This is a genomic window from Pseudomonas sp. ZY71 (genome assembly GCF_036542145.1).
In the GTDB taxonomy this organism is placed as follows: domain Bacteria; phylum Pseudomonadota; class Gammaproteobacteria; order Pseudomonadales; family Pseudomonadaceae; genus Aquipseudomonas; species Aquipseudomonas koreensis_A.
In genome coordinates this window covers 1,378,657-1,434,289 of the sequence record NZ_CP144274.1, presented here as the reverse complement: position 1 = coordinate 1,434,289, position 55,633 = coordinate 1,378,657, and the positions used below count along the sequence as shown (strand labels likewise).

The 55,633-nt window shown below is 59.5% G+C and carries 58 protein-coding genes, 2 tRNA genes and 1 pseudogene (2 of these 61 running past the window's edge); 30 read left to right on the top strand and 31 right to left on the bottom strand.

Translation table 11 applies throughout. The features are described from left to right. From VY732_RS06255 to pdeM, 10 genes are all read left to right on the top strand, one after another. Positions 1-423: the 3' portion of a penicillin acylase family protein gene (locus VY732_RS06255; protein WP_331694962.1), read on the top strand. The gene continues 2,028 nt to the left of window position 1, outside the view; the window shows 423 of its 2,451 coding nt (coding positions 2,029-2,451); the start codon falls outside the window, past its left edge; its stop codon occupies positions 421-423. A gap of 334 nt (positions 424-757) precedes the next feature. After that, the gene (locus tag VY732_RS06250; protein WP_123594840.1) at positions 758-1,792 is read left to right on the top strand and encodes a ligase-associated DNA damage response exonuclease; all 1,035 of its coding nucleotides are present in this window, start codon (positions 758-760) and stop codon (positions 1,790-1,792) included. Then, a complete protein-coding gene (locus tag VY732_RS06245) occupies positions 1,789-3,477 on the top strand; it encodes an ATP-dependent DNA ligase (protein WP_331694961.1) in 1,689 nt (562 codons plus the stop codon). Before VY732_RS06250 ends, VY732_RS06245 begins: the two co-directional genes overlap by 4 nt. A 351-nt stretch (positions 3,478-3,828) precedes the next feature. Next, positions 3,829-4,611 (top strand): transporter substrate-binding domain-containing protein, encoded by a 783-nt coding sequence (locus VY732_RS06240; RefSeq protein ID WP_008083900.1) that lies wholly within the window; start codon positions 3,829-3,831, stop codon positions 4,609-4,611. A gap of 56 nt (positions 4,612-4,667) precedes the next feature. Next, positions 4,668-5,396, top strand: coding sequence for an ABC transporter permease (locus tag VY732_RS06235; protein WP_077571391.1), 729 nt, complete (start codon positions 4,668-4,670; stop codon positions 5,394-5,396). Further along, positions 5,393-6,103 (top strand): ABC transporter permease, encoded by a 711-nt coding sequence (locus VY732_RS06230; protein ID WP_034154960.1) that lies wholly within the window; start codon positions 5,393-5,395, stop codon positions 6,101-6,103. The genes VY732_RS06235 and VY732_RS06230 overlap by 4 nt, the downstream gene beginning before the upstream one ends. 13 nt (positions 6,104-6,116) lie before the next feature. Then, positions 6,117-7,235, top strand: a complete 1,119-nt coding sequence (locus VY732_RS06225) for a succinylglutamate desuccinylase/aspartoacylase family protein (RefSeq protein WP_331694960.1) — start codon at positions 6,117-6,119, stop codon at positions 7,233-7,235. A gap of 13 nt (positions 7,236-7,248) precedes the next feature. Continuing rightward, entirely contained in the window at positions 7,249-8,013 is a 765-nt protein-coding gene (locus tag VY732_RS06220; protein ID WP_034154958.1) for an ABC transporter ATP-binding protein, read from the top strand. A 192-nt stretch (positions 8,014-8,205) separates the two neighbouring features. Beyond that, positions 8,206-10,695, top strand: a complete 2,490-nt coding sequence (locus VY732_RS06215) for a ligase-associated DNA damage response DEXH box helicase (protein WP_331694958.1) — start codon at positions 8,206-8,208, stop codon at positions 10,693-10,695. After that, complete coding sequence (gene pdeM / locus VY732_RS06210; protein WP_116028792.1) at positions 10,692-11,348, top strand: ligase-associated DNA damage response endonuclease PdeM; 657 nt, start codon at positions 10,692-10,694, stop codon at positions 11,346-11,348. The genes VY732_RS06215 and pdeM overlap by 4 nt, the downstream gene beginning before the upstream one ends. A 46-nt stretch (positions 11,349-11,394) precedes the next feature. Here the strand turns inward: pdeM and VY732_RS06205 are convergent, their stop codons facing one another. Together VY732_RS06205 and dcd are read right to left on the bottom strand one after the other, a co-directional pair. After that, positions 11,395-11,604, bottom strand: coding sequence for a hypothetical protein (locus VY732_RS06205; protein ID WP_007918615.1), 210 nt, complete (start codon positions 11,602-11,604; stop codon positions 11,395-11,397). 107 nt (positions 11,605-11,711) lie between these two features. After that, complete coding sequence (gene dcd / locus VY732_RS06200; RefSeq protein ID WP_007918616.1) at positions 11,712-12,278, bottom strand: dCTP deaminase; 567 nt, start codon at positions 12,276-12,278, stop codon at positions 11,712-11,714. A 355-nt stretch (positions 12,279-12,633) separates the two neighbouring features. Here dcd and VY732_RS06195 point away from each other — a divergent pair, with 355 nt between their 5' ends. Then, positions 12,634-12,843 carry a cold-shock protein gene (locus VY732_RS06195; RefSeq protein WP_002554837.1) on the top strand — a complete coding sequence of 70 codons (210 nt, stop codon included), beginning with the start codon at positions 12,634-12,636 and terminating at the stop codon, positions 12,841-12,843. 119 nt (positions 12,844-12,962) lie between these two features. Here the strand turns inward: VY732_RS06195 and VY732_RS06190 are convergent, their stop codons facing one another. Next, complete coding sequence (locus VY732_RS06190) at positions 12,963-13,970, bottom strand: DUF481 domain-containing protein (RefSeq protein ID WP_077571387.1); 1,008 nt, start codon at positions 13,968-13,970, stop codon at positions 12,963-12,965. A 164-nt stretch (positions 13,971-14,134) separates the two neighbouring features. Here VY732_RS06190 and VY732_RS06185 point away from each other — a divergent pair, with 164 nt between their 5' ends. From VY732_RS06185 to VY732_RS06170, 4 genes are all read left to right on the top strand, one after another. Then, positions 14,135-14,488 carry an MGMT family protein gene (locus VY732_RS06185; protein WP_016985281.1) on the top strand — a complete coding sequence of 118 codons (354 nt, stop codon included), beginning with the start codon at positions 14,135-14,137 and terminating at the stop codon, positions 14,486-14,488. A 43-nt stretch (positions 14,489-14,531) separates the two neighbouring features. Then, entirely contained in the window at positions 14,532-16,091 is a 1,560-nt protein-coding gene (locus VY732_RS06180) for an AmpG family muropeptide MFS transporter (RefSeq protein ID WP_077571386.1), read from the top strand. A gap of 129 nt (positions 16,092-16,220) precedes the next feature. After that, entirely contained in the window at positions 16,221-17,936 is a 1,716-nt protein-coding gene (locus VY732_RS06175; protein ID WP_077571385.1) for a proline--tRNA ligase, read from the top strand. A gap of 17 nt (positions 17,937-17,953) precedes the next feature. Further along, on the top strand, positions 17,954-18,907 hold the full coding sequence (locus VY732_RS06170) for a hypothetical protein (protein WP_077571384.1): 954 nt from the start codon (positions 17,954-17,956) through the stop codon (positions 18,905-18,907). Between the two features lie 102 nt (positions 18,908-19,009). On the opposite strand, the gene dinB is transcribed toward VY732_RS06170, so the two are convergent. Further along, a complete protein-coding gene (dinB, locus tag VY732_RS06165; RefSeq protein WP_064120804.1) occupies positions 19,010-20,071 on the bottom strand; it encodes a DNA polymerase IV in 1,062 nt (353 codons plus the stop codon). Positions 20,072-20,351: 280 nt separating this feature from the next. On the opposite strand from dinB, the gene VY732_RS06160 reads away from it, so the two are divergent. The 5 genes from VY732_RS06160 to VY732_RS06140 all read left to right on the top strand — a co-directional run bounded on the left by VY732_RS06160 (position 20,352) and on the right by VY732_RS06140 (position 25,941). Then, positions 20,352-20,428, top strand: a tRNA-Met gene (locus tag VY732_RS06160). Between the two features lie 222 nt (positions 20,429-20,650). Further along, positions 20,651-20,727, top strand: a tRNA-Met gene (locus VY732_RS06155). 279 nt (positions 20,728-21,006) lie between these two features. Beyond that, on the top strand, positions 21,007-23,646 hold the full coding sequence (mprF, locus tag VY732_RS06150) for a bifunctional lysylphosphatidylglycerol flippase/synthetase MprF (RefSeq protein WP_077571382.1): 2,640 nt from the start codon (positions 21,007-21,009) through the stop codon (positions 23,644-23,646). Then, positions 23,646-24,941, top strand: coding sequence for a virulence factor family protein (locus VY732_RS06145; protein ID WP_150692019.1), 1,296 nt, complete (start codon positions 23,646-23,648; stop codon positions 24,939-24,941). The genes mprF and VY732_RS06145 overlap by 1 nt, the downstream gene beginning before the upstream one ends. Before the next feature lie 688 nt (positions 24,942-25,629). Then, positions 25,630-25,941, top strand: coding sequence for a DUF3077 domain-containing protein (locus VY732_RS06140; protein WP_331694917.1), 312 nt, complete (start codon positions 25,630-25,632; stop codon positions 25,939-25,941). Positions 25,942-26,138: 197 nt separating this feature from the next. Here the strand turns inward: VY732_RS06140 and VY732_RS06135 are convergent, their stop codons facing one another. Further along, positions 26,139-27,980 carry a potassium transporter Kup gene (locus VY732_RS06135; protein ID WP_371043148.1) on the bottom strand — a complete coding sequence of 614 codons (1,842 nt, stop codon included), beginning with the start codon at positions 27,978-27,980 and terminating at the stop codon, positions 26,139-26,141. A gap of 349 nt (positions 27,981-28,329) precedes the next feature. Here VY732_RS06135 and rimO point away from each other — a divergent pair, with 349 nt between their 5' ends. Next, positions 28,330-29,667, top strand: coding sequence for a 30S ribosomal protein S12 methylthiotransferase RimO (rimO, locus tag VY732_RS06130; protein WP_331694916.1), 1,338 nt, complete (start codon positions 28,330-28,332; stop codon positions 29,665-29,667). Between the two features lie 226 nt (positions 29,668-29,893). Here the strand turns inward: rimO and VY732_RS06125 are convergent. Then, positions 29,894-31,077, bottom strand: a protein-coding gene (locus tag VY732_RS06125) for an IS3 family transposase (RefSeq protein ID WP_331691757.1) whose coding sequence is annotated in 2 segments (ribosomal slippage) — positions 29,894-30,813 and positions 30,813-31,077 — 1,185 coding nt in all. Because the reading frame shifts where the segments join, the coding sequence is not laid out codon by codon here. A 503-nt stretch (positions 31,078-31,580) separates the two neighbouring features. On the opposite strand from VY732_RS06125, the gene VY732_RS06120 reads away from it, so the two are divergent. The 5 genes from VY732_RS06120 (at position 31,581) to tsaA (ending at position 35,276) form a co-directional block, all read left to right on the top strand. Beyond that, positions 31,581-32,054, top strand: a complete 474-nt coding sequence (locus VY732_RS06120) for a GNAT family N-acetyltransferase (protein WP_116028784.1) — start codon at positions 31,581-31,583, stop codon at positions 32,052-32,054. 186 nt (positions 32,055-32,240) lie between these two features. Next, positions 32,241-32,951, top strand: coding sequence for an rRNA pseudouridine synthase (locus VY732_RS06115; RefSeq protein WP_331694915.1), 711 nt, complete (start codon positions 32,241-32,243; stop codon positions 32,949-32,951). 72 nt (positions 32,952-33,023) lie between these two features. Continuing rightward, on the top strand, positions 33,024-33,494 hold the full coding sequence (locus VY732_RS06110; RefSeq protein ID WP_007908719.1) for a DUF1456 family protein: 471 nt from the start codon (positions 33,024-33,026) through the stop codon (positions 33,492-33,494). A gap of 130 nt (positions 33,495-33,624) precedes the next feature. Next, positions 33,625-34,395 (top strand): SDR family oxidoreductase, encoded by a 771-nt coding sequence (locus tag VY732_RS06105; protein ID WP_331694914.1) that lies wholly within the window; start codon positions 33,625-33,627, stop codon positions 34,393-34,395. Between the two features lie 182 nt (positions 34,396-34,577). Next, the gene (gene tsaA / locus VY732_RS06100) at positions 34,578-35,276 is read left to right on the top strand and encodes a tRNA (N6-threonylcarbamoyladenosine(37)-N6)-methyltransferase TrmO (protein WP_331694913.1); all 699 of its coding nucleotides are present in this window, start codon (positions 34,578-34,580) and stop codon (positions 35,274-35,276) included. A gap of 165 nt (positions 35,277-35,441) precedes the next feature. Here the strand turns inward: tsaA and fpr are convergent, their stop codons facing one another. After that, a complete protein-coding gene (gene fpr / locus VY732_RS06095; RefSeq protein ID WP_007908723.1) occupies positions 35,442-36,221 on the bottom strand; it encodes a ferredoxin-NADP reductase in 780 nt (259 codons plus the stop codon). 133 nt (positions 36,222-36,354) lie between these two features. On the opposite strand from fpr, the gene VY732_RS06090 reads away from it, so the two are divergent. Continuing rightward, positions 36,355-37,281 carry a LysR family transcriptional regulator gene (locus tag VY732_RS06090; RefSeq protein WP_077571374.1) on the top strand — a complete coding sequence of 309 codons (927 nt, stop codon included), beginning with the start codon at positions 36,355-36,357 and terminating at the stop codon, positions 37,279-37,281. On the opposite strand, the gene VY732_RS06085 is transcribed toward VY732_RS06090, so the two are convergent. Both VY732_RS06085 and erdR read right to left on the bottom strand, forming a co-directional pair. Then, positions 37,278-37,640, bottom strand: a complete 363-nt coding sequence (locus tag VY732_RS06085) for a diacylglycerol kinase (RefSeq protein ID WP_042557932.1) — start codon at positions 37,638-37,640, stop codon at positions 37,278-37,280. The two genes, VY732_RS06090 and VY732_RS06085, sit on opposite strands and share 4 nt — an antisense overlap. Positions 37,641-37,714: 74 nt before the next feature. Next, positions 37,715-38,365 (bottom strand): response regulator transcription factor ErdR, encoded by a 651-nt coding sequence (erdR, locus tag VY732_RS06080; RefSeq protein WP_016985724.1) that lies wholly within the window; start codon positions 38,363-38,365, stop codon positions 37,715-37,717. On the opposite strand from erdR, the gene VY732_RS06075 reads away from it, so the two are divergent. Then, positions 38,358-38,516: a hypothetical protein gene (locus tag VY732_RS06075; RefSeq protein WP_176470048.1), complete on the top strand. Its 159-nt coding sequence runs from the start codon at positions 38,358-38,360 to the stop codon at positions 38,514-38,516. The genes erdR and VY732_RS06075 overlap by 8 nt on opposite strands. A gap of 72 nt (positions 38,517-38,588) precedes the next feature. On the opposite strand, the gene VY732_RS06070 is transcribed toward VY732_RS06075, so the two are convergent. Then, on the bottom strand, positions 38,589-39,335 hold the full coding sequence (locus VY732_RS06070; RefSeq protein ID WP_331694912.1) for a tRNA-uridine aminocarboxypropyltransferase: 747 nt from the start codon (positions 39,333-39,335) through the stop codon (positions 38,589-38,591). A gap of 189 nt (positions 39,336-39,524) precedes the next feature. Here VY732_RS06070 and VY732_RS06065 point away from each other — a divergent pair, with 189 nt between their 5' ends. Then, positions 39,525-39,950: a PA3611 family quorum-sensing-regulated virulence factor gene (locus VY732_RS06065; protein WP_016985722.1), complete on the top strand. Its 426-nt coding sequence runs from the start codon at positions 39,525-39,527 to the stop codon at positions 39,948-39,950. Here the strand turns inward: VY732_RS06065 and VY732_RS06060 are convergent, their stop codons facing one another. After that, positions 39,951-40,145, bottom strand: a complete 195-nt coding sequence (locus tag VY732_RS06060; RefSeq protein ID WP_077571372.1) for a hypothetical protein — start codon at positions 40,143-40,145, stop codon at positions 39,951-39,953. A gap of 338 nt (positions 40,146-40,483) precedes the next feature. On the opposite strand from VY732_RS06060, the gene VY732_RS06055 reads away from it, so the two are divergent. Continuing rightward, complete coding sequence (locus tag VY732_RS06055) at positions 40,484-41,602, top strand: TIGR00730 family Rossman fold protein (RefSeq protein ID WP_116028781.1); 1,119 nt, start codon at positions 40,484-40,486, stop codon at positions 41,600-41,602. Positions 41,603-41,657: 55 nt separating this feature from the next. On the opposite strand, the gene recX is transcribed toward VY732_RS06055, so the two are convergent. The 20 genes and pseudogenes from recX to VY732_RS05955 form a co-directional block, all read right to left on the bottom strand. Then, positions 41,658-42,128: a recombination regulator RecX gene (gene recX / locus VY732_RS06050; RefSeq protein WP_008077166.1), complete on the bottom strand. Its 471-nt coding sequence runs from the start codon at positions 42,126-42,128 to the stop codon at positions 41,658-41,660. Between the two features lie 8 nt (positions 42,129-42,136). Further along, entirely contained in the window at positions 42,137-43,195 is a 1,059-nt protein-coding gene (recA, locus tag VY732_RS06045; protein WP_077571370.1) for a recombinase RecA, read from the bottom strand. An 83-nt stretch (positions 43,196-43,278) separates the two neighbouring features. Then, positions 43,279-43,779 (bottom strand): CinA family protein, encoded by a 501-nt coding sequence (locus VY732_RS06040; protein WP_331694911.1) that lies wholly within the window; start codon positions 43,777-43,779, stop codon positions 43,279-43,281. Positions 43,780-43,846: 67 nt separating this feature from the next. After that, positions 43,847-44,365: a lysis system i-spanin subunit Rz gene (locus VY732_RS06035; RefSeq protein WP_331694910.1), complete on the bottom strand. Its 519-nt coding sequence runs from the start codon at positions 44,363-44,365 to the stop codon at positions 43,847-43,849. Next, the gene (locus tag VY732_RS06030; RefSeq protein ID WP_331694909.1) at positions 44,344-44,910 is read right to left on the bottom strand and encodes a glycoside hydrolase family 19 protein; all 567 of its coding nucleotides are present in this window, start codon (positions 44,908-44,910) and stop codon (positions 44,344-44,346) included. The genes VY732_RS06035 and VY732_RS06030 overlap by 22 nt, the downstream gene beginning before the upstream one ends. Before the next feature lie 36 nt (positions 44,911-44,946). Further along, entirely contained in the window at positions 44,947-45,201 is a 255-nt protein-coding gene (locus VY732_RS06025) for a hypothetical protein (protein WP_108225240.1), read from the bottom strand. Then, positions 45,201-46,361: pseudogene (locus VY732_RS06020) on the bottom strand (glycine-rich domain-containing protein). Before VY732_RS06020 ends, VY732_RS06025 begins: the two are co-directional and overlap by 1 nt. 17 nt (positions 46,362-46,378) lie before the next feature. Further along, the gene (locus VY732_RS06015; protein ID WP_034154925.1) at positions 46,379-46,813 is read right to left on the bottom strand and encodes a phage tail assembly chaperone; all 435 of its coding nucleotides are present in this window, start codon (positions 46,811-46,813) and stop codon (positions 46,379-46,381) included. 2 nt (positions 46,814-46,815) lie between these two features. Then, entirely contained in the window at positions 46,816-47,742 is a 927-nt protein-coding gene (locus VY732_RS06010) for a gp53-like domain-containing protein (RefSeq protein WP_331694907.1), read from the bottom strand. A 40-nt stretch (positions 47,743-47,782) separates the two neighbouring features. Further along, entirely contained in the window at positions 47,783-48,250 is a 468-nt protein-coding gene (locus tag VY732_RS06005) for a phage tail assembly chaperone (RefSeq protein ID WP_331694906.1), read from the bottom strand. Further along, positions 48,250-49,176 (bottom strand): hypothetical protein, encoded by a 927-nt coding sequence (locus VY732_RS06000; protein WP_077571361.1) that lies wholly within the window; start codon positions 49,174-49,176, stop codon positions 48,250-48,252. Before VY732_RS06000 ends, VY732_RS06005 begins: the two co-directional genes overlap by 1 nt. Before the next feature lie 21 nt (positions 49,177-49,197). Further along, entirely contained in the window at positions 49,198-49,764 is a 567-nt protein-coding gene (locus VY732_RS05995) for a tail fiber assembly protein (RefSeq protein ID WP_077571452.1), read from the bottom strand. Positions 49,765-49,771: 7 nt separating this feature from the next. Beyond that, a complete protein-coding gene (locus VY732_RS05990; RefSeq protein WP_077571360.1) occupies positions 49,772-50,869 on the bottom strand; it encodes a phage tail protein in 1,098 nt (365 codons plus the stop codon). Positions 50,870-51,007: 138 nt separating this feature from the next. Further along, the gene (locus tag VY732_RS05985; protein WP_123594856.1) at positions 51,008-51,523 is read right to left on the bottom strand and encodes a phage tail protein; all 516 of its coding nucleotides are present in this window, start codon (positions 51,521-51,523) and stop codon (positions 51,008-51,010) included. After that, on the bottom strand, positions 51,520-52,671 hold the full coding sequence (locus tag VY732_RS05980) for a phage tail protein (RefSeq protein WP_331694905.1): 1,152 nt from the start codon (positions 52,669-52,671) through the stop codon (positions 51,520-51,522). Before VY732_RS05980 ends, VY732_RS05985 begins: the two co-directional genes overlap by 4 nt. Positions 52,672-52,684: 13 nt before the next feature. Continuing rightward, positions 52,685-53,284 (bottom strand): YmfQ family protein, encoded by a 600-nt coding sequence (locus tag VY732_RS05975; RefSeq protein ID WP_331694904.1) that lies wholly within the window; start codon positions 53,282-53,284, stop codon positions 52,685-52,687. Next, the gene (locus tag VY732_RS05970) at positions 53,272-54,318 is read right to left on the bottom strand and encodes a baseplate J/gp47 family protein (protein ID WP_331694903.1); all 1,047 of its coding nucleotides are present in this window, start codon (positions 54,316-54,318) and stop codon (positions 53,272-53,274) included. Before VY732_RS05970 ends, VY732_RS05975 begins: the two co-directional genes overlap by 13 nt. Beyond that, positions 54,308-54,706 (bottom strand): phage GP46 family protein, encoded by a 399-nt coding sequence (locus VY732_RS05965; RefSeq protein WP_054047083.1) that lies wholly within the window; start codon positions 54,704-54,706, stop codon positions 54,308-54,310. The genes VY732_RS05970 and VY732_RS05965 overlap by 11 nt, the downstream gene beginning before the upstream one ends. After that, positions 54,706-55,215 (bottom strand): phage baseplate assembly protein V, encoded by a 510-nt coding sequence (locus VY732_RS05960; protein WP_331694902.1) that lies wholly within the window; start codon positions 55,213-55,215, stop codon positions 54,706-54,708. The genes VY732_RS05965 and VY732_RS05960 overlap by 1 nt, the downstream gene beginning before the upstream one ends. Positions 55,216-55,352: 137 nt before the next feature. Next, positions 55,353-55,633, bottom strand: partial view of a phage baseplate assembly protein gene (locus tag VY732_RS05955; protein WP_331694901.1) — the end only. The gene runs 769 nt beyond the window's last position; the window shows 281 of its 1,050 coding nt (coding positions 770-1,050); its start codon lies beyond the right edge, outside the window; it ends in the stop codon at positions 55,353-55,355.

Sequence of the window (55,633 nt, the reverse complement as noted above, 5' to 3'; positions counted from 1 at the left end):
ATTCTCGCGCGCAGCTTCGCCGCGGCGATCAGCACTGGCGAGAGTCAGTTGGGCGGCGACCACCGCGCCTGGCAGTGGGGCAAATTGCACAGCTATGCCTGGAAGAACAGCAATGGCCAGACCGTGCGCGGGCCGCTGGCGGCCGGTGGCGATCACACCACGTTGAACACTTCGGCGTTCGCCTGGGGTCAGGATTTCACCACCACGCGTGCGCCGTCGATGCGTTTCATTGTCGACTTCGGCCAGGCTGAGCCGCTGATGGGGCAGAACGGCACGGGGCAATCGGGGAATCCGGTCAGCCCGAATTACCTCAATGGCATCGATGCGTGGCTGAAGGGGCAATACATCGGTCTGCCGATGCAGCCGCAGAACTTTGATCGGGTGTATGGCAAAACCCGTTTGACTCTTACTCCCGGTAAATAAGGCAAAAGGTCAAAAGCCCCTCACCCTAGCCCTCTCCCCGAGGGAGAGGGGACTGATTGGGGGTTGCTTGAGTCATACGCCGACCTGAACGGGCACTGCCGAATCCTGAGTTAAGTCGGTTCGTGCTCTGCCAAATCCTGAGTTAAGTCGGTCCGTGCTCTGCCAAATCCATAATCGACTCGGTTTTTCAGGTCGATGTCACTCGCCAGACACCTCGGTCGGCCCCCTCTCCCTCTGGGAGAGGGCTGGGGTGAGGGTTGCTCTTCAAAGTCGATAGAACTTCCGGACACGCGCCAACCTCATAGCTAACAAGCCCCCCATTTCTGGTAACGACATGGACCTTGTTATCGCCCGTCCCGAAGGTCTTTATTGCCCTGCCGGGGATTTCTACATTGATCCGTGGCGCCCTGTCGAGCGCTCGGTCATTACCCATGCCCACGGCGATCACGCCCGCACCGGCAATCAGCATTACCTGGCAAGCAGCGCCAGCGAAGGCATTCTGCGCGCGCGACTCGGTCAGGACATCAACCTGCAAACCCTCGCCTACGGCCAGCGCCTGACTCACCACGGCGTCACTTTGAGTTTTCACCCCGCCGGGCATGTGCTCGGCTCGGCACAAGTACGTCTGGAATACGGCGGCGAAGTCTGGGTCGCATCGGGTGACTACAAAATCGAACCCGACGGCACCTGCGCCCCGTTCGAACCGGTGCGCTGCCACACCTTCATCACCGAATCGACCTTCGGCCTGCCGATTTATCGCTGGCAGCCACAGGCGCAGGTATTCAGCGAGATCAACCAGTGGTGGGCCGCCAACATCGCCGCCGGCAAGGCCAGCGTGTTGTTCTGCTACTCGTTCGGCAAGGCCCAGCGAATTCTCCACGGTATCGACGCAAGCCTCGGCCCGATCCTCAGCCACGGCGCGGTCGAGCCGCTGAATCGGGTCTACCGCGAGGCGGGCGTGTACCTGCCGCCGACGATCTACGCCGGCGACGTGAAAAAAAGCGACCCGATCATGCGCCAGGCCCTGGTCATCGCCCCACCCTCGGCGGGAGGCAGCAGCTGGATGCGCCGCTTCGGCGAGTTCAGCGATGCGTTTGCCAGCGGCTGGATGCGTTTGCGCGGCACCCGCCGGCGGCGCGGCGTTGATCGCGGTTTCGTGCTCTCCGATCACGCCGACTGGCCCGGCCTGCTCTGGGCCATCGAGCAGACCGGCGCGGAACGGGTGATGGTCACCCACGGCTCGATTGGCGTGCTCGTGCGGCATCTGCGCGAACAGGGTCTGGACGCCCAGGGTTTCAACACTGAATACGGCGATGACGAAGAAGAAAACATCGCTGCCGAACCGACCATCGCCGAGATGCCCGCATGAGAGCATTCGCCGAGTTGTACGCCGAACTCGACGCGACCACGTCAAGCAACGCCAAACTGGCGGCGATGCAGGTCTACTTCGCCCAAGCAGAACCGCACGACGCCGCGTGGGCGGTGTACTTCTTGTCCGGTGGCCGGCCCCGGCAACTGGTGCCGGTGAGAATCCTGCGCGAACTGGCTGTCGAGATTTCCGGCCTGGAACCGTGGTTGTTCGAAGAAAGTTATCAAGCAGTCGGCGACCTCGCGGAAACCATTTCGCTGGTACTCGCGGAAAACCCGCACAGTTCCGACGCTGGCCTCGCCGAATGGATCGAAGACAAACTCCTGCCGCTGCGCGGTGAGACCCCGGAGTTCCTCAGCCGACAACTGCCGGCCCTGTGGGCGCAACTGGATCGATCGAGCCTGATGCTCTGCATCAAATTGATCACCGGGAGTTTCCGCGTTGGCGTCTCGAAATTGCTGGTCACCCGCGCCTTGGCCTCAATGGCCGGACTGGACAGCAAGCGCGTGGCGCAGCGTCTGGTCGGTTACACCGATCTGTCCAACCGGCCGAGCGCCGCCAGCTACCTGAAACTGATCGCCCCTGAGTCCAGCGATGAACATGCCCAGCGCGGCGGTCAGCCCTACCCGTTCTTCCTCGCCCATGCCTTGTCGCAACCGGTGGAAGAATTCGAAGCGCTGATCGGCCCGGCCAGCGATTGGCAGATTGAATGGAAATGGGATGGCATTCGCGCGCAAGTGGTCAAGCGCGAGGGGCGGCTATGGATTTGGTCGCGGGGCGAGGAACTGGTCACCGAGCGTTTTCCCGAATTGGATGTGCTGGTACACGGCTTGCCCGACGGCACGGTGATCGACGGCGAAATCGTCGTGTGGAAAAGCACGCACCCGCGCACCGAAGACGCCTTTGATCCGCAATCGACCGAACCACCGGCCGTGCAGTCCTTCGCCCTGCTGCAACAACGCATCGGCCGCAAGACCCTCGACAAGAAAATCCTCGAAGACGTGCCGGTGGTGGTGCTTGCCTACGACTTGCTCGAATGGCAGGGCGAAGACTGGCGCAATCAGCCGCAGGCCAAACGCCGTGCGCAACTGGAAGAGGTCATCGCCCGCTGTAACAGTCCGGTGCTGCTGGCCTCACCGGTGCTGACCGGCACTGATTGGTTCGACCTCGCCCGCCAACGCGAGTCTTCGCGGCGACTGGGTGTCGAGGGAATGATGCTCAAGGCGCGCGACGCGTTGTATGGCGTGGGGCGAACCAAGGACATGGGCGTCTGGTGGAAGTGGAAAGTCGATCCGTTCAGTGTCGATGCCGTGTTGATTTATGCGCAGCGCGGCCATGGCCGGCGGGCCAGTTTGTACAGCGATTACACCTTTGCCGTGTGGGACGGCCCGCCCGAGTCCAGCCAACGCGCGCTGGTGCCGTTTGCCAAGGCCTATTCCGGGCTGACCGATGCGGAGATGCGTCAGGTCGACAGCATCGTGCGCAAGACCACGGTGGAGAAATTCGGCCCGGTGAGCAGTGTGAAGCCGAGTCTGGTGTTTGAGCTGGGTTTCGAAGGCATCGCCCTGTCGCGGCGGCATAAGAGCGGGATTGCCGTGCGGTTTCCCCGGATGTTGCGCTGGCGTCAGGATAAAACCGTGGATGAAGCGGACAGCCTAGCCACATTGCAGGATCTTCTCGCCTGACCCCGTTTCCCGGGACATTGATCGTTCCTACGCTCCGCGTGGGAATGCCTCAACGGACGCTCCGCGTTCGGCCTTGGAGGGGACGCGGAGCGTCCCGGGCTGCATTACCACGCAGAGCGTGGGAACGATCAACGATCTGCTTGCCTGTCCCCGATAAGCCACATATCAGTGCACGCTTTCTGCCGCGCCCGTTTTCGTGCACTCATCCATTGATCTTGTAGCTCTCCTCACCTTTTAAAACACTTGTTCGGGACTCTGGTTCGGAAATTGCTACTTTCTATAGGTCGTACGCGTTCCAGTAACAATAATTCTGCGCCACAAGCGCTCATATTGGTTCTTAGGGATTGAATAATGAAAAAAGCATTGCTGACCCTTTCTGCACTGGCGTTGTGCATGGCCGCTGGCTCCGCGCTGGCCAAGGAATACAAAGAGCTGCGCTTTGGCGTTGACCCTTCGTACGCACCGTTTGAGTCGAAAGCGGCCGACGGCAGCCTGGTGGGCTTCGACATCGACCTGGGCAACGCGATCTGCGCCGAACTGAAGGTCAAGTGCAAGTGGGTCGAAAGTGACTTCGACGGCATGATTCCGGGCCTCAAGGCCAACAAATTCGACGGTGTGATCTCGTCGATGACCGTGACCCCGGCCCGCGAAAAAGTCATCGACTTCTCCAGCGAACTGTTCTCCGGCCCGACCGCTTACGTGTCGAAAAAAGGCTCCGGCATCACCGCAGACGTTGCGTCGCTGAAGGGCAAAACCGTCGGCTACGAACAAGGCACCATTCAGGAAGCCTACGCCAAAGCCGTGCTGGACAAGGCCGGCGTGAAAACCCAGGCCTATCAGAACCAGGATCAGGTGTATTCCGACCTGACTTCCGGCCGTCTCGACGCCGGTATTCAGGACATGCTGCAAGCCGAACTGGGCTTTTTGAAGTCGCCCCAGGGCGCCGACTATGACGTCAGCAAGCCGGTCGACAACGAATTGCTGCCAGCCAAAACCGCTGTCGGTATTAAGAAAGGTAACACTGAGCTGAAGGCGCTTTTAGATAAAGGTATCAAAGCGTTACACGATGACGGCAAATACGCCGAGATTCAAAAGAAACACTTTGGCGATCTGAATCTGTACAGCGGCAAATAATGCCCCGGCGCCCATCCTCGATGGGCGCCTTTTCCATCCGCTCAGGTTGCTGATTTATGTTCGAAAACCTCTTACAAAATCTGGGGCTCGCAGCCTTCAGCCTCAAGGGTTTTGGCCCGTTGCTGTTGGAAGGCACCTGGATGACCATCAAATTATCGGCGTTGTCGCTGCTGGTGGCCGTGTTGCTCGGCCTGCTCGGCGCCAGTGCCAAACTGTCAAAAATCAAACTGGTGCGCCTGCCCGCCCAGCTCTACACCACGCTGATTCGCGGGGTGCCGGATCTGGTGCTGATGCTGCTGATTTTCTACAGCCTGCAAACCTGGCTGACTTCCCTGACCGACTACATGGAATGGGAATACATCGAAATCAACCCATTCAGCGCCGGGGTGCTGACGCTGGGCTTTATTTATGGCGCGTATTTCACCGAAACTTTCCGTGGGGCGATCCTCGCCGTGCCGCGCGGTCAGGTTGAAGCCGCCACCGCGTATGGCCTCAAACGCGGCCAGCGCTTTCGCTACGTGGTGTTTCCGCAAATGATGCGCTTCGCCCTTCCGGGCATTGGTAACAACTGGATGGTGATGCTCAAGGCCACCGCGCTGGTGTCGATCATCGGCCTCGCCGACCTGGTCAAAGCCGCGCAGGACGCCGGTAAAAGCACTTATCAACTGTTCTACTTCCTGGTTCTCGCCGCGTTGATCTATCTGCTGATCACCAGTGCCTCGAATTTCATCCTGCGCTGGCTTGAACGTCGTTATGCCGCCGGTTCCCGGGAGGCCGTACGATGATCGAACTTCTGCAGGAATACTGGCGCGCCTTCCTTTATACCGACGGCCAGAACATCACCGGGCTGGCAATGACGATGTGGCTGCTCAGCGCTTCGATCTTCATCGGTTTTCTGGTGTCGATTCCGCTGTCGATCGCCCGCGTCTCGCCACACTTCTACATTCGCTGGCCGGTGCAGTTCTACACCTACCTGTTCCGGGGCACGCCGCTGTATATCCAGTTGCTGATTTGCTACACCGGGATTTACAGCCTCGCCGCCGTGCGTGCGCAGCCGTTGCTCGACAGTTTCTTTCGCGATGCGATGAACTGCACGATCCTCGCCTTCGCCCTCAACACCTGCGCCTACACCACGGAGATTTTCGCCGGGGCGATCCGCAGCATGAACCATGGCGAAGTCGAAGCGGCCAAGGCTTACGGGCTGACCGGCTGGAAGCTGTATGCCTACGTGATCATGCCGTCAGCGCTGCGCCGTTCGTTGCCGTATTACAGCAACGAAGTGATCCTGATGCTGCACTCGACCACCGTGGCTTTCACCGCGACCATCCCCGACATCCTGAAAGTAGCGCGAGACGCCAACTCGGCGACCTTCCTGACCTTTCAGTCGTTCGGCATCGCCGCGCTGATCTACCTGACCATTACCTTTGCGCTGGTCGGCCTGTTCCGCCTTGCCGAACGCCGATGGCTGGCCTTCCTCGGCCCGACTCACTAGGACAACCCTGCAAATGCGCCACCTGATCCATGACTTGCTGGCCCCGCTGCCGGGGACCGCACGACAGATCCACAGCTTCCACTTCGGCCCGGAGCAGGCCAAGGGCAAGGTCTACATCCAGTCTTCGCTGCATGCGGATGAACTGCCCGGCATGCTCGTCGCCTGGCACCTCAAGCAACGTCTGGCCGAGCTGGAAGCGGCCGGGCGCCTGCGCAGCGAAATCGTGCTGGTGCCAGTGGCCAACCCGGTCGGCCTCGAACAAGTGCTGATGGACGTGCCGCTGGGCCGCTACGAACTGGAGAGCGGGCAGAACTTCAACCGCTGGTTCGTCGACCTCAGTGAAGAGATCGGCAACGCCATCGAGGGCAAACTGAATGACGATCCGCAGCACAACCTCGAACTGATCCGCACACATCTGCGCAACGCCCTCTCCCGCCAGACCGCCAGCACGCAACTGCAATCCCAGCGCCTGATCCTGCAACGGCTGGCCTGCGACGCTGACATGGTGCTGGACTTGCACTGCGATTTCGAATCGGTGGTGCACCTTTACACCACGCCCGAAGCGTGGCCGCAAGTTGAGCCGCTGGCGCGCTACATCGAAGCCCAGGCGAGCCTGCTGGCCACCGATTCCGGCGGGCAGTCGTTCGACGAGTGCTTCACGCTGCTGTGGTGGCAATTGAAGGAGCGCTTCGGCGAACATTTCGAGATCCCGCTCGGCAGTTTCTCGGTGACCGTCGAGTTGCGCGGCCAGGGTGACGTCACCCATCCGCTGGCCAGCCGCGACTGCCAGGCGCTGATCGACTACCTGATCCAGTCCGATGCGATTGTCGGCGAGACCAAACCGCAACCGCCGTTGCCGTTCCCCGCCACGCCGCTGGCCGGTGTGGAACCGGTGACCACCCCGGTCGGCGGCCTGCTGGTGTACACCGCCACGGCGGGGCAAGTCCTGCAAGCCGGGCAGCAGATCGCTGAAATCATCGACCCGATCAACGACCGGATCACCCCTATTCATTGCACCAGCGCCGGCGTGATGTACGCCCGCTCGCTGCGCCGCATGGCCACGGCCGGCATGGTCATCGCCCATGTTGCGGGCGCCGAAGCCTATCGCAGCGGCTACCTACTTTCGCCTTGAGGATGTCTGTCCCATGTACAAACTGACCGTTGAAGGCCTGCACAAAAGCTATGGCGACCATCAGGTGCTCAAAGGCGTGTCGCTCAAGGCCAAGACCGGCGACGTGATCAGCCTGATCGGCGCCAGCGGCTCGGGCAAAAGTACCTTTTTGCGCTGCATCAATTTTCTCGAACAACCCAACGACGGCGCCATGAGCCTCGATGGCCAGGCGATCCGCATGGTCACCGACCGCCACGGCATGCACGTCGCTGACGCTGATGAACTGCAACGTTTGCGCACGCGGTTGGCGATGGTGTTCCAGCATTTCAACCTGTGGAGCCACATGACCGTGCTGGAAAACATCACCATGGCCCCGCGCCGGGTGCTGGGTTGCAGCAAGCAGGAAGCCGACGATCGTGCGCGGCGTTATCTGGACAAGGTCGGCTTGCCGGCGCGGGTGGCGGATCAATATCCGGCGTTTCTCTCCGGCGGGCAGCAACAGCGCGTGGCGATTGCCCGGGCGTTGGCGATGGAGCCGGAGGTGATGTTGTTTGATGAACCGACCTCAGCGCTGGACCCCGAGTTGGTGGGGGAAGTGTTGAAGGTGATTCAAGGTTTGGCCGAGGAAGGCCGGACCATGATCATGGTGACCCATGAGATGAGTTTCGCCCGGAAAGTCTCCAGCCAGGTGTTGTTCCTGCACCAAGGCTTGGTGGAAGAAGAAGGTGCGCCCGAGGATGTGCTGGGCAACCCGAAAAGCGAACGCCTGAAGCAATTCCTCAGCGGCAACCTCAAATAACGCCGTACACAATCCCCCTGTGGGAGCGAGCCTGCTCGCGAAAGCGGTGTGTCAGTTAAGAAATTGTAGGCTGACACACCGCATTCGCGAGCAGGCTCGCTCCTACATTCGTTTTCCATCGTCTACAAAAATCAAACTTGTCCGCCCGCCGTGCGGTCACTGGAGAACACCTCCAGAGCGCGCGCAGCCCGCATGGCGAAATCTCCCGACCACGCAAAAATCTGGTTCAGCGCCCGCGACTGGAAGCCGTTCGCCTTTCAGAAACAGGTATGGGCGGCGGTGAAAAACGGTGAATCCGGTCTACTGCACGCGAGCACCGGTGCCGGTAAAACCTATGCGGTGTGGTTTGCCGCGCTCAATCGCTTTGCCCGCTCGCAGCCTGCCGTCGAAACATCGCGTAAACGAAAACAACCGGCCGAACCGCTGACAGTGCTGTGGATCACCCCCATGCGCGCGCTCGCCGCTGATACTGCACGCGCCTTGCAAACACCTGTCGATGATCTGCAGATCCCGTGGAGCATCGGCCTGCGCACCGGTGACACCAGCAGCAGCGAACGCGCCCGGCAGAGCCGGCGCCTGCCGACTACGTTGATCACCACCCCGGAAAGCCTGACGCTGTTACTGGCCCGCGCCGATGCACAAGTCGCGCTGTCGAGTCTGCGCATGATCGTCGTCGATGAATGGCACGAACTGCTGGGCAACAAGCGCGGCGTGCAACTGCAACTGGCCCTCGCCCGCCTGCGGCATTGGCAACCTGAGCTGATCGTCTGGGGCGTGTCCGCCACCCTCGGTAATCAATCTCACGCCGAACAGGTGCTGATCCCACAGGGTGGCGGCATCAGCATTCAGGGACAAAGCGAAAAATCGCTGAAGGTCGATACCCTCCTCCCACCGGCGATTGAGCGTTTTCCGTGGGCCGGACACATCGGTCTGAAGATGTTGCCGCAGGTCGTTGCTGAACTGGATGCCTGCGCCAGCAGCTTGGTGTTCACCAATACTCGGGCGCAATCGGAAATCTGGTATCAGGCGCTGCTGGAGGCGCGGCCGGACTGGGCCGGGTTGATTGCGCTGCATCACAGTTCACTGTCTCGCGAGACTCGCGACTGGGTCGAGCAAGCCCTGAAGGACGGCCATTTGAAAGCCGTGGTCTGCACCTCAAGCCTAGACTTGGGCGTGGATTTCCTGCCCGTCGAGCGCGTGCTGCAGATCGGCTCGGCCAAAGGCGTCGCGCGTTTGATGCAACGTGCCGGGCGCTCCGGCCATGCACCGGGGCGCACGTCACGAGTAACGCTGGTGCCAACTCACAGCCTTGAGTTGATCGAAGCAGCCGCTGCCCGCGATGCCGTCGAGCAACGGCGCATAGAACCACGCCTGTCACCGCACAAACCGCTGGATGTGCTGGTGCAGCACTTGGTCAGCATGGCCCTCGGTGGTGGGTTTATTCCTCAAGAGTTGTACGAAGAAGTCCGCGGCGCCTGGGCTTATCGCGACCTGACAGTCGCCGATTGGGCGTGGGCGCTGGCTTTCGTACGCCACGGCGGGATGTCTCTGACAGCCTATCCGGATTACCGCCGGGTCGAGCCGGACGAGCACGGCGTCTGGCGCGTTCCGGATGCACGGTTGGCGCGGCGTCATCGCATGAGCATCGGCACGATCGTCAGCGATGCCAGCATCCAGCTGAAATTCTGGAGCAAGGGCGGCGGAGGTAAACAGCTGGGCAGTGTCGAGGAAGGCTTTATTGCGCGGCTTAAACCGGGTGATGGTTTTCTGTTCGCCGGGCGTTTGCTGGAGTTGGTGCGAGTGGAAAACATGACCGCTTACGTCAAACGTAGCACCGCAAAAAAAGCCGCAGTGCCGCGCTGGAATGGTGGGCGGATGCCACTTTCCAACGAATTGGCCGAAGCCGTGGTCAGGCGCTTCAGTGCGGCGGCGCAAGGCGAGTTTGTCGGCCCGGAAATGCAGGCGTTGCGACCGTTGCTGGAAACCCAGATGCGCTGGTCTGGTTTGCCCACCACAGAAAACCTGTTGGCCGAAGTATTGAAGTCCCGCGAAGGCTGGCACCTTTTTCTCTACCCGTTTGCCGGGCGCCAAGTGCATCTGGGCCTGGCGAGCCTGCTGGCATGGCGCGTCAGTCAACGGCAGCCCGTGACGTTTTCCATCGCGGTGAACGATTACGGCCTGGAATTGCTCAGCGCTACGCCAATCGACTGGGCCGAGTATTTGAATACCGGTCTCTTCAATGCTGATGATTTGTTAGCGGACGTTCTGGCCAGCCTGAACGCCGGTGAACTGGCCCTGCGGCGCTTTCGCGAGATCGCGCGGATTGCCGGGCTGGTCTTCGCCGGCTACCCCGGTGCACCGAAAAGTACCCGGCAGGTCCAGGCGTCCAGCGGACTGTTTTTCGAAGTGTTCAAACAATACGACGCCGACAATCTGTTGCTGGCGCAAGCCGGGGAAGAAGTCCTACGGGAAGAACTGGATATTCGTCGCCTGGAACAGACATTGGAGCGGATCAACGGGATGAAACTGGACGTGCATCAGCTCAAACGTCCTACACCGCTAGGGTTTCCGCTGCTGGTGGAACGCATGCGCGAAAGCATGAGTTCGGAAAAACTCGCTGACCGGATCAGGCGAATGGTCGGTGATCTGGAGAATAGCGCCGACAAGGATAAATCCCGATGAATGCGGCCTACCCGGTGCGTCTGGCTGGTGAAGAGCTTTGGCTCTTGCCGGAGAAAGCCTTGTACTGGCCCGCGCAGCAGGTCTTGTTGATTGCCGATGTGCATTTCGGCAAAGCGGCGGCTTATCGCAGTCTTGGTCAACCGGTTCCACATGGCACCACGGCGAGCAACATCGCCGTGATTGACCGGCTGCTGGCAAAGCTGCCCTGCCGCTTATTGATCTTTCTCGGGGATTTCCTCCACGGGCCCGGCTCCCATGCCCCGGGCACGCTGGGCGCGCTGGCGCATTGGCGTGCGCGTCACGCGGAGTTGCCGATGACGCTGATCCGCGGCAATCACGACAAACGCGCCGGCGATCCGCCCGAATCGCTGAATATCAGGGTGGTGCCGGAACCGCTGCTACTCGGGCCATTCGCCTTGCAGCATGAACCGGACCCGCATCCTGAAAGACACGTGCTGGCGGGTCATGTGCACCCGGTCTATCGGTTACATGGCAAGGGTCGACAAAGCTTGCGCCTGGCGTGTTTCAGGCTCGGTGAACGCATCAGTCTGCTGCCGGCATTTGGCGCCTTTACTGGGGGCTATCCGGTCGAGAAGGATGAAAGCTGCAGGATTTTTGTCATCGGCGACAACGAAATATGGCCAGTCAGTTAAAGTCTTTGCAGACCTCATCTGACTGGCCATTCGTTTTCAATGCAGATCAGGCAACCGGTGCCGGTGGCGGCTCGTCCGGAAGCGTCGGTTCACCCGGCTCGGTCGGTTGTTCGTTAGGGGTATCGGGATCGGGTTGACCGGGAATTCCGCCGGCCATGCTCAGTGGCGGATGCGCCAACAAGGACCAGGCCAATACGCCAATCTGATTGGGCTCGAGCCTTGCCAGTTCGGCAGTGATTTGCGGATCGATCTTCATAGGGCACTCCTCGGCGAAGGCCCGTTTTGCCGAAAGCAAAAACGGGCAGTACACCCCATAGAGTGTCTGCCCGCCAAAGAATTCCCGCGATCTGTCGGATGGACCGATCAGGTCCGCGGCAAAGTCACGCCACGCTGGCCCTGGTACTTGCCACCGCGATCCTTGTAGGACACTTCACATTCCTCGTCGGACTCAAGGAAGAGCATCTGCGCCACGCCTTCGTTGGCGTAGATTTTCGCCGGCAGGTTGGTGGTGTTGGAGAACTCCAGCGTCACGTGGCCTTCCCACTCAGGCTCGAGCGGCGTGACGTTAACGATGATGCCGCAACGCGCGTAGGTGCTTTTACCCAGGCAGATGGTCAATACATTGCGTGGAATGCGGAAGTATTCGACGGTGCTGGCCAGGGCGAAAGAGTTCGGCGGGATGATGCAGACGTCGCTGTGGACGTCGACAAAGCTGCCCGGATCGAAGTTTTTCGGGTCGACGATGGACGAGTTGATGTTGGTGAACACCTTGAAGTGATTGGTGCAACGTACATCGTAGCCATAGCTCGATACACCGTAGGAGATCACACGGCTGTCGTCGCTGCCGCGCATCTGGCGCTCGACGAACGGTTCGATCATGCCGTGTTCCTGCGCCATGCGGCGAATCCACTTGTCCGATTTGATGCTCATGGCGGGGGTGTCCTGAATAGCGAGGTGGAAAAATTCTGTCCGGCATCTTACCGGGCGCGCCGCCGGGTTCAAAGTGCGGGCTGCAATTCTCGCCGAACACCTATGAAATACTGGGTTTGGCGACGAACCGTCACACCGCCGATCCCGAAAACAGAGAAACCTTCGCAAGAAGCATTGGCACTTCTCGGAAACTGGGTTAAGGTGGCGTCACTGTGTTGCTTGTGTCACTGAGAATCTCTACACGATATGTTGAATTTCGATCCAACCATCTACAAGAATTTTTCCTGCTCTTTGCACTCAGTCTCGGCCAGGGTTCTTCCTGAGTCGCAGTTATCTTTGTTCAAGGAGTTACACCATGTCTAATCGCCAAACCGGTACCGTTAAGTGGTTCAACGATGAAAAAGGCTTCGGCTTCATCACTCCACAATCCGGTGACGACCTGTTCGTTCACTTCAAAGCTATCCAATCCGACGGCTTCAAAAGCCTGAAAGAAGGCCAACAGGTTTCTTTCATCGCTACCCGCGGTCAGAAAGGCATGCAAGCTGAAGAAGTACAAGTTATCTAACTTGTAGCTTCTTTAGAAAAGAGCCCCGCCCTTAAAAGCGGGGCTTTTTTGTGGGCGCCTGTTTTGTACAGGCAAAAAAAATCGCAGCCCGACCAGGCTGCGATTTTTTTGTGGATGGCTTACCAGGCCACGCCAAACCCTGCGGTGTAACGGGTCTTGTTCAAGTCCGCATCGTTGGTGCCGCTGATGATGTCACGCTCAGCCTTGAGGTTAAGCGAAGCCCAATCGGTGACCTTATAGCGCAAGCCCATCTCGGCATCCAGCGCGTAATCGGCAACACCCGACAGCGGCTTGCCTACTTCACCGTTGGTGAAGAATTCGACCTTCTTGCCAATCAGGTATCGGTTGTAATCCCACTTCATCGCGACAGAATAGAAGTTGTCCTTGCTGCCATCGCGATACTCGTAATCGGTGCGGTTAAGCAGCGAGCCCAGCGAGAACGCACCCAACTCGTCATCCCAGAACTGGTAGCCAGGACCGGTACCGACCACGCGCTGGCGCGCCAGCTCTTCGATGTGATCACGCTTGTAGTTCAAGCGACCCTGCCAGAACCATTGATCCGTCAGGAAGCGGTCGAGTGCGTATTCAGCGCGCCAGTTGTCAGTGGTGGTTTCGTCGTCCTGCACTTCGCGGTTGTATTCACCTTCGGCGGTGTGGCGCCAGCGCCCATGACGCGCCGAGGTCTTGAAACCGACATCGTAGTCATCGGTATCCTTCTCGGCGCGCTGATAGTCCAACGCCAGGTCGACATTACCCTTCCACACCAGATCCTCGACCACCGGTTTCGGCTTGAGAATCTGCTGAATGCTCGCCAGCTCGACGGTTTTCGGCGCTTCACCGTTGGCCAGGGTGACTTTGCCATCTTCGGCGGCGGTCAGCGACTTGGACACTTCACCGCTGTAGGCATCCTGCTTGACCAGCAAGTGCTGATCACTGTCCAGAGTCTTGACCTCTTTCCAGTCAATGGTGACCGCACCGGCGTACTTGGTCTGGATCAACAGCTTGCCGCCATCGAACACGGTGATGGTGCCGCTCAACTTGTCACCGTTCTTCAACCAGACAGTGTCGGCAAGCAGGGGCGTAGACGCACTGAAAACAGCAAGGCACAGCAAGGATCTGGACAACATAAGCGAATCTAAGGCTCAAGTTTGCGAAAAAGGTCGGCATTATCCGTAGGAATAAGACCCTGACAAGGACTGACCGGACTATTTCTGATGAGTTCATTTCTCAATTGCGCGATCACCGATTACTCTGCAAGCCATCAAACTGTTCATGTTCAGGAACTGCGTACGTGAAAGACCCGCTCGACAGCGTTGAAAACGATGCGCAAATCCGACGCACGGCGCTCTACTCAACGCTCGCCCAAGTGCCCGAAGGCAAAGTCGTCAGCTATGGTCAGTTAGCCGAGCTGGCCGGGTTGGGGCGCGCCGCCCGTTGGGTCGGCCGCACCTTGAGTCAGTTACCCGGCGATACCAAGCTGCCTTGGCACCGCGTGCTGGGCGCGGGCGGTCGGATCAGCCTGCCGGTGGGCAGCCCATCCGGCGATGAACAACGGGCCCGATTGCGCATGGAAGGCATCACCGTCCTGAACAATCGTGTGGATATTCAGCGCCATGGCTGGCGTCCGGTAGAGCACAGCGGTTAGAGTGCGCGCTTTGTTTCCGCAATCTTGAGGCAGACTTCAGCCCATGCCCCGTAAAACCTGGCGCGCCGCGCTAGCCGCTTATGCCAGTCCTTCGACGCTCGTGCTGTTGTTGCTCGGTTTCGCCGCCGGCCTGCCGTACATGCTGGTGTTCTCAACGCTTTCCGTCTGGCTGCGTGAAGCCGGTGTCGCCCGTGAAACCATCGGCTACGCCAGCCTGATCGGCCTGGCCTATGCGTTCAAATGGGTCTGGTCACCTTTGCTCGACCAATGGCGTCTGCCGTTGCTGGGCAAACTCGGCCGTCGCCGTTCGTGGCTGGTGCTCTCGCAAGCCCTGGTGATTCTCGGCCTGATCGGCATGGGTTTCTGCGATCCGCAGAAACATCTGTCCTGGCTGATCGCCATTGCCGTTGTCGTCGCTTTCGCCTCCGCCACTCAAGATATCGCGGTGGATGCCTATCGCCTGGAAATCGCCGAAGACAATCGCCAGGCCGCCCTCGCCGCCAGTTACATGTCGGGTTATCGCGTGGCTGCACTGCTGGCGACTGCCGGTGCCTTGTTTTTCGCTGAGGGCTTTGGCTCCACGGGCTTCAACTATCAGCACTCGGCCTGGGCCGGCACTTACGCACTGTTCGGCGCTCTGATGATTCCCGCGCTGCTGACCACGCTGTTCATGCGCGAGCCGCCGGTGCCACTGCGGACACAGTTACAGGCCGGGCGCTACACCTTTATGCATCAACTGATGTCGGTGTTTGTGCTGATTGTCTTGCTGGTCTCGGTACCGGCGATGTTCACCCAGCTCTACAACACTGATTTCGCCAGCGTGCTGTTCGGCGGCATGAGCCCGCTCGACCTGCTGCTCGAAGATCGTGCCTTCCTGCGCGCGATTCTCTACACGCTGCTGACTGGCCTGTGCCTGTCGACCATGGGCCGTCGCGGCCTCGCACCGGTGCTGACCCCGGTCAATGACTTCATCCTGCGTTATCGCTGGCAGGCGTTTCTGTTACTGGGTCTGATCGCCACCTATCGGATGTCGGACACGGTCATGGGCGTCATGGCCAACGTGTTCTACATCGACCAGGGTTTCACCAAGGATCAGATTGCCAGCGTCAGCAAGATTTTCGGCCTGATCATGACGCTGGTTGGCGCCGGTATGGGCGGCCTGCTGATCGTGCGTTTTGGCATTCTGCCGATTTTGTTCATTGGCGGCGTCGCTTCCGCAGCCACCAACCTGCTGTTCGTGATGCTCGCTGACATGGGCCCGAACCTGCAGATGCTGGTGGTGACCATTTCCCTCGACAACTTCAGCTCGGGCCTGGCGACGTCGGCATTCGTTGCTTACCTGTCGAGCCTGACCAACCTGAAGTTCTCCGCCACCCAATACGCTTTGCTCAGCTCGATCATGCTGCTGTTGCCGCGCCTGATGGGCGGCTATTCCGGGGTCTTGGTCGAGAAGTTTGGCTATCACAGCTTCTTCCTGATCACCGCCCTCCTCGGCGTGCCGACGCTAGTGTTGATCGCCCTGCACTGGTTTCAGGAAAGCCGCCGCGAAGGCCCGACGCCAACGCCCGAGCCTGTGCCGACGCCGGTCGCAGAAGAATCGTAAGACGTTTCGGCAACGGCGGGAGGAATCCCGCCGTCGTGCCTCCCCACTGACCTCACGCCTGTACGTCGGCAAAACTCGCCGGTACACTGCGGAGTCATTTCCAGTCATAGCAACCGACAACGGCCAACCATGCGCACCAGTCAATTTTTGCTCGCCACACAGAAAGAAACGCCTTCCGACGCGGTCGTGATCAGCCATCAGCTGATGCTGCGCGCCGGCATGATCCGCAAACTCGCCTCGGGCCTGTACACCTGGCTGCCGATGGGCTTGCGGGTTATGCGCAAGGTTGAAGCCATCGTTCGTGAAGAAATGAACGCTGCCGGCTCTCTGGAAGTGTTGATGCCGAGCACCCAACCGGCCGAGCTGTGGCAGGAATCGGGACGCTGGGAAGAATACGGCCCTGAGCTGCTGCGCATCAAAGACCGCCACGGTCGCGACTTCTGTGCGGGCCCGACCCACGAAGAAGTGATCACCGATCTGATGCGCAACGAGTTGAGCAGCTACAAACAGCTGCCAATCAACCTGTACCAGATCCAGACCAAGTTCCGTGACGAAATCCGCCCACGCTTCGGTTTGATGCGCGGCCGCGAATTCATCATGAAGGACTCGTACTCCTTCCACGCTGATCAGGCGTCGTTGCAGATCACCTACGACCGTATGCATGAAGCGTACTGCAACATCTTCACGCGCCTGGGTCTGAAATTCCGCCCGGTGGAAGCCGACAACGGTTCGATCGGTGGCGCTGGTTCGCACGAATTCCACGTACTGGCCGAGTCCGGCGAAGACGACATCGTCTTCAGCAACGGTTCCGACTACGCAGCGAACATCGAAAAAGCCGAAGCCGTGCCACGCGAAACTTCGCGTGCCGCTGCGACTGAAGAGCTGCGCCTGGTCGACACGCCAGACACCAAAACCATCGCGGCGCTGGTGGAGAAATTCAATCTGCCGATTGAAAAGACCATCAAGACCCTGATCGTGCGCGCCGAAGAAGAAGGCAAGCTGATCGCGCTGGTCATCCGTGGCGACCACGAACTCAACGAAATCAAGGCTGCCCAGCAACCAGGCGTTGCCAACCCGCTGGTCATGGCCACCGACGCCGAACTGCGTGACGCCATTGGCGCCGGCGCCGGTTCGCTCGGCCCGCTGAACCTGCCGCTGCCAATCATCATCGACCGCTCGGTCGAGCTGATGAGCGACTTCGGTATCGGCGCGAACATCGACGACAAGCACTACTTCGGCGTGAACTGGGAGCGTGATCTGCCCGTTCCGACCGTGGCTGACCTGCGTAACGTGGTCGCCGGCGATCCAAGCCCGGACGGCAAAGGCACCCTGGAAATCAAGCGCGGCATCGAAGTCGGACACATCTTCCAGCTGGGCAACAAGTACAGCAAGGCGATGAAGTGCGAAGTGCTGGGCGAGAACGGCAAGCCAGTCACCCTGGAAATGGGTTGCTACGGCATCGGCGTGTCCCGCGTGGTGGCTGCGGCCATCGAGCAGAACAACGACGAAAACGGCATCATCTGGAGCGACACCCTGGCGCCGTTCCAGATCGCTCTGGTACCGCTGCGCTATGAAACCGAGCAGGTCCGCGAAGCAACCGACAAGCTGTACGCCGAACTGACGGCGGCCGGCTTCGAAGTGCTGCTGGACGATCGCGACAAGAAAACCAGCCCGGGCATCAAATTCGCGGACATGGAGCTGATCGGCATTCCTCACCGGATCGTGGTCAGCGACCGCGGCCTCGCCGAAGGCAACCTGGAATACAAGAGCCGTACCGAAGGCGAAGCGCAAGCATTGCCGGTGGCCGACGTATTGTCCTTCCTGCAGGCCCGTATCCGCCGCTGAAACCAGATAGAGACGTCATGTTCAAGCGAAACACCTTAGGCCTCGGAGGCACCGCCCTGTGCGGTGCCCTGCTGGTCAGCGGCTGTGCCAATCACATGTCACAACGCAGCGAGCACGAAGAGCGGGTCGAGCGAAAGTTGCTCGACCATAGCCTGCAGATTGATGTCGGTGAGCCTAAGGAGCTAGAGCTGCCGCAGCGACGCGTGAAGATCAACGAACAGAAGACTTTCGAAGTCACCGAGTTCGAAGTGACGCGTCGCTACGATCGCTACACGCCCTATCAGCCTTGGCGGGAGGTCTACGAGATTCCGCTGGGCGCGGTGGCCGTAGTCGGTGGCGTCGGCGCCAACGTGGTCAACGTGTTTGCCCTCGGCAACCTGCCGGACAGCGTCACCAAGGACTGGCTGAGCTACGGTTTTGCCGGGCTCAACCCGTTCATGAACGTGCAGTCCAACGGTCGCGCGCAACAGAACCTCGCCGGTATCGATGAAGTCCAGCGCGACAAGCGCACGGAGTATTCGAGCCTGCCATGGAGCGAGCGCCCGGTGCAGGTCAAGGCTGGCAAGCAGACCTTTGACATGACCACCGATCGTAACGGTGTGCTGCGTCTGAACCTGCTCGACAGTCCGTTTGCCGAAAATGATCTCAATCATGTCGGCAAATTGCAGATCAGTGTCGAAGACGCCAAGGATGACGTGCACTCGGACTCATCGCTGATGATCAGCAGTCATCTGCGTGGCAAATTGCTGGAAGCGCACGGGCTGATCTACGACGATCTGGAAGACGACGAAGTGAGCCAGTGGGTGCATCGGGTCAAACGTCTGTCAGAACTGGGTCTGGAAGAAGAAGCCAGCGAACTGGAACAAAGCCTGATCGAACTGACGCGCAATGATCCTGAGTTACAGACTGAGTTTCTCAAGTCGTTGACCAAGGATGCGGGTCGCTTGGTGGCTGATCCGGGACCGAATTAAAAGCTAAAAGCTTCGCGAGCAGGCTCGCTCCCACAGGGCGGAATACATTCCAAATGTGGGAGCGAGCCTGCTCGCGAAGAGGCCCTGACAGACACCGCAAATCTACCGCTCGAACAACTCCATCTGCTCAAACCCGCCGCGCAAATCCTCAAGCCTTACCCCAACCCCCAACAACCGCACCGGTTTCCCGCCGCGATTGAACGCCTGTGTCAGCATCAACTGATAACTGCCCAGATCCCGCCCTGCCCCGGCCTGCTCCAGCGTCGTCTGGGTAAAGTCATGAAACTTCACTTTGACGAACGGCTTGCCCGGCCGATAGCTGCTGTCGATCCGCGCCATACGGGTTTTCAGGGTTTCCAGCAGCTCTGGCAGTTTGTCGAGGCAGCTGCGCAGGTCCGGCAGATCGACGTCGTAAGTATTTTCCACACTGATTGACTGACGCCGACTGTCGTTGTGCACCAACCGGTCATCGATCCCACGGGCGAGGCTCCACAGTCGCTCGCCAAAGCTGCCGAATTCACGCACCAGGGCCAATTTGTCCCACTCGCGCAATTGTGAGCAATCGACGATGCCGAGCTTGCCGAGCTTGTCGGCGGTGACCTTGCCGACGCCGTGCAACTTGCTCACCGGCAAACCGCTGACGAAGTCCTCGACCTGATCCGGCGTGATCACAAACAACCCGTTGGGCTTTTTCCAGTCGCTGGCGATCTTCGCCAGAAACTTGTTCGGCGCTACGCCAGCGGAAACGGTGATGTGCAATTGATTGGAAACGCGTCGGCGGATGTCCTGGGCGATCCGTGTAGCGCTGCCGCCAAAATGCGCGCTGTCCGAGACGTCCAGATAGGCCTCATCCAGCGACAACGGCTCGATCAGGTCGGTGTAATCGGCAAAAATCGTATGAATCTCTTTCGAAGCCTCGCGATACGCATCCATTCGCGGCTTGACGATGGTCAGGTCCGGACACAGCTTCAAGGCATGCCCCGAGGCCATCGCCGAACGCACGCCATACGCGCGCGCTTCATAGTTGCAGGTGGCGATCACCCCGCGCCGATCAGCCGAACCACCCACCGCCAACGGCTTGCCGGCCAGGCGCGGGTCATCGCGCATCTCGATGGCGGCGTAAAAGCAATCGCAGTCAATGTGGATGATTTTTCGCTGAGTCATGTCAGAAAAGGGAATGTGGCAAGCCGGACCGGCAGTATCTCACTGACACCTGTATATAGCACCAGTGGTATGAATCTTCTTTCCAGGCGGTAGGAAATGTCCGTTGAATTTATTTTATCAATCGACGAGAGGCCTCCAATAGAGCTGAAAGCCTTGCTCCACCTGCCCTGCAGCGCAAAAAACACCCGAGAAAAGACGCTAACCGATTGAACCTCAACAGATTTTATCCAGATTGCGGGTTGACACCCCGGCGTTCCTCTGTAGAATGCCGACACACAGACGCGGGATGGAGCAGTCTGGTAGCTCGTCGGGCTCATAACCCGAAGGTCGTCGGTTCAAATCCGGCTCCCGCAACCAAACATCAAAAAAGGCTACTCGAAAGAGTGGCCTTTTTTGTGCGCGTCTGTTTTGTCGATTTCCTCTTCTTATAAAGAAGCGATCGCCAAACAGGAATTCTTTGCATTTCCGAAACTTAACTTCCCCCCTGCGACCGTTTGACGCTATTTCACACTTATTTGACCCTTTCCGGGATTAGCGGTTGACACCCTGTCGTTCGTCTGTAGAATGCCGCCACACAGACGCGGGATGGAGCAGTCTGGTAGCTCGTCGGGCTCATAACCCGAAGGTCGTCGGTTCAAATCCGGCTCCCGCAACCAAACATCAAAAAAGGCTACTCGAAAGAGTGGCCTTTTTTGTATCTGTTGAAAAAGTCCTTTCGCAACAATGATCTGTCACTGTGCAGTGAACCGCTTGGGATCTTCAGAGGTACTGACTTGCGACTATGCTTGAGTCGCAGGCAAGGCGTCTGCAATCCAGGAACTGCCCTCGCCGATACCCGGTGAGAGGCGTAGTATTTTGTGATTATTTTTTTCTACAGGGATTGGTAACTTGGCTGGATACCTCCATCCTGTCGCGCACAATCCAAGAGGTGATTGATGCGCGCCAACTCGTCTGATCCACAAGACACCGTCACAGCGGAACATCCGATCAAACCCGAGCGTTTGCGCTTGCTGGATCGGTTGAGCAAATACCGGCAACCGATTGGTCTGGCGGTGACTTTGCTGCTGTTCGCGATTGCGCTGATTGCCTGTCGTCATCTGCTCGCCGAACTCGATCTCGATGCGTTGCACGACTCAATTCTCGATGTGCCGAAACCTGCACTGCTCGGCGCCTTCGGTGCGACCGTGGTCGGCTTCATTATTCTGCTCGGCTACGAATGGTCGGCCAGCCGCTATGCCGGCGTAACCTTGCCACCGCGCACATTGGCGCTGGGCGGCTTCACGGCGTTTGCGATCGGCAATGCCATCGGCCTGTCGCTGCTGTCCGGCGGTTCGGTGCGCTACCGTTTATATGCGCGCTTGGGTCTGGGAGCGTCGGAAGTCGCGCACATGACCTTGTTCGCCAGCCTGTCGCTGGGTTGCGCCCTGCCGCCGCTGGCAGCGCTCGCGACGCTGAGTGACCTGCCTGCTGCCTCGCAGGCGCTGGGTTTGTCCGAAGGCCTGCTCGGCACCGTCGCCGCCGTCGTGCTGGCGCTTGGCGCAGTACTGGCTATCGGCATCTACCGTCGGCGCCTGCCGGAACAACCGTTGCGCGACAACCTGCTGGTCAGGGTTGGCCGCCGCACGTTGCGCTTGCCGGGGCGTCGCCTGACTTTCCTGCAACTGATCATTACCGCCCTCGACGTTGCGGCTGCCGCCACGGTCCTTTATCTGTTGCTGCCGGAAGCGCCACCGTTTGGTGCGTTCCTGTTGGTGTACCTGCTGGCATTGGCTGCCGGCGTACTCAGCCATGTACCCGGCGGCGTCGGTGTGTTCGAAGCGATTCTGCTCGCCGCTTTCGCTGACAAACTCGGCGCCGCGCCTCTGGCCGCTGCGCTGCTGCTGTATCGCCTGATCTATGTGGTACTGCCGCTGCTGGTCGCCTGCGTATTCCTGCTGATCAATGAAGGTCAGCGCCTGTTTCAGACTCAGACCATGCGTGCAGCGTCTGGTCTGGCCGCGCCGATTCTGGCGGTGCTGGTGTTCTTGTCCGGTGTGGTGCTGCTGTTTTCCGGCGCCACTCCCGAGATCGACACACGTCTGGAGCACATCGGCTTTCTGATCCCGCATCGTCTGGTCGACGCTTCGCACTTCGGCGCCAGCCTGATCGGCGTACTGTGCCTGATGCTCGCCCAGGGCCTGCGTCGTCGCCTGTCCGCCGCGTGGATGCTCACCACCATTCTGCTGTTGGTCGGCGCCCTGCTCTCGCTGCTTAAGGGCTTCGACTGGGAAGAAGCGACGCTGATGACCCTGACGGCTGCGCTGCTCGGAGTGTTCCGTCGCTCGTTCTATCGCCCGAGTCGTCTGACCGAACTGCCGTTCTCGCCGCTGTATCTGGTGGCCAGCCTGTGCGTCCTCGGTGCATCGACGTGGCTGCTGCTGTTCGCCTATCAAGACGTGCCTTACAGCCATCAGCTGTGGTGGCAGTTCACTCTTGATGCTGACGCACCGCGTGGCCTGCGTTCGCTGCTCGGCGCTGCTGTGCTGTTGCTGGTGATCGCCCTGACCTGGCTGCTGCGCACCGCACGCCCGGTCATTCACCTGCCAACGCCTGACGAACTCGATCGCGCGGCAAAGATCCTGATGGCCTCGTCGCAACCCGACGGTGGCCTGGCGCTGACCGGTGACAAGGCGCTGCTGTTTCACCAGAACGACGAAGCGTTCCTGATGTACGCCCGCCGTGGCCGCAGCCTGGTGGCGCTGTACGACCCGATCGGCCCCGGCCAGCAACGCGCCGAGATGATCTGGCAGTTCCGCGACCTCTGTGACATTCACCACGCTCGCCCGGTGTTCTACCAGGTGCGCGCGGAGAACCTGCCGTACTACATGGACATCGGCCTGACCGCGATCAAACTCGGCGAAGAAGCCCGGGTCGATCTTCTTCGCTTTGACCTGGAAGCCAAGGGCAAAGAGATGAAGGACCTGCGTTACACCTGGAACCGTGGCACTCGCGATGGTCTGTCGCTGGAGATCCATGAGCCCGGTCAGGCGCCGATGGACGAGCTGAAAGTGATTTCCGACGCGTGGCTGACTGGCAAGAACGTGCGTGAGAAAGGCTTCTCCCTCGGCCGTTTCAGCGACGATTACCTGAAGCATTTCCGCATCGCGGTGATTCGCTTCGAAGGTCGCCCGGTGGCGTTCGCCAACCTGCTCGAAACTTATAGCCATGACCTGGCCAGTCTCGACCTGATGCGCGCGCACCCGGACGCCCCCAAGCTGACCATGGAATTCATGATGGTCGGCCTGATTCAACACTATAAGAGTCACGGATACGCGCGCTTCAGCCTGGGCATGGTGCCGTTGTCGGGGTTGCAACCCCGGCGTGGTGCACCGCTGACCCAGCGTCTGGGCTCGATGGTTTTCCGCCGTGGTGAGCAGCTATACAACTTCCAAGGCTTGCGCCGCTTCAAAGACAAGTTCCAGCCTGACTGGGAACCCCGTTATATGGCCGTGCCCGCCGGACTCGATCCGCTGGTGGCACTGGCCGACACTGCTGCCCTGATCGCGGGTGGCTTGACTGGATTGGTGAAACGCTGATGATTCAACGCTCCCTGAAGTACATCCTGGCCGCACTGATCGTGCTGGCCGTGATTGCCGGCGGCGGTTTCTGGTACCTCAAACGTCCGGCACCGGAACCGACCGTCGAACAGCTGACCCCGGCCGATGGCGCCGCCATGACCCGCGTCATCCCGGGCACCAAGCCCAAGGCGCAGGTACTGGTCGCGGTCAACGACGACCAGAAACTCTCTGAAAAACAACTGACCACCCTGAGCCGCAGCGCCTCGGCGCAAATCGTTCAGGTGATTCTGCCCAAGGACTGCCTGCTGCAAAGCCGCGCCCTGCAATCGGGTCTGCGTGAACTCAACGGCCCGGCCACTTTGGTCAGCGGCATCGGCCCGGGCGCTGTGCTGGCCTGGCGCTGGTTGTCGGAACAGAAAGACGACAAGGCCCAAGCCATCTCCGTCGACCTCGCTCTGGAAAAAGGTGGCTGCACCCACCTGCTGCCAAAATCCGCCGCCCACGGCCACTGGCTGGCAGCGTGGAACGACAACCCGGACGACGCCAGCGCAGGTTTCGTGCGCGATCAACCGAACGCCGAAACCAGCATCAGCGACTACGACATCAACCTGCCGCAAGTGCTGAACAACGAACTGCGCAAAATCCTCGTTGGCGGCGACAAGGCCAACGGCGGTCTGGCGATCCCGGTGGTTGAAGTGCCGGCCGGCCAAGCCAAAGACACCGTGACCCTGTTCCTCTCCGGTGACGGCGGCTGGCGCGACCTCGACCGCGACGTGGCCGGTGAAATGGCCAAGATCGGTTACCCGGTGGTCGGCATCGACACCCTGCGCTACTACTGGCAGCACAAGAGCCCGGAGCAAAGTGCACTGGACCTGACCGAACTGATGCAGCACTACCGGCAGAAATGGGGCACCAAACGCTTCATCCTCACCGGTTACTCGTTCGGCGCTGATGTGTTGCCAGCGATCTACAACCGCTTGCCGGACACCGAGCAGCAACGCGTAGACGCGATCATCCTGCTGGCCTTCGCCCGCACTGGCAGCTTCGAAATCGAAGTCGAAGGCTGGCTGGGCAACGCCGGCAAAGAAGCCGCCACCGGGCCGGAAATGGCCAAGCTGCCAGCGGCCAAGGTTGTGTGCATCTACGGTGAAGAAGAGACCGATGAAAGCGGCTGCACGGACAAGACTGCAGTGGGCGAGGCCGTGAAACTGCCCGGCGGCCACCATTTCGACGAGAACTACCCGGCGCTGGCCAAGCGCTTGGTGGATTTGATCGAGAAGCGTCAGAGCAAGGACTCGGTCGCCGAAGAGTGATCTGAGCCACGCCCACAAAAAGCCCCCGCAACTTTGCAGTCGCGGGGGCTTTTTACATCTCGGACGATGACCCCATTCCTCTGTAGGAGTGAGCCTGCTCGCGATAGCGGAGTGTCAGCCACCTATTTGCCAACTGATACACCGCTATCGCGAGCAGGCTCACTCCTACAATGGAATTGCGCTGGATTCAGAAACTTTATACATGCACTCGTAAATATCTTGACTATCGATGAAGCCAAAAACGGCAGATGTCCACATTCCATAAAATGTGGACACCTGCATCGTCGGCAACATTGAATCGTCAACCCCGAAAATCACCAGTGGCGTGTAGTTTCGTTTACTTCCAGTCTCGCAATATCAGATGACGCCCACAGACCTTGTAGGCAAACTCCGAAACTCGTGTTCGGGCGCTGTGCCGCTCTATTGCGCTGTTTTTCGACGGGATACTCTCCGGACGTCGCTGACCCATTCAGCGATCGGGCTTGGTAACCCGGTGGAATAAGGCGCAACAGCGCACCCGACACGACTCAGGCGAAACCCGTCCGAGCCCCTGTGTTATGGCAGCTGTGCGTGGGACGCTTTCGGGCGTGCCGGTTTCCTTGATTCCCCGGTTTACCAACCTGCGCACAGCTGCCACCCATTCGCTTGGTATCGGATGCGGCAGCTCTCGAAATCAAGGGAACTGACAATGAACAATCCATCCGATCTTAAAACCATCGGCTTCACCCCTTTCCTCTACAACGCGGATCAAGCGTTCTTCAACGTCCGCGCCGGCATCCCGATTCTCGATGCCTTGTCCCAATCCTCCGACCTGCTATCCCTCGCCAAATCGTTCGCCGAGGATGCTGCCTTCATCAGAGACACCGACCGCCATGCCTGGGCTGCGCATTACCTGACGGTGATGGGCAAAGCTTTGATTGATGATGTGATTCAGGCGTTGATGCCGCGACCCGGTCGCACAAAGACCGAATCCGAAGAAGAATTGCCTGAAAGCCACTAACACCACAGAACCCTTGTGGGAGCGAGCTTGCTCGCGAATGCGGTGGGTCAGCCGAAGAATGCTTCTCCTGTCACTCAGCCTTCGCGAGCAAGCTCGCTCCCACAGGGGGATTTGCGTGGGTTTGAGGTTTATGTGCAGGCACAAAAAAGCCCCCGACAGCCTTGAAGCTGACGGGGGCTTTTGAGTTGCGGCGGGGCTTACATTTCTACCTGCGTGCCCAACTCAATCACCCGGTTCAGCGGCAGATTAAAGAACCGCAAATTGCCATTGGCATTCTTCAACATGAACGCGAACAACGCCTCACGCCAACGCGCCATCCCTTCAAGTTTCGAGGCGATCACCGTTTCCCGGCTGAGGAAGTAGGTCGTACGCATCGGACTGAAGTCCAGATCATCCAGATGGCACAGCTTCAGCGCCTGCGGCACGTCCGGTTCGTCGGTGAAGCCGAAGTGCAGGATCACCCGGAAGAAACCCTCGCCGTGCGCTTCGACCTCGAAACGCCGCGATGGCGGTACGCGCGGGATGTCTTCGTAGACCACCGTCAGCAACACCACCTGCTCATGCAGCACCTGGTTATGCAGCAGGTTGTGCAACAGCGCATGCGGCACGGCGTCGGAGCGCGCGGTGAGGAACACGGCGGTGCCCTGCACGCGATGCGGTGGCTGCACGCGGATACTGCTGATGAAGATCGGCAACGGCAGCGCGCCTTCGTCGAGGCGATCGACCAGCAGTTGTTTGCCGCGCTTCCAGGTGGTCATCAGCACGAACAGCGCGATACCGGCGATCACCGGGAAGGCACCGCCCTGCACGATCTTCGGCACGTTGGCGGCGAAGTACAGACCGTCCACCAGCAGGAAGCCGATCAGCACCGGCACGGCGAGGATCGGTGGCCATTTCCACAGCAGCAACATAACCGCCGACACCAGAATGGTGGTCATCAGCATGGTGCCAGTCACCGCCACGCCATAGGCCGAGGCCAGTGCGCCGGAGGATTCGAAACCGAGCACCAATAGGACCACGCCGACCATCAGCGCCCAGTTCACCGCACCAATATAGATCTGGCCCTGCTCGTCGCTGGAGGTGTGCTGGATGTACATGCGCGGGATGTATCCGAGCTGAATCGCCTGACGGGTCAGGGAGAATGCACCGGAAATCACCGCTTGCGAGGCGATCACCGTGGCCAGCGTCGACAGACCGACCAGCGGAATCAGCGCCCAGCTCGGCGCCAGCAGATAGAACGGGTTACGCGCCGCCTCAGGGTTTTCCAGCAGCAAGGCGCCCTGACCGAAGTAATTGAGCACCAGCGCCGGCAACACCAGGATGAACCAGGCGCGGGCAATCGGCTTACGACCAAAATGGCCCATGTCGGCGTACAGCGCTTCGGCACCGGTCAGCGCCAGCACTACGGCGCCGAGGATCGCCACGCCCATGCCCGGATGCACGACGAAGAAATTCACCGCCCAGATCGGGTTCATCGCATGCAGCACTTCTGGCGTGTGGCTGATGCCATACACACCAAGCGCGCCGAGGACGAGGAACCAGGTGACCATGATCGGCCCGAAGAGGATGCCGATCCGCGCGGTACCGTGACTCTGGATCAGGAACAACCCGACCAGCACCACCAGCGACAGCGGCACCACCCAATGGTCGATACCATCGAATGCCAGTCCCAGACCTTCAATCGCCGACAGTACGGAAATCGCCGGGGTGATCATGCTGTCGCCATAGAACAGCGCTGCGCCGATCAGTCCGCAAACCACCAGCAACGAGCGCAATTTCTTGCGATGCCCTGCCGCACGACGCGCCAACGCGGTGAGCGCCATGATGCCGCCCTCGCCCTGGTTGTCGGCGCGCAGCACGAACATCATGTATTTGATCGACACGACCCAGATCAGCGACCAGAAGATCAACGACAGAATGCCCAGCACGCCGTCATGGTTGACCGATACGCCGTAAGCGCCGGAAAACACTTCTTTGAGGGTGTACAGCGGGCTCGTGCCGATGTCGCCGTAAACTACCCCGACCGCCGCGACCAGCATGCTCAGCGGCTTGGTGGCCGAACCCTCGGCGCCTGCCGCATGACTACTTGCCTGACCCATCCAACACTCCTACTTCTCAGAACCGGCTTCTTGAATGAAGCACTATGCTTTGTGGTGCAGCATGCGCTGTTTTACCTGTTGTTACAGACGTTTTGTTGACTGTAAAAAATTGGTAAAGCTCAACGGCGCGAAGCATAGCGCAGCACTCGTCGTATTTCCCTGCATAAAGCTGGTCAAGTGCGTTGCCCGCCGCTAGAATTGCGCACTTTTTGATCAGAGGCGCGCCCTAAGCGCCCATCCGTCGGCTTTCGCACCAAGAAAGCGATGTCACAAAATACCGAGGTTAGACATGTCCACCACTCCCGCGCCGGCCAATCCAAAGGTTGGCTTTGTATCTCTGGGTTGCCCGAAAGCACTGGTCGACTCCGAGCGCATCCTGACCCAGCTGCGCATGGAAGGCTATGACGTGGTGTCCACCTATCAGGACGCCGACGTGGTCGTGGTCAATACCTGCGGTTTCATCGATTCGGCCAAGGCTGAGTCGCTGGAAGTGATCGGCGAAGCGATCAAGGAAAACGGCAAGGTGATCGTCACCGGTTGCATGGGCGTGGAAGAAGGCAATATCCGCGACGTGCACCCGAGCGTGCTGGCCGTGACCGGTCCGCAGCAGTACGAGCAAGTGGTCAACGCCGTGCACGAAGTGGTGCCACCGCGTAAGGATCACAACCCGCTGATCGACCTGGTGCCGCCGCAAGGCATCAAACTGACCCCGCGCCACTACGCGTACCTGAAGATTTCCGAAGGCTGCAACCACAGCTGCTCGTTCTGCATCATCCCGTCGATGCGCGGCAAACTGGTCAGCCGTCCGGTGGGCGATGTGCTCGACGAAGCTCAGCGTCTGGTCAAATCCGGCGTTAAAGAGTTGCTGGTGATTTCGCAAGACACCAGCGCTTACGGCGTAGATGTGAAATACCGCACCGGTTTCTGGAACGGCGCGCCGGTGAAAACCCGCATGACCGAACTCTGCGAAGCCCTGAGCAGCCTCGGCGTCTGGGTGCGTCTGCACTACGTTTACCCGTACCCGCACGTTGACGAGCTGATCCCGTTGATGGCCGCCGGCAAGATCCTGCCGTACCTCGACATCCCGTTCCAGCACGCCAGCCCGAAAGTGTTGAAGTCGATGAAACGCCCGGCGTTCGAAGACAAGACCTTGGCGCGGATCAAGAACTGGCGCGAAATCTGCCCGGACCTGATCATCCGTTCGACCTTCATCGTCGGCTTCCCGGGCGAAACCGAAGAAGATTTCCAGTACCTGCTGAACTGGCTGACCGAAGCCCAGCTCGACCGCGTCGGCTGCTTCCAGTACTCGCCGGTGGATGGCGCGCCAGCGAATGATCTGGATCTGGAGATCGTACCGGACGACGTCAAGCAGGATCGTTGGGATCGCTTTATGGCGCACCAGCAAGCGATCAGCTCGGCGCGTCTGCAAATGCGTATTGGCCGTGAGATTGAAGTGCTGGTCGATGAAGTCGACGAGCAAGGCGCGGTTGGCCGCTGCTTCTTCGATGCCCCGGAAATCGATGGCAATGTGTTTATTGATAACGGCAGCAATCTGAAGCCGGGTGACAAGGTCTGGTGCAAGGTTACTGACGCTGACGAATATGACCTGTGGGCTGAGCAGATCTGATCTGAAGATCAAAAGCCCCTCACCCTAGCCCTCTCCCAGAGGGAGAGGGGACTGATCCATGTGTTCTTGCGAGCTGCACCGACCTGAACGTTCGAGTCGAACTCAGGTTTTGAAAAGCATGAAGATCTGCTCCCTTCCCCCTCGCTCTGAGGAAGAAGGAACTGATCGAGGTGTTCTTCAGAATGACGGCGACTTGAAATATCGAGTCGTGCTCAGGTTGCAGTGGTCAACTAATTCCGGACACCTCGATAGGTGGTTCTGACGCCATCGCCCGCTCATAGACGGTCGGTGGCAGATATCCCAGTTTCGAGTGCAGCCGTTCGTTGTTATAAAACCCAACGATGTACTCGGTGATGTCGCGGATCGCTTCAGCATGGTTGGCGTAGTCACGTCGCCATACCCGCTCCATTTTCAAACTCAGGAAGAAGCGTTCCATCACCGCATTGTCCCAGCAATTACCTTTACGGCTCATGCTCTGCTGCATGTCGTTTCTTGCCAGTAACTCTCTGTAAGTTGCACTTGCGTATTGACTGCCCCGATCTGAGTGGGCAATCAAGCCTGGTGGCGGTTGACGCTGCGCGATAGCCAGTTGCATCGCGGTGCACACCAGCTCTGCCGGCATGTTCGGAGCCATCGACCAGCCCACTATCTTGCGCGAGAACAAGTCCAATACTACGGCCAGATACAACCAGCCACTGCGGGTGCGGATATAGGTGATGTCGGCTACCCAGGCCTTGTTTGGCGCTACTGGATCAAATTTTCTGTTCAGTACATTCTCTGCAATCGGCAGGTCATGATTACTATCGGTTGTGTGTACAAACTTGCGCTTCCAGGCTGAACGCAGTCCGTTAGCCCGCATCAATCGACGGATTTTATACAGCCCGACAAGCATGCCTTTACCGCGCAAAGCGTCGCGCAAAGGGCGGCTGCCGTAGCAGCCTCCACTCTCGGCGAAAGACGCCTTGAGTTGCACAAGAACAGGACAACTCTGCCGAACAGGCGCATCGGCACGCTTCTGAGACTCATAGAAGCCTGAACGACTAATGCTCAGCAACCGACAGACATGAGCCACTGAGTAAGCCTTCTGTTGCAGCTGCCGAACCAGTCGATACCTTACTTCAGCTCGCGGGCAAAGAAGGCGGTAGCCTTTTTTAAGATGTCGTTATCCATCTTGAGCTGCCGATTTTCTTGTTCCAATTGCCGGATGCGCTGCTGTTCCGCCGTCAATGGCTTGCCGATTCCGGCCTGCCCCAGTTGCTCTGCCTCGTATTGCTGCACCCAGCGTCGAACGGCTGTCTCACCAATGTTCAGATCTTGGCAAACCTGCACAACGGTCAGTCCCTGATCCTTGATCATCTTCACGACTTGCAGCTTGAAGCTGTCGTCGAATGCCCTGCGTTTTTTAGTCATGAATAACTCCTCGATAGATGTATTTTCCACCTATCGGGGTGTCTGGGGAAATTAGACCACTGCAGGTTTTGAACAGCATGAAGATCTGCTCCCTTCCCCCTCGCCCTCTCTGGGGAGAGGGGACTGATCGAGGTGTTCTTCAGAATGACTGCGACTTGAAATATCGAGTCGTGCTCAGGTTATGAACAGCATGAAGATCTGCTCCCTTCCCCCTCGCCCCCTTGGGGGAGAGGGGACTGATCGAGGTGTTCTTCAGAATGACGGCGACTTGAAATATCGAGTCGGGCTCAGGTTTTGAACAGCATGAAGATCTGCTCCCTTCCCCCTCGCCCCTCGGGGAGAGGGTTGGGGTGAGGGGAGAGATCTTGCTGGCGACAGAAATAGCCAGCCAGACACCGCAACAAATACACAAAGCCCCACTCTTTTTACAAGATGCGGGGCTTTTTTACGGCTATCGTTTAGCGGGGACGGACTCCCTTGAAACGGACAAGAGGCAGACGGGCATGCGTCACCATTCGGTCATCCATACGCCGAAACTCAGCGATTATCAGGAACTGACCCGGGTCTGGGAGGCCTCGGTTCGCGCCACCCATGATTTTCTGCCGGACAGCTATATCGAGCTGCTGCGTAATCTGGTGCTCACGCGTTATCTGGATGCGGTGATGTTGATCTGCACCAAGGACGCCGACCAGCGCATCACCGGGTTTGCCGGTGTCGCGGCGGGCAAGATCGAGATGCTGTTCATCGATCCGGATTATCGGGGTCAGGGCTTGGGCAAGAAACTGCTGAACTACGCCCTGCAGCATTTGAATGCCGATGAACTCGACGTCAACGAACAGAACCCGCAGGCCTTGGGGTTTTACTTCAAGCAGGGTTTCGAGGTCATCGGCCGCTCGGAGGTCGATGGCATGGGCCAGCCGTATCCGTTGCTGCACATGCGTCTGCGACAAAATCAGCAACGCTCAAGCAACGGCTGACACCACCCAACCCCATGTAGGAGTGAGCCTGCTCGCGATAGCGCCAGATCAGCCACCATCAATGTCGAATCTCAGATGGCTATCGCGAGCAGGCTCACTCCTACAAAAAGCATTACCGAAATGGAACCGGGCTTAACCGGCGCCACACAGGTACAATGCCCACCCCTTTTTTGTTACGGCCCTGTCATGACTGACCCGATTCGCCTCTCCAAACGCCTCATCGAACTGGTCGGTTGCTCCCGCCGGGAGGCCGAGCTGTTCATTGAGGGCGGCTGGGTCACCGTGGACGGCGAAGTGATTGACGAGCCGCAATTCAAGGTCGGCGACCAGAAGGTCGAGCTCGACAAGGACGCCAAGGCCACCGCGCCGGAGCCGGTGACCATCCTGCTCAACGCCCCTGCCGGCATGGACGTTGAAACCGCCATGCAATCGCTGAGCGCCGAAACCCTCAGCGAAGAACATCGTTTCAGCAAACGCCCTCTGCGCGGGCACTTCCTGCGCCTGACCGCCAGCGCCGACCTGCAAGCCAAGGCCAGCGGCCTGCTGGTGTTCACTCAGGACTGGAAAATCCTGCGCAAGCTCACCGCTGATGCCGCGAAAATCGAGCAGGAATATGTGGTCGAGGTCGAAGGTGACATGGTCGCCCACGGCCTCAACCGTTTGCAGCACGGCCTGACCCACAAGGGCAAGGAGCTGCCGCCGGTCAAGGCCAGCTGGCAGAACGAAAACCGTCTGCGCTTCGCCATGAAAGACCCGCAGCCGGGGATCATCGCCCAGTTCTGCGAAGCCGTCGGCCTCAAGGTCATCGGCATCCGCCGCATCCGCATCGGCGGCGTCTCGATCGGCAAGGTCCCGGTCGGTCAATGGCGCTACCTGTCCGGCAAAGAGAAGTTCTAAGACTTCCACTGCCGCCACACATTCCGGCAGCGCGCCTGCGTGCTGCCCACAACGCTTATCAGGATTACTCACATGATTCATAACGACGTATTGCGCAGCGTGCGCTACATGCTCGACATCAGCGACAAGAAGGTTGTCGAGATCATCAAACTCGGCGGCATGGAAGTAGCGCTCGCCGACGTAGTGACCTGGCTCGACAAGAAAGAAGAAGACGAAGAAGGTTTCGTGCGCTGCCCGGACGAAGTCATCGCGCACTTCCTCGACGGCCTGGTGATCTTCAAGCGTGGCAAGGACGAAAGCCGTCCGCCGCAGCCGATCGAAGTGCCGGTGACCAACAACATCATCCTGAAAAAGCTGCGCGTCGCTTTCGAACTGAAAGAAGACGATATGCACGCAATCCTCAAGGCGGCCGAGTTCCCGGTGTCCAAGCCTGAGCTGAGCGCGCTGTTTCGCAAGGTCGGCCACACCAACTATCGCCCGTGTGGCGACCAGTTGCTGCGCAACTTCCTCAAGGGTCTGACCCTGCGCGTTCGCCCGGCCTGATCCCCTTCTGTGGTGGCGACTGATGGTCGCCGCCGCAACGCATGACCGATCATTCCCTCCGAAAATAGTGGCTCCGCTTTTCGCGGCTGACGACTAGGGTGTACTGATTCCCTAGCCCTCAGGATTCGCCATGCACCCGTATTTCTCCCTGCAAGGCCGCACCGCTCTGGTGACCGGCGGCACCCGTGGTATCGGCAAAATGATCGCCAAGGCCTTTGTCGAGGCTGGCGCGCGCGTGTATGTCTGCTCGCGCGACGCTGAAGCTTGTCATCAAACGGCTGAAGAACTCAGCGCTTTGGGCAAGTGTCATGGCGTGGCGGCGAACCTGGCGACCGAAGAAGGTGTGCAGGAACTGGCCGCGCGCCTGGGCGAGCAGATCACGCATCTGGATATTCTGGTGAACAACGCCGGCACCACCTGGGGCGCGCCGCTGGAAAGCTATCCAGTGAAGGGCTGGGAAAAGGTCATGCAGCTCAACGTGACCTCGGTGTTCACCTGCATCCAGCAGTTTCTGCCGCTGTTGCGCAAGGGTGGTTCTGCGGCGAATCCGGCGCGGATTATCAATATCGGTTCGGTGGCGGGGATTTCTTCGTTTGGCGAGCAGGCGTATGCCTACGGACCGAGCAAGGCCGCCTTGCATCAATTGTCGCGGATTCTTGCGCGGGAGCTGGTGAGCCAGCACATCAACGTCAATGTGATTGCACCGGGAAGGTTCCCGAGCAAGATGACGCAGCATATTGGCAATGATCAGCAGGCGCTGGCTGAGGATACGGCGTTGATTCCGATGAAGCGTTGGGGGCGGGAGGAAGAGATGGCGGCATTGGCGATCAGTCTGGCGAGTACGGCTGGGGCTTATATGACGGGGAATATTATTCCGTTGGATGGTGGTTTCAGCCTCTAGGTCGGCGGTGAAGCTATCGCGAGCAGGCTCACTCCTACAGGGATTTTCAGCGAACACAGATTTTGTGTACATTTACAACCCTGTAGGAGTGAGCCTGCTCGCGATGGCGTCCGCCCTGCCACCACCAGACTTGAGACGGGACGGGTTATCATGCCCACCCTGCCCCGCTTCGAATGCAAACCATGACTTACAGCGTCTCCCCCATTGGCTTCGTGCGCTCCTGCTTCAAGGAGAAATTCGCCATCCCGCGCCAACCGCAATTGGCCCCCGCCGCCCGTGGCGTACTGGAACTGGTGGCGCCGTTTGATCAGGGTGACGCCGTGCAAGGGCTGGAACAGGTCAGTCATGTCTGGCTGCTGTTTCTGTTTCATCAGGCACTGGAAGACAAACCTCGCTTGAAAGTGCGCCCGCCACGTTTAGGCGGCAACAAGTCCATGGGTGTGTTCGCAACCCGCGCGACTCACCGTCCCAACGGCATCGGCCAGTCTGTGGTGAAACTGGACAAGGTCGAAGCCAACCGGTTGTTTATCTCCGGGATCGACTTGCTCGACGGCACACCGGTTCTCGACATCAAACCCTACGTGCCTTACGCGGACATCATTCCCGAAGCCTCCAACAGCATCGCCAGCGCTGCGCCGCAGCTGATTGACGTGCAGTGGACGGACTCGGCGCTGAAACAAGCGCACACACACGCTCAGCGCCTCGACGAGCCGTTGGTTGAGCTGATTGAACAGTGTCTGGCCCAGGATCCGCGTCCGGCCTATCAAACCCCGGTGCCTGAGCGGGAATATGGCGCGCAATTCTGGGATCTGGACGTGCGCTGGCATTATCCGACGCCTGAGCAGATTCGCGTGCTGGAAGTCATTCCAGCCATGGTCTGAAACCGCGCCCAATGTAGGAGCTGCCGCAGGCTGCGATCTTTTGATTTTGCTCTTCAAAAGCAAGATCAAAAGATCGCAGCCTTCGGCAGCTCCTACAGGTGAATGTCGCGGGCAAAAAAAAGCCCCCATTGCCAATTCAGGCAATGGGGGCTTCTTCAGTGGGACTTACTTCTCGACGAACGCACGCTCGATCAGGTAATCACCCGGCTCGCGCATCCGCGCCGAGATCTTCAGGCCGAAGCTGTCGAGCACTTCGCTGGTCTCGTCGAGCATGCTCGGGCTACCGCAGATCATCGCGCGGTCGTCCTGCGGGTTGATCGGTGGCAGGCCGATGTCGCTGAACAGCTTGCCGCTGCGCATCAGATCGGTCAGACGGCCCTGATTCTCGAAAGGCTCGCGAGTCACGGTCGGGTAGTAGATCAGCTTGTCACGCAGCGCTTCGCCGAAGAACTCGTTCTGCGGCAGGTGCTCGGTGATGAATTCGCGGTAGGCGACTTCGTTGACGTAGCGCACACCGTGAACCAGGATCACTTTTTCAAAGCGCTCGTAGGTTTCCGGGTCCTGAATCACGCTCATGAACGGCGCCAGACCAGTGCCGGTGCTCAGCAGGTACAAGTGCTTGCCCGGGTTCAGGTCGTCGAGCACCAGGGTGCCGGTAGGCTTCTTCGAGATGATGATCTCGTCGCCTTCCTTCAAATGCTGCAGCTGCGAGGTCAGCGGGCCGTCCTGCACCTTGATGCTGAAGAACTCCAGATGCTCTTCCCAGTTCGGGCTGGCGATCGAGTAAGCGCGCATAAGCGGGCGGCCGTTGGGCTGTTGCAGGCCGATCATCACGAACTGACCGTTCTCGAAGCGCAGGCCCGGATCGCGGGTGCACTTGAAGCTGAACAGAGTGTCGTTCCAGTGATGAACACTGAGGACACGCTCGTGGTTCATGTTGCTCATGTACGTTTGACTCCTGGAGATTGGGTCTGCGCTGGCTTTTGAAGGCGACGGTGCGCAATTGCATCGCATTCTAATAGCGACGACAATATCTGTTAACTGGATTATTAAGATAAGGGTTATCGGTTATATCGATATGCGATTTACTCTCCGTCAACTGCAAGTCTTCGTCGCCGTCGCCCAGCAGGAAAGCGTATCCCGTGCTGCGGGTCTGCTCAACCTCTCGCAGTCGGCCGCCAGCACCTCGATCACCGAGCTCGAGCGCCAGTCCAGCTGCCAGCTGTTCGATCGCGCAGGCAAACGGCTGAGCCTCAACGCCCTCGGCAAACAGCTGTTGCCGCAGGCGGTGGCCCTGCTCGATCAGGCCAAGGAAATCGAAGACCTGCTCAACGGCAAATCCGGTTTCGGCTCACTGTCGGTGGGCGCGACGCTGACCATCGGCAATTATCTGGCGACTCTGCTGATCGGCAGTTTCATGCAGCGCCACCCGGAAAGCCAGGTGAAGCTGCACGTGCAGAACACTGCCAATATCGTGCAGCAAGTCGCCCACTACGAAATTGATCTGGGTCTAATCGAAGGCGATTGCAGCCACCCGGACATCGAAGTGCAGAGTTGGGTCGAGGATGAGTTGGTGGTGTTTTGTGCGCCGCAGCATCCATTGGCCCAACGCGGCAGCGCGAGCATGGAAGAGCTGACTCACGAAGCGTGGATTCTACGTGAACAGGGTTCCGGCACGCGTCTGACCTTCGATCAGGCCATGCGTCACCATCGCAGTTCGCTGAATATCCGTCTGGAGCTGGAGCACACCGAAGCGATCAAACGCGCGGTGGAATCGGGGCTGGGGATTGGCTGCATCTCGCGGCTGGCGCTGCGCGATGCGTTCCGCCGCGGCAGTCTGGTGCCGGTGGAAACGCCGGATCTGGATCTGGCGCGACAGTTCTACTTCATCTGGCACAAACAGAAATATCAGACTTCCGCCATGCGCGAGTTTCTCGATCTGTGCCGCGCTTTCACCGCCGGGGTGCAGCGCAGCGACGAGATCGTTTTGCCGACAATCGCTTAAAGCAGAATCACTGCCCACACCAGCGCGATCATGCTCAGTGCCACGAATTGCGCGGCGCTGCCCATGTCCTTGGCGTTCTTCGACAGCGGGTGCAGTTCCAGCGAGATGCGGTCGATGGCTGCTTCCACCGCCGAGTTCAGCAACTCGACGATCAGCGCCAACAGGCACACCGCGATCAACAGCGCTTGTTCAACGCGGCTGACATTGAGGAAGAACGTCAACGGAACCAGCACCACATTGAGCAGTACCAATTGGCGGAAGGCTGCTTCGCCGGTGAAGGCTGCGCGCAGGCCGTCCAGCGAATAACCGGAGGCGTTGAGGATACGTTTCAGGCCGGTCTGGCCCTTGAAAGGTGACATAAAGTAGAAACCAACCAAAAAGGAGTGGGAAAGCTAGATCAACAAAAGTCAAAAAAGCGTGAAGACGCCAGCCATTATTGGCTCGGAATTGACTCAAGTTGTTGCAGCAGTAAAGCCGCTTGCGTGCGAGTGCGCACATTCAGCTTGCGAAAGATCGCCGTAACGTGGGCCTTGATGGTCGCTTCCGACACACTCAACTCATAAGCAATCTGCTTGTTCAGCAGGCCTTCGCAGACCATGGTCAACACGCGGAACTGCTGCGGCGTCAGGCTGGCCAAACCATCGCTGGCGGCTTTGGCTTCGTCGGAAACGGCGACGGCTTCAAACGCTTGCGGCGGCCAGAAGACATCGCCATCGAGCACTTTGCGCACCGCTTGCTGAATCACGCTGAGGTCGCTGGACTTGGGAATAAAGCCACTGGCGCCGAACTCACGGGATTTGACCATCACCGAAGCTTCTTCCTGCGCCGAAACCATCACCACCGGAATCTGCGGGTACTGGCCGCGCAGCATGACCAACCCGGAAAACCCGAAAGCGCCGGGCATGTTCAGGTCCAGCAGGACCAGATCCCAGTCAGCCTTTTCGGTCAGGCGCGCTTCCAGTTCGGCGATGCTCGCCACTTCCACCAGCCGTACATCCGGGCCAAGGCCCAGCGTCACCGCTTGATGCAGGGCGCTACGAAACAGAGGGTGATCATCGGCAATCAGGATGTCGTATGTGGCCATTTTTCAAATGATCCTGTTTTTGATGGCAGACGCGGCGCATTCCGGTCTGGCCAAAGCAACTCAAGATGCCGCTTTCAAGCGATATCCACAGGGGCACGTTCAACGCCAATCAACAGCAAACACGGCGTTTCAAACCTTGGCCGCACCCTAAACGGCGCCAAGCATGCCCAGCGAAGACGGGGTGGTCAAGCAGCGCGGCCGCTGGCTTGTACAGTATGGGCCACTATTGGGCCAACTCCGGCTGCGGCTTTCGTATATAGGGCAGTAACTCGGCGTGAGCGGGGGTGGACTCATTCATGTCGACCTGCTGTTTGGCGCCGAGGTAATGCTGGCTGAACACGTCGAAATAGGCGTCCAGCGCAGAAGCCGCGTCGCTGTCACCGGCCAGTTCCAGGCACAACGCCGCGACTTCGGCGGTGCACAGGTGCTCACTGCGGGTCGAGCGGCGCAAGCGGTAGCGCGAAAGTTTGTCGGGCAGCAGGCTCAAGATCGGCAAGCGATCGAAGTACGGGCTCTTGCGGAAAATCTTCCGCGCTTCGGTCCACGTCGCATCGAGCAGAATGAACAGCGGGCGCTTGCTGTTATCGGGAGCGACCGTATTGGTCACCCGTGACGGCTCGACGTATTCGCCGGGAAACACCAGATACGGCTGCCACTGCGGATCGTTGAGCAGCGCCAGCATCTGCGGATCGGGCTCGGTACGCGACCAGATGAATGCGTGGTTATCGCGCACCACATCGGCAATCAGCCAACCGGTGTTGCTCGGTTTGAACACTTCCTTGCCGGTCATGATCAGGCATACGCCGGAACGCGTTTCGACGCTCGGACGCCAGGCGCACAAACAATGGCTGATGATCACCCGGCAGTCGCGGCAACGCTCGGAGCGAAAGCCACGAGCCTGAATCGGCTTGATGCCTTCATCTTCGCGCTGATCGCGCAGACGGGCGACTGCGTTAGGGGCATGGTTCATCGCGGATAACGCCGAAAAGCAGGAAAACTCGACACGAACAACACTCGGCAGGGCAATAAAGGCCGGCAGTTTACCAGAGCGACGGGCACAAGCCTGTACCCTCCCGACCGGCTCCCCTATAATTCGCCGCCACTGAACGCACAGTCACGTGGCTGGTCGAACCACCAGTCACTGAACCAGGAGAGTTTCATGCTGCGCCTTATCGTTCCCACCGCTGCCATTCTGCTGGCGTCGTCCTTCACCGCTCAGGCTGCCTCCCTGAGTGAGCAGAATCTGAACCGCGAGCTGCGCAACGTCGCCGCCCAGAGCAGCGTCGGCACGCCACGCGCCATCAGTGAAGACATTCTTGATCAGGGCTTCACCGTTGAAGGCACGCAGTTGATCAACCACCTGAGCGTGCAGAAGAGCCACGCCGACAAGATGCGCGCGGACCCTAAAGCCGTGTATTTCCAGTTGGGCGCTTCGGTGTGCAACAACCCGTCGTTTCGCAAGCTGATGGCCAAGGGCGCGATCATGCGTTACGACTTCACGGAAGTGAAAACCAACAAAGCGATCGGCTCCGCCAGCTACCAGGAATCGGATTGCCCGAAAGCCGCCCCGGCGAAGAAGAAGTAATCATCGCGAATTGGCGCGCCGCTGTTCATCCTCGGCGCGCAGTTCGGCCAGCAAGGCCTGTAGATAGTGTGAACGGCGCTCGCCGCCCGCCAACCGCCGGCAGCACTCCTCTTCGAGACTGAGTTGATTGGTCTCGGCTGCCGCTTTCAACATCCGATACAGCTGCGTATCGATCTCCAGAATCACTCTGGCCATGTGTCCCGCCTCCTTGCCACCCGCAAATCCTTAAATCGCGTGCACCGTGACGCAAAGCTGTCGTACGACGCCTGTAAGTTAGTTAATCAGAGGGATTGCCGCTCGGCGCACGTTCGGACGAGCGGTGAAGGAATCGGCGGACAATCAATAATCGGTTGCCAGGCAAAACGTTGCGGCGCAATGATCAAGTCAGCGCAAATGCGCGCAAGGGTCTAAATTCAGAGTATTCCCGATCATTTCTCAACGGCAGGAAAGGAACTGCCGATCGTGTGTTTTTTGCAGCGCGGCACTGACGCCGCTCGTCAGGGCCATCCGCTCTGTGCAGAAGGAGACGTTGAATGCCTTACCAACCGAATGACCTCTTGAGCCGTCATTTTCAGGAAAGCGGTCCCGACCTCATCAGTAAGGTCGAAGAACAACTCAACCGTGTTTCCCCCAACAGCCCGAACATTCCCATCTATCGCGACATGATCCTGACCGTGCTGCGCATGGCCCAGGAAGACCACAACCGCTGGAACGCCAAGATTACCCTGCAAGCCCTGCGCGAACTGGAGCAAGCGTTCCGGGTACTGGAGCAATTCAAGGGGCGACGTAAAGTCACGGTATTCGGCTCGGCGCGCACGCCGGTCGAACATCCTTTGTATGCCATGGCCCGAGAACTCGGCGCGGCGTTGACCCGCTCGGGGATGATGGTCATCACCGGTGCCGGGGGCGGCATCATGGCCGCCGCCCATGAAGGTGCCGGTCGCGATCACAGCCTCGGGTTCAACATCACCCTGCCCTTCGAACAACATGCCAACCCGACGGTAGACGGCACCGGCAATCTGCTGCCGTTCCACTTCTTCTTCACGCGAAAACTGTTTTTCGTCAAAGAAGCTGACGCGCTGGTTTTATGCCCGGGCGGTTTCGGCACGCTGGATGAAGCTTTGGAAGTACTGACGTTGATCCAGACCGGCAAAAGCCCATTGGTGCCGGTAGTGCTGCTGGATGCACCCGGCGGAACGTTCTGGCAAGGCGCGATGGACTTCATCCGCCAGCAACTGGAGGCCAACCACTACATCCTGCCTACCGACATGAAACTGATGCGACTGGTTTACACCGTCGAAGAGGCGGTGGATCAGATCAACCAGTTCTACAGCAACTTCCACTCCAGTCGCTGGCTCAAGCGTCAGTTCGTGATTCGCATGCATCACAAGCTGAGCGATCAGGCGCTGGAGCACATGCAGGAAGCATTCGCCGATCTGTGCCTGAGTGACCAGTTTCATCAGCACGACTACAACGGTGAGGAACACGATGAAGCACAGTTCAGCCATCTGGCGCGGCTGGCCTTCGCCTTCAATGCTCGCACTCACGGGCGCCTGAGGGAGTTGATCGACTACATCAACCTGCCGGAAAACTGGGCTCAGTCAAAACCGCAAACAGCACAACGTTCGCGCGAACCCTCCAAGGTAATTTGAGGGCAAAAAAAAACGGCCCGCTATTTTCATAGCGGGCCGTTTTTATTGAATCGGTTTAATCGTCCATCCCTCGACCGCTGAACAAGCGGTTGATCATCTCCATCGAGAACCCCCGATAAGCCAGGAACCGACCTTGCTTGGCCCGTTCCTTCGCATCAATCGGTAAATGCCCGGAGAACTTCCGGCGCCAGGTGTCCTGAAGTTGTTCCTGCCAGCTGATACCGCTTTCGCGCAGGGCGAGTTCGATATCGGCACGTTGCAAACCGCGCTGGCTCAGCTCTTCGCGAATCCGCAGAGGGCCGTAGCCGGAACGGGCACGGTAGGAAACAAAGCTTTCAAGATAACGGGCTTCGGAAAGCAGCCCCTCTTCCGTTAAGCGGTCGAGGGCTGTTTCGATCATCTCCGCTTCAGCGCCGCGCTGACGCAGTTTGCGCGTCAACTCGACTCGACCATGCTCGCGGCGTGCGAGCAGGTCCATGGCGGTTCGCCGCACCGCGACGAGGGTATCGAGTACGGCGGTGGTCATCGCTGCAATCAGATGTCAGCGTCGGCCAGGTCGTCTTCAGTCTCTTTGACTGCAGAAGCCTTGGAGTCACCGATCGCTGCTGGAGTCAGCAGTTTGTCACGCAGTTGCTTCTCGAGCTTCGCGGCGATTTCCGGGTTGTCCGCCAGGAACTTGGCCGAGTTGGCCTTGCCCTGACCGATCTTGGTGCCTTCGTAGGCATACCAGGCGCCGGACTTCTCGACGAAACCGTGCAGCACACCCAGGTCGATCATCTCGCCATTGAGGTAGATGCCCTTGCCGTAAAGAATCTGGAACTCGGCCTGACGGAACGGCGAAGCGACCTTGTTCTTCACAACCTTGACGCGGGTTTCGCTACCGACCACTTCGTCGCCTTCTTTCACCGCGCCGGTACGGCGGATGTCGAGACGAACCGAAGCGTAGAACTTCAGTGCGTTACCACCGGTGGTGGTTTCCGGGCTACCGAACATCACGCCGATCTTCATGCGGATCTGGTTGATGAAGATCACCAGGCAGTTGGCGTTCTTGATGTTACCGGTGATTTTACGCAGCGCCTGGGACATCAGACGGGCTTGCAGGCCCACGTGCATGTCACCCATTTCGCCTTCGATTTCAGCCTTTGGTACCAGAGCTGCCACGGAGTCGACGATGATCACGTCAACCGCGTTGGAACGCACCAGCATGTCGGTGATTTCCAGTGCCTGTTCGCCGGTGTCCGGCTGGGACACCAGCAGGTCGTCGACGTTGACGCCGAGCTTGCCGGCGTACTCAGGGTCGAGGGCGTGTTCGGCGTCGACGAATGCGCAGGTCGCGCCGGCTTTTTGAGCCTGGGCGATCACGGACAGTGTCAGTGTGGTTTTACCGGAGGATTCAGGACCGTAGATTTCAACGATACGGCCTTTTGGCAGGCCGCCAATGCCGAGTGCGATGTCCAGACCCAGAGAGCCAGTGGAGATAGCCGGGATCGCCTGACGGTCCTGATCGCCCATACGCATCACGGCACCCTTGCCGAATTGACGTTCGATCTGACCCAGGGCCGCAGCCAAGGCTTTCTTCTTGTTGTCGTCCATTAAAGTCCTCACGTAATCAATAAGGCCTGACGGCCAACACCTGTATAAGTAGCCAGTATTATTCCACAGCGCTCGCGGATCGCCTACCCCTGATTTTCGATTTCTCGTGCCGCTAGTCGCAGGAGCCCCTCTAGCGCGGCCTTCACCGTTTGTCGGCGGACGTCATCGCGGTTGCCGGGGAAGTGCTGCACTTCAGTGGTCACGGTCTCGCCAACACCCCAAGCCAGCCACACCGTGCCGACCGGTTTGTTCGGCGAACCGCCGTCCGGCCCGGCCACACCGCTGACCGCCACGGCAAATCGCGCCAGGCTTTTGTCCTGTGCACCACGCACCATCGCCTCGACCACCTCGCGACTGACTGCACCCACCGTTTCGAACAACTCGGTCGGTACATTCAGTTGCTGAGTTTTCTGCCGGTTGGAGTAGGTCACGTAACCCGCCTCGAACCACGCAGAACTGCCGGGAATCCGTGTGATGGCTTCGGCAATCCCGCCACCGGTACACGACTCGGCGGTGGTGACGTGGGCATTGAGCAGTTGCAGACGTCGGCCAAGGTCGGCGGCCAGTTGAGTGATCTCTTTCACGGCGTGCTCCGGATCGTGTGGAATGCCTCCACCGTACACGACCCGGTTGCGCTTTCAATACACAGACTCATTCAAAATGTTCGGGCGCCAGCGCTCTGACATACGCCTGACAAGCCTGCAAGGCAATCAGTCCACGGTCGCCGGTATCGGTGATGGCGACAATTCGTTGAGCATGCGCCGGGTCAAGTCGGGCGCGTACGGTTGCATGATCCACGCTGCCGGCGCCGGCGGTGGCTGGCACGTTGCAGCCTGAGGCAACGTCGCCGGCGTCGAGAAGGACTGACAGGCGCACATCAGCAGTGGCAAGACGATCGCGCAGGCGATCCTGATCACGTTGGGCATCGCTCAGCGCTCGGTAGTGGGTTTGTTCACTGGTCGCGAGCCGCTGCTCCAGCGCCAGGCGTTTATCCTGCTCGGCCTGTTGCGCTGAGGCGGCAGCAAAATTCTGTTGATTGAGGACTTCGGCGTTTAACCGAGCCTGCTCGGCCAATTGCCGGCCGTAGCGCCACTCCTGAAACTGCCAGGCCGCGGCAAAAGCACCCGCAGCCAGCAACAGGACGCCGATCATTCGCCAGGGGATTGGCATAGCACCGCCCTCGCCCGCGCCCAGATTTCCAGGCGATCCTGCAACCCGTTCAACCCGCCGTTGATGCGCCGGGTGATGGTGTTGAACTCGTCGCGGTCGGCCAGTGCGTTCAAACCTTTCTGTTCCCAGAACCAAGCGGCAGACTCAGCGGCCCATTGCGGCTGTTCGAGCAGTTCGGGCAACGACAGCAGACGCTCATCGCCGAACAGACCAAGACTGCACTGGTGGTAATTCGAACGGCCGGTAATCTGGATCAACCCGCGCCCCCGGTATTTTTGCCCGTCGCCGTCAGCCTCCGGCGTGTTGCCCAGACGCAAGGCCAACGTACCGGTGTCGTATTTGCTCAGGTATTGGTTGTTGCCCAGTTCCCGCACATAGCGCAGTTGCCCTGACTCATGGCCGATTTGCGCAAGAAATGCCGCGATACGTTTGGGCGAATCGATATGACGGCGCGCCATGGCGCTGTTGAGTGCAGAAACAAAAACGCCCGCTTGGCTGCGGGCGTTGGGCATGATGTCGATAAGGTTGTTTTCAGTTATTTGCATAATGCTTGATCCTCCCTGGATATTGCCTCGATTGAATCACGGTTGACGGCCAATGCCCGTCAGCCATTTTTTTGCCAGAGTTTTCAGGGTGCTGTCCGGTGCAAGTTCTTCGGGCACGTCGAACACCCAACCGAGGGTACCGAAGTGGGCGGTCCAGTCGATTTGCGGTACCGGAGTGATTTCAGTGATGTCGACCCAGAGCAGATCCGGATGAAACATCTCGGCCATATTTCCGTCGGTGGAGAAGAGTTCGACCACGGTGTTCTGGGTGATGCGTGCGTAGGTTTTCATCAGGCGTACTCGTAGATGATCACGGCACCGGGAGCGCCTGCTGCGCCCGGTCTACCCGGCTGATTGGTTGTGTTAGCGATCCCGCCCGCGCCTGAACCATAACCGGAACCGGGGGCAGCCACACTCAATGCGACGCTACTCGCATAACCACCACTGCCAAGCGGTGAGTTTGCGCCATGCCCGGCAAGTGTTGATCAGGTGAGGCACATCCCTGGATTGCCGGCCGCACCTGCCGAATTGACAATGTTGCCGCCACTTGAGGTTTGGCTGGGAAAACCACCTACATACAAGCCGAATCCAGGAAGCGTGAGCGGAGAATTCCAGGGAGACCCGCCACCACCGGTGGCCGTAACCAATGAACCCAGCGAACTGGTACCGCCACTTCCTCCGCCTGTGCCGACAACCCCCGCCGCGCCCCCAGCCCCCACGGTAATGATTTGGCTTTGCCCGATCGCGGCAGATGATAACCAGGCTTGTGCGTAGCTACCGGAAGCGCCACCGCCTGTAAGGGAAACCTGGGTAGAGTTGGTCGCATCGATTCCCGAGCTGCCACCACCTCCGCCGACGATGGTGACCCATACGTTCTTCATTCCCACTGCTGGCACATAGATGCCGGACGCGGTAAATGTCCTGATCCCCAAGAGCCGGCCACTTGCAGCATTGCCACCACTCGCATACACCCGCACCCAACTATCCAGTGCTGCGCTGTACACCACCGAACACACACTACCGCCGACAATCTCGGCAGGGCGCAACGCACTCGCTGCAAGACTGACCAGCGGCTTGGGCATCAAGCCGTTCGGTGCAAACGTACTCGCCCCGGTATTGGCATTACCGGCAGTAAAGCGCAGCGCCAAGCCGTCCTTCAATGCGGTGACGGCAGGCACATAATTGGCCATGTAGAGATTGGCCGCGCCGATGTCAGTGGCATGTTTGTCTTCACCTGCCTGACTGAGTTTTTTCACCGCTTGCAACAACTGGGTTGCATCGGCTTCGCTCGGCTCAAGGCCGGCGGATTTGACGACGTTCAACAGCTCGTCGGTAACGCTGTTGCCCCAGGTCGCCGGGATCAGGGATCCGGGCAATCCTGCGACGACGTCTTCGTTAACGAATTTGCCATTCACCAGCCCGACGCTGGGAACGCTTTTTGGATAGTCCACATTAAGTCCTCATAGGGTCAGACGGACGACAAGCCTTCAAGCCAATCGGGTTCTACCGGGCGCGAGCGTGTGTCCGGGAAGTCCGGAGCATTGGGCCAGTCCCGCAGTGCCTGCCGATAGGCGAGCAGTTGTTTGATCTCTTCGGCGCGCAGGGTTGTGCCCTCACCCACTTCAAGCTCTTCAGCGTCGCGGAACACCAACCATTGGGTGTTTTGAAGCACCTGGTTGCGCCATGCGCGTTCACGGTTGGCCAGCGCAATCGGGGAATTGAGAGGATCGGTCAACACAGGCTGGCCAGAGTGACTGGCGCTGATGACTTTTCCGGCAGCTTGTCCCGCAAACAGTTCGGCGTATTGCGCCTCGGTGATTTCCACCGCCCCTTCAGGCACTTCGGGAAGTGCGCTGTCGACCCGATCAAAGCCCAGGGTTTGTGCGTAAAAGTAAATAGACATCGTTAATACCCCCAAACCAGAATTCGACCGGAAACGCCTGGTCCCGGTCTTACAGTTGTTCCGTCAGCCACCCTGACGCGTGCAACGGCTACAGAAGTGGATGAGGCGGACGTATCGAACCCCCAGATTGTCCCGGTGCTGGAAACCCAGGCGCCGGGATAAGCCTCGTTGGCCACGCCACCGAGGACTGCAGTAGGAAATCTGATGGGCAGTGACAGACTCATGGTTGCATTGACGTCAGATGCGCCGATCAACCACTGCACGATCAACCCACTGGGAAATTTTTGATAGCCGAATTGAGTGCTTGGATTGAGTTGCGCCGCAAACGCCGAGTACTTCAACGCAGCAGTGCCATAAACCACCCACACCCCAGACTCTCTGACGAAGTTCGCACTCTCACCATTATTGATGACGATCGACGCCAGATAAGCCCCTTGCGGACTGATCTGCGTGCCGGTTTTACTGGCCACCGTGACGGGCGCACTGTTACGGCAATGCAGGCTGATCGTGACGCCGTTCGGCACCGCAGCGGCATCCGGCAGCGTAACGGTGTACGCCGCGTTACCGCCCAGACCGATCGAGCAGCCGACATCAGCCTGAGTCAATTGGGTGGCGGTGGATATACTGCGAGTACTGGCATAACTGCCCAGCGCCCGTTGCACAAACTCGGACGTTGCTGCCGAGCGTCCACCATCAAACTGCGGCGCCGTCGTGAACAATGTCGGGCTGCGCAATGCCGCCAACAACTGATTGTTCGACGACTCGTTCGGCGTCAGACCGGCCGCCTGAACAACGTTAAGAATCTCTTGCGTGACGCTGTTGCCCCACGTCGCCGGGATCAGCGAGCCGGGTTTACCGGTGATCGGGTCTTCGTCGACAAACTGGCCATTGACCAGGCCGACACTGGGCACACTCTTGGGATAATCCAATGTTCATCTCCTTGATTGAAATACAGTGGGTGCGCAGGCCTCAGCCAATCACGCTGGCCAGCCAAAGCGGTGCTGACGGTCGGGAATCCGCTGCGGAAAAAAACGCCGAATCAGGCCAGTCGCGCAGCGCTTGCCGGTACTCAAGCAGTTCCAGGTATTGCGCAGCCTTGAGTAAGGTTCCGCGCCCCAGTTCCTGCTCATCGCGATGGCGAGTGACCATCCATTCGGTCGCTGAAAGGGATGCCTGACGCCAGCTGCGTTCCGCTGCCGCAGGCGCTTGATCTGCAACAACCGGCGCCTGAAAAATCACCGCACTTTCCTGCGCGGGCCGTGGTTCGGCGACAGTCGGCAACTCACTGATCGGCGCGCCGATTTCGACCGCCTGACCATCCGGCACTCGCACCATCGACTCGACAAAAGACGGCGCGAACAGTTGGCTGATTGCGTAGTCACCGGTGTCGATCCGTTCGACGACTACGCCGTTCTCGATCCGTGCATAAACGGCCATTACTCGTACTCCCAGATTTCACAGAAGGCGTTGCCGCCGACACCGCTAAGGACAGAGGCGGATGCATTGGTTGAACAAGAACCACTGCCACCCGAGCCTCGGCTCCCTGAAGTGCCAGGGCCACTGAGGCCCATCAACGGGCCACCGCCATCAAACGGACTCGCTCCGCCACCGCCTGCCAATACGCCCCAATTGGCGTTGTACATGGCGTAACCACCGCCAATTCCACGTGCGTTAGCGAGGTTGCCACCAGTTACGGCTTGCCCTCCGGCGCCACCCTGAACGAAGCCGACTGCCGAGGCTGTCACGGGAAAGGTCAGGATTTGCCCGCCCATGCCTCCTGCCACGCTCATGTAGCTGCCAAAAGAAGCACCACCACCGGCCTGTCCCATCGCGTTACGTGAAGCGCCACCCGCTCCCAGTGAAACCGGCACGCCGGCCATCATTTCCGCGCTCACGTCGTACAAACTCTCGCCATAGGCGCCACCGCCACCGCCACCGCCGATGCTGTGATAACCCGCTGCCACCGGTGCACAGCCGCCCCCCGAGCCTCCGGCTCCAACCAGACGCACACGAATGCGCCTGGCTCTTGGGTTCGGTTTGTAAACCGTGATCCCGACCGTCTCGATCTGCCGGACTGCCAGCAACCTCCCCACCGCATCGGTGATGCCATAACCAGCCAACGTGGTTGGGGTATTTTTCAGTTTGGTGAAATCAACGAGGGCGCCGATGGCTGTGGCCAGTTGATCGGTTTTGGCTTCATCCGGGGTCAATCCGGCAGCCTTGATCGCATTGAGAATTTCTTGAGTGACGCTGTTGCCCCACGCGGCCGGGATCAGTGAACCCGGTGTTCCGGCGACGGGGTTTTCATCGATGAAGCCACCGTTGACCAGTCCCACACCGGGAATGCTTTTCGGATAATCCATTGCACGTCTCCTTGTGCGGGTTCAGTCAGCGACAGCGGCGCCAGGCACCACCGGCCAAGAGATGTTTTCAGGAAAACCGCTCGCCTTTTCAATGCGGTTCAGCTCGACGCTGTAGAGCTTCCACTCGATCAGCAGCAGTTGTTCGTCATGGCTGGCATCGCCGATGTCTTCGGCGTACTGCAGGGGGGCGATGCGCAGCACGGCGTCGCGTAGCAGTGCGTCGCGCTTAACGAGGACGATGCGTTTGCGATCCGCCAGTTGCGCGGCCTCATCGACCTGCCAGGCGTTGCCCAACCAGAAGTGAAAGCCACCCGGAAAAGGCAACCGGGTGAAGCCCTCTGGCAATTCGCCAAGCGCGTTCCAGGTTTCCCGAATGCCTGTGTCAGTGCGATAGACATCGCCGCGACAATCGATCTGCTGTTGCAACGAACCCTTGTCATAGGCCCAGGCAAACCCCTCAGGCGCCGGGGAGAGTTCGATGCTCAGCGTCACCGCATTGCTTGGCAGTTGCAGACCGATCCCGGGCACCAGCGGAAACTCGACAGGCCCGGTCAATGCACCGCTGTCATCTATCAAATAATTGAACATGTGCACCTCAGATCAGTTTGATTCGTGCGGGATAAGCGATGTTTCGCGGTCGGGTTTCAGCAGCGAAATTGCCGATATTGCCGATGTAGGTATCAGAGTCGAATGCAGGGTTGGGATAGGTCGTTGCCACGGTTGCGGTCGTCGGTGAAAAGTTGACGTTGGTGTTAACGTCCCAGACGGGGTCTGGAATCGCTGGAGCAGGCTTGAAAGTCGCCCCGGTCCCAGTCGGCAGATAATGGTTGTGGCTCTGCAACGCATGCATTTGCAGACTGCCCATTACTCGTCCGGTATCAACGTTTCTGGTTTCACTGAGTACCCGTAGAAACTCGCCCCGAATCTCGGGAATTCGAAAGTTCGAGGCTCCATCGCCACTGGTCCAGCCACCTTCTCGGCCTGCACGGGCAGCTTCGGTCGTCAGTGCCCCGGACGCCTGAGCAAAATCCCACAGCCACGGCCATTCGGCCCGCTTGAACAGATCACCGTTGGGAACCCCATAACCACCCGGGTTAAGCGTTGTGGTGGTTTCGAACAACGGGCGGCCCAAGGCGTTATTGTCGAAGCGTCCTATCGGCCACCAGCTCCCGGCTCCGTCACTGCGCAGATGCCACCAGTCACCTCCACCCATCAACACCAGAAACGGATAACCGCTGGACGACAGGTAGGTGTGAAAGCGAATCCTGTCGGTGCCGGATGCTTGAACAACGAGGCGATTGCCGCTGTTGTCGACACGACGAAGAATCACATCGCGTACACCCAGAGCAAGATCCGCCGGCGGTAAAGTCAGGGTCACGGGAGCGGGACTGCCATCGATCAAAACGAGACCGAGTTCCTGCTCAGCCAGTGACTTGGAAGCTGCAAGCCGGGTAATCACCGAACGCATCGGACTAGCGCTGCCAACAATCGATTGAATCGCCTTGAATAGTTGGCTGGTATCCGCCTCGGAAGCCACCAGCCCGCCACCGCTGATCACACTCAGAATTTCCTGAGTCACACTGTTGCCCCACACCGCCGGAATCAAGGAGCCCGGCGTACCCGCCACCGGGTTTTCATCGACGAAGCGACCATCGACCAGGCCGACGCTGGGGACGCTTTTTGGATAATCCATAGGTTGCTCGTTCCTTTGAAATGACAAATGACCGGCGTCGACACAGCGTCTTCTGCGTGCCTGTCCACGGTCCGTTTTCTGAAAATAAAAAGCCCACAACGAAGTGGGCTTGGGTGACGCTGAATGAAGGTTTTCGGCTTAGCCGGAAAGGCCGTTGGCCAACTCGCGAATGGCGACCAAAGCTTCGTCACCAGCGCTGCGCGCCAGGTCCATGTTGCCCTTGGCAGCCTGCGCGCGAATTTGCGCTTTGGCCTTCAGGCGCAGCGTACGCAGCGCCAGCAGATGGTCGGTCAGTTGATCGGCCTTGCTCAGAATCTGCTCGGCGGCCTGTTTGGCAGTGCGCCCTTTGACCACCCACGCGGCGACTGACAGCGGCACTTCCTTTTTCGGGTAACCGGCGTCCTGATAAGCCTGCGCGTCGGCGGCGGCCTGGGCGTATTCCATGGCTTTGAGCGGGTCGCCGGCCAGTTCGGTACGAGCTTTGTCAGCGGCGGCATCGACTGTGTTGCACAGGCGTTCGGCTTCCTGCTGTTCCAGTTCGGCGACTCTGGCGGGATTCAGCTGCCACTTCTCGCCGTCCCAATCATGAGCAACAGAAGGTTGTGCCGGGCGCAAGCCGTCCTCGAACTGATGCAGTTCTTGAATGATGATCATCGGATCAACTCCCAGGAAAAACTGATATTGACCGCCGCGGTGAAATTGACAGCGATACCCGATGCATAGTCAGACAAACCGTGACTTTTGAGCCCCATGCTGAATAGCAGCTCATCGCTTGCGGCGTTGCTCGCGCCCCAAGTGTGTTCTGTCTGGTAGCTCTGCCAAAGCGAGCGCAATTCAGCATGGTCGAAGCTGGCAGTGAGGGACGAAACAGTCGTGTCGCTCACCACGTTGCTGGAGAAAATCAATACAGGTGCATTGGCGGTTGCCCAGCCGTCCCAATTACTGGATGTTCCAATCGTCGGGTTCAAAAAACAGTAATTGCCGCCGAGCCATCCTGCGGGTGCAAACCCGACTGCACTGATAGCCGTCGGATGCGGCGTCGGATTGCCCACCACCAGCCGCGCTGCCCGCGCATGTGGATCGAGTGGCAGGTAAACCACACCATTGCCGTTGACTGTCTGTGTCCACGTCAACCGGCTCCGGTTGTAGATCGACCTGACAATCGGTACCGCCCCGGGTCCGGCTGTCACCACCCACGCCAGACAGAGATCCAGAGGTGTCGACTGGAAACCACCTCCCGCCGCCCCATTGATCGTGCCCTTCAAGCCTTCCGGTGTAGCGTCGTAGATCGTGCCGCGTTGCGTATAGAAGGTCAGCACGCCAGCAACCACTTGTGCGCGCAAAAAGTAGCCGGAATTCGGCAACAGATCGGCACTGCTCCAGGCTTGGGTCGTGAAGGTACGCGGACGACCCAACTGACCTGCCAGCACTTCCTGGCCCAAGCTGACCAGCACACCGGGCAGAATCGACAAGCGCCCGCCACTGGTAGCAAACGCGGTCGGCGTGATCGGCAATCGCCCGTCTGCCGTAGCCACGGTAGCGGTGGGCAAGGCGCCAATCGGCAACGCCGAATCCAGATTCCAGCCCTTGGCCGAAACGCTTTGAATCGCCTGCAACAACTGATCGTATTTCTTCTCGTCCGGGGTCAGCCCCCCGGCATTGATCACGTTGAGAATTTCCTGCGTAACCCCATTCCCCCAATCCGCCGGAATCAACGATCCCGGGGTTCCGGTCATTGGGTTCTCATCGACAAACTTCCCATTCACCAAACCGGCGCTGGGCACACTGTTCGGATAATCCATGGCTTATTCCTCCCTAGTCATAATTGATGTGCACCTTGGTGTGCGCCGGCGCACTGCGGTGGATCAGGCATTCCAGCGCCGAGCCCGGGTTGACGCCGAAACGCTCTCCCCAATAGCTCGCGCCGAAACGCCGACCGAGCAACAAGCGCCCGCCGGTGTTGAGCGTCCACATGAACTGCGCTTCCCAGGTGCCCCAATGCGCCGAGCCGAAACGCGAACGGCCCATGCGCGGGGCTTCGAGTTCGGTGATGGTCGCGTTGGGGTAACCCTGGCTTTTGGCGATGTCGATGTAGTAACCGACAGCCTGGCTGCCGACCGCGAGCAAGCGCCGGCGTACGGCGAGGCGGCGGTCGTCGAACAGCGGTGTGGCGCCCAGGCACGGGTCGGGCAGGTTCATCACCTGTTCCCAGTCCGGCACCAGTTCGCTGACGCCGGCCGGGTCCATCTCATTGAGCAGGTCGGCAGCACGCGCATCGAGGCGCGCCAGTTCGACGGCGACGCCTTGCAGCACTTCTTCCAGTTCCGGCACGTGCTCCGGGTCCCACGCCGGGCCAGTGGGCAGCAAGGCGCGCAGTTGCGCCTGATATTGCGCGGCGGTTCTTATGCCCCCCATACGCAACCTCCGAAGGTCAGCAGTTCACTTTGCCCGGCAGGCACGTCAGCGGCCGGCGCGGTCAGCGTGTGATCGTACTCACCGCCAGCGCTGCTGATGGCTTCGCGGATATGGCTGATCAGCAACGGCACGCCCAGATCGGCCTCGCGGTTGTGCAGGTCGCGCAGTTGCGCCTCAACCGCAGCGCGCACGGCGCTGGTGTCCGGGTTGACGTTCTTGAAGCGATACACCACCGGCACTTGAATCGGCCGCTGCACGTGCACTTCCGCCGTCACTGGACGCAGCGGTTCGATGTACGCCTGAACCTCCGCCAATTGCTCATCGTTGGGCACCGGTTGCGGGTCTTCATCACGCATGATGAACACCGTCACCGTGCCCGGCCCGAGCAGGCCGCCACGACACCAGGCGCGGGTCACGCCCGGCACTTCCAGTGCCCAGGTCTCGTAGTCGCTGGCCGAACCGCCATGGGGAATCACGCGGTAGGAACGAATCACCCGCGAGCGCAGCGACTCCAGACTTTCCCGCGCCACGCCGCCGCTGAGTCCCGGCGCCAGCACGACAAAGCTGTTGCCGACCACACCGGCAATCGGCTGCACCGGTGTCAGCGCCAGCCCGGCGTCGGCATTGCCGAGGCTGCCAGCATCCAGCGCGGCAATCGTGGTGGTGTTGCTGCCATTGGCCGTGGTGCGTGCGGCGGTGACTTTGTAGGTGCGGCCGTCATTGGTTTGCAGCAGCGTATCGGCGTCGAGCACCGCGCCGGCAGTAGCGGTAAAACTGACACTACCGGTGGCGACTTGCGCGGGTTTACGTGGCTGGTTCAGGCGCAGTGCGGCGATGCGTTCAAGGGTCGACTCGTCGGCCTTGTCAGGCAGGATCTGTTCGGCAATCCAGTCGAGATAACCGTACAGACCATAAGCCGCGCCACCGAGGGTACGGGCCAGCACTTGCGCATCGGACTGGCGCAGCGAATCGCCGGCCAGGTCGCTTTGGGTGCGCTTGATCAGCACCGGCAGCGAAGGGGTTTCAAACGGCATAGATCACCTGCCAACTGTTATCGGGGTTGATGTCCAGACGTTCGCCGTCGGCCAGGGTCAGGACCGTGCGCAGGTTCAGACGCTGGGCGTCGAGGCGTTCGCTGATGATGTCGATGGCGCTGCAATGGCCGTCGTCGATCAGCCATTGCAAGGCTTCGCGGGCATAGAACTCGGCGTCCATCTGCGTTTGTCGGGTCAATTTCACCCGGCGCAGTAGCCATAACCGTGAGCCGATGCGGTCGTCGGCAACGGTGGGAAACGTGTCGCCCCACCAGCCGAAACGCTCTTCGTCGTCGAGGGCGTCGTCATCGGCGGCGCGGCGCCAGGTGAACAGGCTGATGAGCACGGCGCGCGTCAGTGCAGCGTGGAGGTTTTGGCTGATCAGCATCACTTGCCTCCTGCCGGCGCGCCGGTCTGGCCGCTGCCGGCCTGCACACCGACGTGCACGTGTTTGATCTGGCTGATGCCACCGGCGAGTTGATCGCCGGTGGACACGATCTTGCCGGTCTGATTGATCACCGGCGTATCGAAGTTCACCGCGCTGCTGGCGCGGATGTTCAGCGTGGCGGTTTCGATGTCGATGATCCGCCCACGCTTGAAATGAATCTTGTCGCCCTCGTCGGTGTAGATCGCCACTTCACCAGCGGCCAGCGCTTGCAGGCGATAGCGGCGGTCAGCGATGACCAGAGCGATGGCGTGGGAACGGTCGCCGCCGATGAAGGTGACGACACCTTCGGCACCGGCCAGCGGATGGCTGGTGAAGCCGTAGGGTTCGAAGTGCTCGAGGTCATCGTTCACTTCGCCGGCGGTGAGGCGCATTTGCAGCGATTGCAGCTTGGATGCCGAATTGGCGAGCACGACAGTGCCGCGCGCCAGCAGGCGTGTCAGTAGGCTCATGGGGTGTCCTTCAAAGAGGCGGCCACGACGCGATCAACTGTAGGAGTGAGCCTGCTCGCGATGGCGGTGGGTCAGGCACTGTGATGTTGAGGCTGCCGACGCTATCGCGAGCAGGCTCACTCCTACAGGGTTCGGTGTCAGGCCGGGGATTTTTTCGGTGGCATTGGATTGGCGTCGAAGGTATGCGGCGGCGCCACTTGCAGCGTGGTCACCGAGCCTTGTGCCGACAACGAATAAGTGACCTTGGAGATCAGCATGTCGCCATCGAACCCAAGCACCGGATCCGTGACTTTGACCAGCGTGTTGTGCCGCCAAAGATCACCGTTGGCCTGGCGCCAGCCCTGCACCCGATACGTGGTGGTCTGCGCCCGCCCCATACGGGTGGCGCACTCCCACTGGGCGCGTTGCTGGGCCAGTT

Excerpts from the sequence above, each read along its gene's own strand:
- VY732_RS06250 (WP_123594840.1), top strand. The coding sequence starts at position 758 with ATGGACCTTGTTATCGCCCGTCCCGAAGGTCTTTATTGCCCTGCCGGG.
- VY732_RS06245 (WP_331694961.1), top strand. The coding sequence starts at position 1,789 with ATGAGAGCATTCGCCGAGTTGTACGCCGAACTCGACGCGACCACGTCA.
- VY732_RS06240 (WP_008083900.1), top strand. The coding sequence starts at position 3,829 with ATGAAAAAAGCATTGCTGACCCTTTCTGCACTGGCGTTGTGCATGGCC.
- VY732_RS06235 (WP_077571391.1), top strand. The coding sequence starts at position 4,668 with ATGTTCGAAAACCTCTTACAAAATCTGGGGCTCGCAGCCTTCAGCCTC.
- VY732_RS06230 (WP_034154960.1), top strand. The coding sequence starts at position 5,393 with ATGATCGAACTTCTGCAGGAATACTGGCGCGCCTTCCTTTATACCGAC.
- VY732_RS06225 (WP_331694960.1), top strand. The coding sequence starts at position 6,117 with ATGCGCCACCTGATCCATGACTTGCTGGCCCCGCTGCCGGGGACCGCA.
- VY732_RS06220 (WP_034154958.1), top strand. The coding sequence starts at position 7,249 with ATGTACAAACTGACCGTTGAAGGCCTGCACAAAAGCTATGGCGACCAT.
- VY732_RS06215 (WP_331694958.1), top strand. The coding sequence starts at position 8,206 with ATGGCGAAATCTCCCGACCACGCAAAAATCTGGTTCAGCGCCCGCGAC.
- pdeM (WP_116028792.1), top strand. The coding sequence starts at position 10,692 with ATGAATGCGGCCTACCCGGTGCGTCTGGCTGGTGAAGAGCTTTGGCTC.
- VY732_RS06205 (WP_007918615.1), bottom strand. The coding sequence starts at position 11,604 with ATGAAGATCGATCCGCAAATCACTGCCGAACTGGCAAGGCTCGAGCCC.
- dcd (WP_007918616.1), bottom strand. The coding sequence starts at position 12,278 with ATGAGCATCAAATCGGACAAGTGGATTCGCCGCATGGCGCAGGAACAC.
- VY732_RS06195 (WP_002554837.1), top strand. The coding sequence starts at position 12,634 with ATGTCTAATCGCCAAACCGGTACCGTTAAGTGGTTCAACGATGAAAAA.
- VY732_RS06190 (WP_077571387.1), bottom strand. The coding sequence starts at position 13,970 with ATGTTGTCCAGATCCTTGCTGTGCCTTGCTGTTTTCAGTGCGTCTACG.
- VY732_RS06180 (WP_077571386.1), top strand. The coding sequence starts at position 14,532 with ATGCCCCGTAAAACCTGGCGCGCCGCGCTAGCCGCTTATGCCAGTCCT.
- VY732_RS06175 (WP_077571385.1), top strand. The coding sequence starts at position 16,221 with ATGCGCACCAGTCAATTTTTGCTCGCCACACAGAAAGAAACGCCTTCC.
- VY732_RS06170 (WP_077571384.1), top strand. The coding sequence starts at position 17,954 with ATGTTCAAGCGAAACACCTTAGGCCTCGGAGGCACCGCCCTGTGCGGT.
- dinB (WP_064120804.1), bottom strand. The coding sequence starts at position 20,071 with ATGACTCAGCGAAAAATCATCCACATTGACTGCGATTGCTTTTACGCC.
- mprF (WP_077571382.1), top strand. The coding sequence starts at position 21,007 with ATGCGCGCCAACTCGTCTGATCCACAAGACACCGTCACAGCGGAACAT.
- VY732_RS06145 (WP_150692019.1), top strand. The coding sequence starts at position 23,646 with ATGATTCAACGCTCCCTGAAGTACATCCTGGCCGCACTGATCGTGCTG.
- VY732_RS06140 (WP_331694917.1), top strand. The coding sequence starts at position 25,630 with ATGAACAATCCATCCGATCTTAAAACCATCGGCTTCACCCCTTTCCTC.
- VY732_RS06135 (WP_371043148.1), bottom strand. The coding sequence starts at position 27,980 with ATGCTGGTCGCGGCGGTCGGGGTAGTTTACGGCGACATCGGCACGAGC.
- rimO (WP_331694916.1), top strand. The coding sequence starts at position 28,330 with ATGTCCACCACTCCCGCGCCGGCCAATCCAAAGGTTGGCTTTGTATCT.
- VY732_RS06120 (WP_116028784.1), top strand. The coding sequence starts at position 31,581 with ATGCGTCACCATTCGGTCATCCATACGCCGAAACTCAGCGATTATCAG.
- VY732_RS06115 (WP_331694915.1), top strand. The coding sequence starts at position 32,241 with ATGACTGACCCGATTCGCCTCTCCAAACGCCTCATCGAACTGGTCGGT.
- VY732_RS06110 (WP_007908719.1), top strand. The coding sequence starts at position 33,024 with ATGATTCATAACGACGTATTGCGCAGCGTGCGCTACATGCTCGACATC.
- VY732_RS06105 (WP_331694914.1), top strand. The coding sequence starts at position 33,625 with ATGCACCCGTATTTCTCCCTGCAAGGCCGCACCGCTCTGGTGACCGGC.
- tsaA (WP_331694913.1), top strand. The coding sequence starts at position 34,578 with ATGACTTACAGCGTCTCCCCCATTGGCTTCGTGCGCTCCTGCTTCAAG.
- fpr (WP_007908723.1), bottom strand. The coding sequence starts at position 36,221 with ATGAGCAACATGAACCACGAGCGTGTCCTCAGTGTTCATCACTGGAAC.
- VY732_RS06090 (WP_077571374.1), top strand. The coding sequence starts at position 36,355 with ATGCGATTTACTCTCCGTCAACTGCAAGTCTTCGTCGCCGTCGCCCAG.
- VY732_RS06085 (WP_042557932.1), bottom strand. The coding sequence starts at position 37,640 with ATGTCACCTTTCAAGGGCCAGACCGGCCTGAAACGTATCCTCAACGCC.
- erdR (WP_016985724.1), bottom strand. The coding sequence starts at position 38,365 with ATGGCCACATACGACATCCTGATTGCCGATGATCACCCTCTGTTTCGT.
- VY732_RS06070 (WP_331694912.1), bottom strand. The coding sequence starts at position 39,335 with ATGAACCATGCCCCTAACGCAGTCGCCCGTCTGCGCGATCAGCGCGAA.
- VY732_RS06065 (WP_016985722.1), top strand. The coding sequence starts at position 39,525 with ATGCTGCGCCTTATCGTTCCCACCGCTGCCATTCTGCTGGCGTCGTCC.
- VY732_RS06060 (WP_077571372.1), bottom strand. The coding sequence starts at position 40,145 with ATGGCCAGAGTGATTCTGGAGATCGATACGCAGCTGTATCGGATGTTG.
- VY732_RS06055 (WP_116028781.1), top strand. The coding sequence starts at position 40,484 with ATGCCTTACCAACCGAATGACCTCTTGAGCCGTCATTTTCAGGAAAGC.
- recX (WP_008077166.1), bottom strand. The coding sequence starts at position 42,128 with ATGACCACCGCCGTACTCGATACCCTCGTCGCGGTGCGGCGAACCGCC.
- recA (WP_077571370.1), bottom strand. The coding sequence starts at position 43,195 with ATGGACGACAACAAGAAGAAAGCCTTGGCTGCGGCCCTGGGTCAGATC.
- VY732_RS06035 (WP_331694910.1), bottom strand. The coding sequence starts at position 44,365 with ATGCCAATCCCCTGGCGAATGATCGGCGTCCTGTTGCTGGCTGCGGGT.
- VY732_RS06030 (WP_331694909.1), bottom strand. The coding sequence starts at position 44,910 with ATGCAAATAACTGAAAACAACCTTATCGACATCATGCCCAACGCCCGC.
- VY732_RS06025 (WP_108225240.1), bottom strand. The coding sequence starts at position 45,201 with ATGAAAACCTACGCACGCATCACCCAGAACACCGTGGTCGAACTCTTC.
- VY732_RS06015 (WP_034154925.1), bottom strand. The coding sequence starts at position 46,813 with ATGTCTATTTACTTTTACGCACAAACCCTGGGCTTTGATCGGGTCGAC.
- VY732_RS06005 (WP_331694906.1), bottom strand. The coding sequence starts at position 48,250 with ATGGCCGTTTATGCACGGATCGAGAACGGCGTAGTCGTCGAACGGATC.
- VY732_RS06000 (WP_077571361.1), bottom strand. The coding sequence starts at position 49,176 with ATGGATTATCCGAAAAGCATTCCCGGTGTGGGACTGGTCAACGGTGGC.
- VY732_RS05995 (WP_077571452.1), bottom strand. The coding sequence starts at position 49,764 with ATGTTCAATTATTTGATAGATGACAGCGGTGCATTGACCGGGCCTGTC.
- VY732_RS05990 (WP_077571360.1), bottom strand. The coding sequence starts at position 50,869 with ATGGATTATCCAAAAAGCGTCCCCAGCGTCGGCCTGGTCGATGGTCGC.
- VY732_RS05985 (WP_123594856.1), bottom strand. The coding sequence starts at position 51,523 with ATGATCATCATTCAAGAACTGCATCAGTTCGAGGACGGCTTGCGCCCG.
- VY732_RS05980 (WP_331694905.1), bottom strand. The coding sequence starts at position 52,671 with ATGGATTATCCGAACAGTGTGCCCAGCGCCGGTTTGGTGAATGGGAAG.
- VY732_RS05975 (WP_331694904.1), bottom strand. The coding sequence starts at position 53,284 with ATGGGGGGCATAAGAACCGCCGCGCAATATCAGGCGCAACTGCGCGCC.
- VY732_RS05970 (WP_331694903.1), bottom strand. The coding sequence starts at position 54,318 with ATGCCGTTTGAAACCCCTTCGCTGCCGGTGCTGATCAAGCGCACCCAA.
- VY732_RS05965 (WP_054047083.1), bottom strand. The coding sequence starts at position 54,706 with ATGCTGATCAGCCAAAACCTCCACGCTGCACTGACGCGCGCCGTGCTC.
- VY732_RS05960 (WP_331694902.1), bottom strand. The coding sequence starts at position 55,215 with ATGAGCCTACTGACACGCCTGCTGGCGCGCGGCACTGTCGTGCTCGCC.